Here is a 54,774-nt window from a genome sequence, read left to right as displayed (position 1 = left end):
CACGCCTCCTACGAGCCCTTCAGCCGCCCGCTCGACCTCCTCGGCATCGCCTGACCAGCACACCTACAAGATCCCCGGACTTTGCAACATCCCTGATCAGCGGCCCCGGGCAAGGCGGCACGACGAGCCCGGGCAGCGCGTCTCACGCGGGGTGGCCGGCGCGGATGTCACGGACCTCCTGGAAAGCGAGCGGGGTTCCGCCTGGGCGAGCCGTTGCCGTCATCGGCGCGAGCGAGAGCCCGACGTGATCCCCCAGTCCGCCCGGTGCTCGATGCGACCGGCGAACCAGGCCAGTGCCTCCGTCAGGACGGGCGTACCGTTCGGTCCCGGGCTCCAGGGCCCTCGGCCGAACTTGTCCGTCTCGTCGCCGGTCTCACCTCCGAACAGCTCCGCCAGGTCGTGCCGGTGCGAAGGCAGCAGATGTACGACCAGCAGTTCCGCGCTCCGGGCGATGCGGTAGGTGTGGTTCGCCTTGGAGAGCCACACCGTGAACCGGGGTGGCTCCAGGGAGCACTGGTTGGCGAAGCCCACCAGGCAGCCCGCGCGTTCCTCCCCGGTCGTGGCGGTGACCACGTACACGGGGTAGTCCAACAAGCTCACGAAGGCGTCGAACCCTGTCATTCTTCCTCGCCCTTCCGAGAAGGTGCGGCGAACCCGGGAGATCCGCGGTCAGGGGAGCGGGTTGCCACCGGTGGCGTTGACCACCTCGCCGGTGACGTAGCCGGCCTCCTGGGAGGCGAGGAAAACGTAGATCGGGGCCATCTCGGCGGGCTGGGCGGGCCGTCCGAGGGGTGACTGCCGGCCGAAGGCCGCGACCTGGTCAGGCGGCATGGTGGCCGGGATCAGCGGAGTCCAGACCGGGCCGGGGGCGACCGCGTTGACCCGGATCCCGTCGGGGGCGAGCTGGCGGGCCAGGCCCTGGGTGAAGGTGACGATCGCGCCCTTGCTGGTGGCGTAGTCGAGCAGGTGCGGCTTGGGGTGGTAACCCTGAACGGACGCGGTGTTGATGATGGAGGAGCCCGGCCGCAGGTGCGGCAGCGCCGCCTGGCAGAGCCAGAACATCGCGTACACATTGGTCTTCATCACCCGGTCGAACTGGTCGGTGCTGATCGCCGCCAGGCCCTCCTCCCGGGCCATCTGGTAGGCGGCGTTGTTCACCAGCACGTCCAGGCGGCCGAGTTCACCGACCGTACGCTCGACCAGCTCGGCGCACATGCCCTCCTCCCGGACGTCGCCGGCCACGGCCACGGCCCGCTGCCCGGCCGACTCGACCAGCCGGACGGTCTCGGCGGCGTCGTCCTCCTCGTCGGCCAGGTGGCAGAACAGCAGGTCTGCGCCCTCCCGCGCGTAGGCGAGGGCCACTGCCCGGCCGATGCCGGAGTCGCCGCCGGTGATCAGTGCGGCCCGGCCCGCCAGGCGTCCGGTGCCTCGGTAGGTGGCCTCGCCGTAGTCGGGCTCGGGTTCCATCCGGTCGCTGCGGCCCGGGTAGGGCTGGCTCTGCTCGGCGAAGTCCGGCCCGGGGTGCTGCCCGACCGGGTCCTGCGGGGTGAACTGATCGCTGCTCATGGCGCCCTCGCTCCTCGTTGCGGCTGGGGACACTGGGGCGCCTGCCCGGCCGGGCCGGGATCATCCCGCTGGACCTGCCCTTTCCCACAGCTCGTCCGGGTGATGGTCGGGCCCCCGGTGGTAGGGACAGGAGTCACCGGCGGGCTGCATACATCCGTGCCGGAGCGGGCAGCAGCGCCGAGGGGGCACCGAGCGAGAGGAGAGCACGATGAGTGGCGGTTCGGACAAGGTGAAGCACAAGGCGGAGGAGCTCACGGGTAAGGCCAAGGAGAAGACCGGCCAGGCCCTCGGCAACGACCGGCTCGAGGCCGAGGGGCAGGGCGACCAGGCCGGAGCGAAGGTCAAGCAGGCCGCGGACGACGTCAAGGACGCGGCCGGGAAGGTCACGGACAGGCTCAAGGGCGACCGCTGACCTGCGGCCCCGGGCGCGGGGACGGGGTCTGTCCGGGCCCGTGCCCGGGAGCCGGGCCCGTGCCCGGGAGCCGGGCCCGTGCCGAATAAGAATGCCCGCCGAGGTAGCTGCCCCCCGGGACCCGATCACAGCGGAGCGCTCGATGCACCCCTCCACCCGCCGTCGGCACTACCTGATGTGCCCGCCCACGTACTTCGGCGTTCAGTACGCCATCAACCCCTGGATGGACCCCGGCGCCGTCGTGGACACCCGCCGCGCGGTCCAACAGTGGGAGCGACTGCTCGCGGTGCACCGCAAACTCGGTCACACCGTCCACGTGATGGAACCGCGCCCGGGGCTGCCCGACATGGTGTTCACCGCGAACGCCGCCACCATCGTCGACGGCACGGTGCTGGTCTCCCGCTTCAAGTACCCCCAACGCGCGCCCGAGGCAGCGCACTTCCGCAGGTGGTTCACCCAGCACCCGTACCGTCGCGTGCGCACCGCCACCCGGGTCAACGAGGGCCAGGGTGATGTGCTGACCGCCGGCCGGATGCTGCTGGCAGGCACCGGCTTCCGCACCGAACGTTCCGCTCACAACGAATTGCGGACGGTGCTGGGCCTGCCGGTGGTCACCCTCACCCTGGTGGACCCCCGCTTCTACCACCTCGACACCGCACTGGCCGTGCTCTCCGACGACCAGGTGATGTACTACCCGGCGGCCTTCGACACGCCCAGCCGTGCGACGCTGTCGGCCCTCTTCCCCGACGCCCTGCAGGCCACCGGCGAGGAAGCCGAGGAATTCGCGCTCAACGCCGTCTGCGACGGCCACCACGTCGTCCTGCCCGGCACCGCCGGGCGGCTCGCCGACGAACTGGCCGCCCGTGGCTTCGACCCCATCGGCGTCGACGTCTCGGAGTTCCGCAAGGCCGGCGGCGGCGCCAAATGCTGCACCCTCGAACTCGACCAGGAGCCCTCATGACCCCCACCCACCGAGGCCCCGAGCTCCCGACCGCCCGCGGCCCGCTGTCCCGCGCGGTGATCACCCTGCTGCGGACGGACCCGGCCGAGGACCACGAGGCCGCTCTTCGCCCGGTCCCGGCCGAGCAGGACTGCTGGAGCGAGGACCACCAACTCGCCCTGTACCTCTGCTACGAGCTCCACTACCGGGGCTTCGCCGCCGTGGACGCCGACTGGGAGTGGCACCCGGCGCAGCTCCGCCTGCGGCGCGCTCTGGAGCGGCCGTTCCTGGCGGAGCTGCGGGCGCGGACCGGGGACCGGCCGTCGCTGCACGAGCTCCTGGAGCAGCTGCTCGTCGAACCGGTCGACGGCAGCGGTCCCTCGTACTTCCTGCTCGAGGAGGGGATGCGCCGGCAGGCGCAGGAGTACCTGATGCACCGCTCCCTCTACCACCTCAAGGAGGCGGACCCGCAGGCGTGGGTCATCCCCCGACTCGTGGGCGCGGCCCAAGCAGCTTACGTGGCCGTCGAGTTCGACGAGTACGGGGCCGGCCGCGCAGAGCGCGCGCACTCGCTGCTGTTCGCCGAGATGATGGCCGACTTCGGGCTGGAACCCACCTACGGGCACTACGCCGAGGTGGCGGCCGCGCCCGCACTGGCGGTGGTGAACCTGATGTCGCTGTTCGGCCTGCACCGGGCGCTACGCGGTGCGGCGGTGGGCCAGTTCGCGACGGTGGAGATCACCTCGTCCCCCGGATCCGCCCGCCTCGCCAAGGCGTTCGAGCGGTTGGGGGCCGGGCCGGCGGGGACGCTCTTCTACCGCGAGCACGTGGAGGCGGACGCCGTGCACGAGCAACTGGTGCGCCACGGGGTCATCCGCGAACTACTGCTCAGCGAGCCGGAGTTGGAGGATGACATCGCCTTCGGCATCGCCGCGACCGGCCTGGTCGAGGACCGGTTCGCTGCCCACCTGCTGGAGCACTGGCGGCGGGGTGACAGTTCACTGCGGAGCGTCGCCTCCGGTGGGGCCGGCTGACGGGCCGCGCGAGTGGCGGCGGTGGCTGGTGTCGCAGAACGGGTAGCACTTGCTGCGGCGGCAGGCGCACAGGGCGACCGTCGGGCGGTCGGAACGCGCGGTGGTCCCGTCGGGCAGGACAATCTCGACCGGGCCCTCGACCAGGATCGGGCCGTGCTCGGTCAGCCGGACGCGCACCGCGTCGCGTCCAGCGATGCCACGGCCGTGGGTGTCAGGATCGGCGGGCGCCACGGATCACCACCAGTTCCTCGTCCCGCACACCGGCGGCGATCAGCCCCTGCTGCTCGAACCAGCCGGCTCGGGCGGACATGACGGGGCCGAACTCCTGCCGACGGCGTGCCACGACCTCGGTCTCCAGCCCCGCTCGGACGAGCGCGTCGACGGTGGCCGCAGTGCCCGCCAGCGAGGACTGCACCAGCAGCAGCACCCCACCCGGCGCCAGGAGGCCGGGCACCTGACGGCAGACCCGGTCCAGCAGCAACCGGCCGTCCGGCCCGGCGTCCCAGGCCCGCGCCAGGCCGCGCTCCGGCACCGCCGCGCCTGGCGCGGGGACGTACGGGGGATTGCTGATGACCACGTCGAAGACACGCCCGCGGACGGGGTCGGTCAGGTCACCGTGCCGCAGCCGGATCCGACGGCCGCGCAGCCGCGCGTTGACCCACGCGGTGGTCAGCGCCAGGCGGGAGACGTCCACCGCCGTGACCCGGGCGCCGTGCGCGGCCGCCACCACGGCCAAGGCCCCGTTTCCGGTGCCCAGCTCGAGCAGTTCGCGCCGCTCCGGACTGCGCCGGGTCAGCTCCTCGCCCAGGGCTTCGGCGAGCAGGGCACTGTCGCCCTGCGGCGGATAGACCCCGGGAGGTGTCAGCAGTTTCATACGCAGCGCCTGCCCCGGTGACCTTGCCCCAATCACACCGGGCCCGTTCGTACCCTCAGGGTGCGGATGCCGCCGCCGTGCTGACGGGGTGGGCGAGGGCGTGGAGGAAGGGACGGGCGGGTGCTCTCGCGTGCGCTCGCGACGGAGGCGGTGGAGCGGGCGGTTGCGACGTCGACGCTCATCGTGTGGATCAGGTTCACCCTGGTCCCCGGATCGTCGTGGCCCGGCCTGCGCCCGCCTGTGGTGCCCCACCCTCGCGTCTCTCGACCCAGCGTGCGGCCTACACGCAGTAGTCGTGCGACGGCCGGTCCGACGCCGAGGGGCCCCGGCGACACGTGGCGGCCCTGGGGAGAGCCCCCTTCACCGGACTCCAGGTATGCCGGTCGGCTGTGTCAGCTTGCCACGGCCGGGCAGGGGCGGACCCGTCTCGGGTGTTATGCGGTGAGCAGGCCGATGGCGTGGCCGTCGTGGTCGATGACCGGCCATGCGTCGAGGCCGCGGGAGCGCATGGCGGCGACCGCGAAGGCCGCGGGCATGTCGGCGGTGGCGAACGGGGCACGGTCGTGGAGGATGTCGCGGACCGGGGTGCGCTCCGTGTACCAGGAACGGGCCTGGAACGGGGCGAGGTGCAGGCGGGTCAGCAAGCCAGCGCAGCGGCCGTCCTCGTCGCGGACCAGCAGGTGGTCCGCGCCGGAGCTGAGCAGGATGTCCATCGCCGTGTCGGCCGTGGCGTCGTCGCTGATCTGCAGCTCGGTGTGGCTCATGAGGTCGCCGACCGTGGCGGTGGTGGTCGGACGTTCGAGGGCGATGGTCACGGGCGGTTCCTTCGGGTTGGTCCCGCCGGTGACGGCGGCATTCGGGGCCGCAGGTAGCGGCGCGGGGCAATTCGGCAGGCAGGGGCGCCGGTGCGGTCGCCACCGGTGGTGGCCGTAAGCCTCGGGGATGTGGGCGTGCCCCGCTCCGCGCGGCGGAGCGGGGCACACCTGGCTCAGTTACGCGGCGAGGGCGACGGGCGCTGCCTGACGGCTGCTCACGGTCTGGGTGCGGCGGCCGGTGGAGGGGCGCCGACGGTTGCGGCTCGTGGACGCGCTGCGGCTCGCCCGCTCGACGACGGGGGTGGCGATCACGGTGGGGATGCCGGTGGGCACCCGGGCACCGGTGATGCGCGGCAGTTCCTCGTCGGTGGAGTGCACCCGGGTGGACTCGGGGGTGATGGCGGCCGTGGTCATCATGCGGGCCATCTCCCGGCGCTGGTTGGGCAGCACCAGGGTGACCACAGTGCCGGACTCACCCGCGCGGGCGGTGCGACCGGCCCGGTGCAGGTAGTCCTTGTGGTCGCTCGGCGGCGCCAGGTTGACCACCAGGTCCAGGCCGTCGACGTGGATGCCGCGGGCGGCGACGTTGGTGGCGATCAGCGCGGTCACCTGGCCGTTGCGGAACTGCTCCAGGGTGCGGGTGCGCTCGGGCTGGGACTTGCCGCCGTGCAGGGCGGCCGCCTTCACCCCGTTCGCGAGCAGGTCCTGCACCAGGCGGTCCGCGCCGTGCTTGGTGTCGATGAACATGATCACCCCGCCGTCGCGGGAGGCGATGTGGGCGATCGTGGCGTTCTTGTCGCTGCTCTGCACGTGCAGCAGGTGGTGCTCCATCGTGCTGACCGCGCCTGCCGACGGGTCCACCGAGTGCGTGACCGGGTCCTTGAGGAAGGTGCGCACCAGGCGGTCGACGTTGCGGTCCAGGGTGGCGGAGAACAGCATGGTCTGGCAGCCCTCGGCGACCTGCTGGAGGAGCTCGGTGACCTGCGGCAGGAAGCCCATGTCGGCCATCTGGTCGGCCTCGTCCAGGACGGTCACGCCGACGCCGTCCAGTTGGCAGTCGCCGCGCTGGATCAGGTCCTTGAGCCGGCCGGGGGTGGCGACGATGATTTCTGCGCCGCGGTTGAGTGCCTGGGCCTGGCGGCCGATCGACATCCCGCCGACCAGGGTCGCCATCCGCAGGCGCACCGCGTGGGCGTACGGGGTGAGGGCTTCGGTGACCTGCTGCGCGAGCTCCCGGGTGGGGACCAGGATCAGGGCCAGCGGGCGGCGGGGTTCGGCCTTCTGCCCGGCGGTGCGGGCCAGCACGGCGAGGCCGAAGGCAATGGTCTTGCCGGAGCCGGTGCGGCCCCGGCCGAGGACGTCGCGGCCGGCCAGCGAGTTGGGCAGCGTCGCGGCCTGGATCGGGAACGGTGAGGTGACGCCCTGTCGGGTCAGCACCGACACCAGCGCCGCCGGCATGTCCAGCTCCTCGAAGGACGCGACGGGCGGCAGCGCCGGGGTGGTGCTCACCGGCATCGCGAACTCGCCCTGCGGGCCTGAGTGCTGACGACCGCTCCGGCCGCCGGACGGGCGGTCGCCGTAGAAGGAACTGCCGCCGGAGCGGGAGCCGTAGCCGGTGCCGCCGCCGGAGCGGGAGGAGGCGGCGGAGCGGGAGTTGGTGTTCTGGTACGAGGAGCGGCTGGAGCGGTTCATGGGAAACCTTCCTGGGCGGCACGCCACGACGCGGCTCCGCAGCGCGAGGCGCCGGCGGAGCCCGCAGGGAAGCGGGCCGAAAAGTATGACGGGGCGGAGCGTGGACGGTAGAACCGTGCGGCACGTCACCTGCGGTCGGCGCTCACCACGGGGGCGGGAGCGCAGATCCTCGAACCGTGAGATCTCACGGCAGGGCGCCGATCCGGACGCGGCGCTGTGCGGCTCGCGTGGGGACGGCTGCCGGTGGCGGAGCCAAGGGGGCCTCGACGGCCAGGGGTTGATCGTGGGGCAATGCCGAGGGGCCCGCACCGGGCGTGTACGCGGTGCGGGCCCCTCGCTGCTGGGCGGGTGCCGTGGCAGAAAAACTACAGCGGACGAATGTTCTCGGCCTGCGGGCCCTTCTGGCCCTGCGTGACGTCGAACTCGACCTTCTGGCCCTCGAGCAGCTCACGGAAGCCGTTGGCGTTGATGTTCGAGTAGTGGGCGAACACGTCAGGACCGCCACCCTCCTGCTCGATGAAGCCGAAGCCCTTTTCCGCGTTGAACCACTTCACAGTGCCATTAGCCATAAAGAAATCTCCTTCAAGGGGCTGTCCGAAGCGTGCACAGTGCCCGCTTCGAGTCGCCGCGATGAGCACCCACCCGGAAAACCTGCCGGGAAACAAAAATGCGCCTGCGATACATCAGCAGGCGCACACAAAGTTCATGGGAACCACTACTGCAACTAAGGAGACTCTAGCAGGCCGCAGCTCACAGTGGTGAGAAATCTTCCCCCGGAGGCGCTGGAGCCCCACCCTGCGGACGGGTTTCTCGCTGCCCCTATGGTACTAACTAGCCATCCTGGCGGGGAAGTTGGCGATCAATCGCTTGTCCCGGTTGCCCGGGTCGCGGGGAGCGGGCACGGCACGGCCGCTGCGCGCGCCGTGCTCCCGGCCCTGTCCCGCAGGCGGTTTTCCGTCGGCTTGCCGCCCGAAACGGTGGAGATTCCTCGCTGTACCAGGGCTGGTGGAATGCGGACTTCCGGGCGGGGTCAATTTGTGGTTTTCGCTGCATACTGGAAGGGATGACGAAATCAGTAGCCCGGCGCCACCTGCCCACCAGTCCCTTCAAAGTCCGAGTCGAAGCACCGCGCAAGCGGTTCGCGGTGGGAGACCGGGTCTCGCACGACCGGTACGGCCTCGGCCGGGCCATCGGCGTCGAGGCCGACAGCGACATCGCGGTCCTCGTCGACTTCGGCTCACAGCAGCGGCGGATCACCCAGCCGTACGCCGCACTCTTCAAGCTCTGACGAGACCCCCATTCGGCCCACGGGCTCGTTCCCGGCGGGCCCTCAGCGCTGCTGCCACAGGCGATGGAGATCGGCGATCTCCTCTCCAGGTGAGCGGGAAGAGCCTGACCATCCGCCGGCACGTCCCGGCCCAGCCTCTGTGCCAGCTCGGGCCGGCCCCGGGCTGGCTGGGGCGAGGCCGGCAGGGGGTCGCAGGCGGAGCTGTCGTCCGTGAGGGGAGGGGCTTTCGGTCCCGGAGGAGCCGCTCCCAGAGCGCCGACCTCGATGAGCTGCTTGTCCGCCCTTGCCCTCTTCGAGCTGTACTGCCGCCGACCGGGATCACTGTGCACGCCGGCCGCCGGTCCCCTCCTCGCGCACCGCTCCGGGTTGGAGCGGGGCGTCCGGGCCGGACGCTGCTGAGCGGGGTGGGTGTCGCGTCCGCGACCGCTGTGTCCTAACCTGTCCGTCATGTCGAACCCTGACGGGCTGCTCGTCGACATCGCCGCGATGGTGGAGTCCGAGCACAGCAACCAGATGTCCCTGACCGTGGTGGTCCCCGGAGCGGTGATCACCGGCAGGCTCGCGCCGGTGGCCCTGTGGCTGGAGCGAGTGGCGGAAGTCCTCGAAGCCTCGGACCACTTGAAGCCGTTCGCCGCCCTCTTCGCCCGACCCACAGAGGGCGCGCCTGCACGGCCCACTCATCTTCACCTGCACCGGGCGCAGATCCTGCAGGGAGACTTCGGGCTGCCCCACACCGGTGGCATGTACCGCATCGCCATCGAGGACATCAGCAGCTGGACGATCGGAGACCTCAGCTACTCCGCAACCTGACCCGGACGCCGTGGCCGCGAAGGGAACCCGGGCGGTCAGCGTGACCTGCCGACGCCCGGCAGTGGGCAGGACGAAGCTTGCTGCGGCAACCCGCCCCACCTGTGCGCAGATGTACACGGCCATCGGCTCGGTGTCGGCGGCGCGGCATTCTGGGGTTCTGTGTCTGCGCGGTACCTTCGGCCCCCGGTGTCGGCCGCAGCCTCCTGACCAGCTGCACCCCAGCCTGGACCGGCCCTTCCGGGGGGCGGCACCCGGCACGGTCACCTGTGGCCGGCGAATTCCACCCATGCCGCCCCGGGCGGGTGACCGGCGGCGTCCGACACGGCAAGCAGCCGGGCCGCCACCGGTGAATCGGTGGCGGCACGTCTGCGGACGACCCTCGCCTGGGTCGGCTCCGGACTCCTCGTAGACGCGCCCGGCATCAGGTGCAGCGAGCAGGTCAGGTCCCGTAGCGGTTCCAGGTGGCCGCAGGTGGCCGGAGCAGTTGGCGGAGTGGCAACCCCGGACCGGTTGGCGCTGCTGTCAACGGCTGCTGGTGTCGACCGGACAAGTGGCGCCGGCTGACCTGCTCGCCACGGCCCCCTTGAACGGCCTGCGAACTCCCGGCCGACGCACCTGTGGGTCCCACCCGGTCGTACGCGATTCGACACCCAACGTGGCGGGGTCCTGCGGCCCGCGCCTGAGCCCATCGGCCCTGCCGAGGAGCCCGGTGAGTCTGACGCGGGGTCATCGGCGGTGTGACGGCGGCGCCGCGTGCGGGCCGGTCTCCGTCCTGGCTACCGGGAGGCTCGGGAGGCCGGTAGCTTCGGGTAGCTTCGGGTCCATGAAGGCTGACGTGGTGCGTGATCGGATCGGTCTGGCCGGGGTGCTGGCGGCGGGGGAGACTGTCGCGCCGGTGCGTTCCCTGGACCTGGTGGCGCGCGATCTGCGCAAGCGGTTCGGGGCGCGGTTCGTGTCGTTCCTGTTCGTCGACGCCGTCGGACAGCGCCTGCTGCGGGTCAACGACACCGCCTCCACCTACCGCGATCGCCACGCGGAAGAGATTCCGTTCGCCCGAAACAGCGTCTACGACGGGGTCCTGCGCACCCAGCAGCCGGTGGTCGTAGCGGAGGACGGGCAGGAGCAGCGGGTCCTCGCTCCGGTGACCCACCGCGGTGACACCATCGGCGTCCTGGAGCTGTTCGTCGCCCACGTCACCGAAGACGTGCTGGAGCAGGTGCAGGAGGCCGCGCACGCGCTGGCGTACATCATCCTGGCCGACCGGCGTTTCACCGACCTCTACCACTGGGGCAACCGCACCACCGAGGTGAGCCTGGCCGCCGAGATCCAGGGCCAGCTGCTGCCCTCCGCCCCCTCCTGCGAAGCCCCCGAGTTCGCCCTCGCCTGCGCACTCGTCCCGGCCGCCGACATCGCCGGCGACACCTACGACTACTCCCTCGACCACCACACCCTGCACCTGTCCATCACCGACGCCATGGGCCACGACGTCGAGTCCGCACTCATGGCCACCCTGCTGGTCAACGCCTCCCGCGGCGCCCGCCGCGCCGGAGAGGACCTCGCCGAACAGGCCCGCCAGACCCACCAAGCGCTCCTCGACCACGGCCGCCAGACCCTCGCCACCGGCCAGCTCCTGCGCATCGCCCTCGACGGCAGTGGCGCCCAACTCGTCAACGCCGGCCACCCCCGGCCACTACGCCTGCGCGACGGCGTGGTCGAGGAACTGCGCCTGTCGGCGAACCTGCCCTTCGGCGTTCACAGCCAAGGCCCCTACCGCGTCCAGGACCTCGACCTGCGGCCCGGCGACCGCCTCCTGCTGCACACCGACGGCATGCAGGAACGCCAAGCGGACAAGGTCGACCTGCCCCAGCTCCTCCTCGACACCTCCACCGACCACCCCCGCGAGGTCGTCAGCGTCCTCGTCGCCGCCGTCACCACCGCCTGCGCGGGCAACGTGAGAGACGACGCCACCGTCCTGTGCCTGGACTGGTACGGCCCCCAGGCCGACACCCACCCGGCCAGGACCTGACGACACACTGCCCCCGGGAGTTGGCCGCGGCCAGGCAGGGCCGGCGAAGACTTCGGGCCGGCGCGGCCGCAGGGCGTCAGGTCTCGGTCCGCTCGGTCCGGTGGAGCTGGGTGCGGACGGCCGCGCACCGCTCACGTACCTCGGCGCTCAACACCTTGATGGGGTGGTCGTCGGCGAACGGGAGGTCGTTGAGGCTCCCAGTGCCGCCGTACGCGTTCAGGACGATGTCCAGTCCTTGAGCGTCCCCCGCCGCGATCTTCGATCGTCCGCGCTCCATCCTGCGGGCCCAGCCCGGGTAGCCGCATTCGCTCAGTGTTCGCACGAAGGCGTCGAGCGCGGTCATCAGTTCCCCAGGGATGTCGAGCATGGAGCAAGTATGTACCGCTGCGAGGGCGCAGTGATCAAAGCGCTCCACGGCGGACCGACGCCATGCTGCGCCGCCGACCCGCACGGAACGGGGGGTCCTGGTCCACGTCCCGGGCCGGAGTCTTCCGCTGCCGGGCTCCAGATGCTGTCCCGGCCCGCTGTGGCCACCAGGGCCCGCCTCCCCGCTCGCGCTGATCCCGCACACGGGACTCTGGATCGGCCCCGGTCTGTCGCCGGCAGCTGTCTGTCCGCCGGACGAAGGACGGGCGGTTGCGGCAGTCCACGGGAAGTCGAGCGCGATGGGGAGCTCTGATCGACCGACTGCCTGCCGTCTTTGCGACACCCGCCACCGACCCCTCCGTGTGCCACAGCTGAGCAGCGACGACGTCCCTGCCGGCGAAGATCGTCGATTCTCCGGACCGGTGGTCCTGGCGAGTGAGGAGCGTTGAGCGGGGCACAAGGCCCAGGCGTTGCGGCGCCGAACTGTGCCCCGGTGCGGGAGGGAGAGCTGGGAGGTCGGATACTCGGTCCTCGTTGCGTGCCGTGAGCGCGGTGCCGGTAGCTGGGTGTGCCCTGTCTGGTGGGGCGGGAGAAGGGGTTGAGGGAGATGGACGACGTGAACGCGCCGGCACCCATGGGGGTGGTGGTCGTGGATGGGCTGGCTGTGCCGGAGGTGGTGGACAGTCCCGCCCTGCGCTCGCAGCCGACCGGTCCACTGGCGGGGTGGCTGCTGCGGCACCGGGTGCAGCCGGTGGGGCCGGCTGCGGGGGAGGGCAACGCGCGGCCGCATGCCTGGTGGAAGGTGATGTGCCTGACGGGTGTGGACTACTTCTCCAGCCTGGCCTACGTTCCGGCCATCGCCGCGCTGGCGGCCGGGGCGGTCTCGCCACTCGCGACGCTGCTCATCGTGGCGCTGACGTTGCTGGGGATGCTGCCGATGTACCGCCGGGTGGCCCGCGAGAGTCCCAACGGCGCGGGATCGGTGGCGATGCTGGAGGACCTGCTGCCGTTCTGGCGCGGGAAGCTGTTCGTCCTGGTCCTGCTCGGCTTCGTGGCCACCTCGTGGATCATCACGATCACGCTGTCGGCGGCGGACGCCTCGGTACACGTGGTGGAGAACCCGCTCTTCCCCCAGGCTCTGCACGGTCACGAAGTGGCCATCACCGTGGGGCTGTTGCTGCTGCTGGGCGGGGTGTTCCTGCTCGGGTTCAGCGAGGCGGTCAGCGTCGCGATCCCGCTGGTCGCCGTGTTCCTCCTGCTCAACGCCGTGACCATCGGCGTGGGTGTGGTGGAGGTGTTCACCACGCCCGGGGCCTGGTCGGCGTGGACGCACACACTCGCCGAGGGCGGCGGTGGGTTCGGTGACCTCGCGGGCCCGGCACTGCTGGCCTTCCCGTTGCTCGTGCTCGGCCTGTCGGGATTCGAGACGGGGGTGAGCATGATGCCGCTCATCGCCTCCGACGGCGCCGACGACGAGCAGCGGCTCGCCTCGCGGATCCGCAACGCCCGGCGGCTGCTGACCACTGCCGCCCTCGTCATGAGCGTCTACCTGCTCGCCGCCAGCTTCGTCACCACCGTCCTGATCCCGCATCAGGAGTTCGAGGCGGGCGGCGCGGCGAACGGCCGGGCGCTGGCCTGGCTGGCCCACGAACACGTCGGCGAGGCGTTCGGCACCGTCTACGACATCAGCACCATCCTGATCCTCTGGTTCGCGGGCGCCTCCGCGATGGCCGGACTGGTCAACATCGTCCCCCGCTACCTGCCCGACTACGGCATGGCCCCCGAGTGGGGACGGGCCGTGCGCCCGGTCGTCCTCGTGTACACCGCGCTGTGCATCGTCATCACCATCGCCTTCGACGCCGACGTCAATGCCCAGGCCGGCGCCTACGCGACCGGCATTCTGGCCATGATGGTCTCCGGCGCGTTCGCCGTCACCGTCTCCGCGCTGCGTCGACACCGACGCGCCGCCACCGCCGGGTTCGCAGCCCTGACCGCGATCCTGCTCTACGCCCTGATCGCGAACATCGTCGACAAGCCCGATGGCATCACCATCTCCGGCATGTTCATCGCCGGCATCATCGCGGTGTCGCTCATCTCCCGCGTGTCACGCACCACCGAACTGCGCGCCGACCGGCTGGTGTTCGACGCCGACGCCCGCCGGTTCATCACCGACACCATCGCCTTCGATGGTGCGATCAACATCATCGCCAACCGCCGCCAGGCCGGTGACCGCGCCGAGTACGCCGACAAGGAGCTCGAACAACGCGGCACCAACCCCGTTCCCGGTCGCGCGGACGTGATCTTTCTCGAGATCGACGTGGTCGACCCCTCGGACTTCAGCGAGACCCTCACCGTCCACGGTGCCGAGGTCGACGGCTACCGCATCCTGCGCGCCGAGGCCCCGGCGGCGCCGAACGCCATCGCCGCGATCCTGCTCGCCCTGCGCGACACCACAGGCGTCCAGCCGCACTGCTACTTCGCCTGGGCCGAGGGCAGCCCGCTCAAGCACATGTTCCGCTACTTCCTCCTGGGTCGCGGTGACACCGCACCCGTCACTCGCGAGATCATCCGCAAGAACGAACCCGACCCGGCCCGTCGGCCCCGCATCCACGTCGGCGGCTGACGGGTCACCTCACATGACGCCTCGACGTGTGGCCTGCCCTTGACAGCGGGCACGAGGTGGGGATGCCGTCAGGGGGAAAGCGGGTGGTGCTGTTCGGGTGGTGCCCGATGGCTCACCCACGGTCTTCACCCGCTGTCCTCCGGGGGAGTGCCGGGATGGCGACGTGTGGTGTCCAGAGGCTGCTGCTCCCTCCACGACATCGACGACCCCGACCTCACCCAGGCCGTCGGCTGCGAGGTCGCCACCGAGCTCGCCGCCGACGCCTCCGGTCTGGCCTTCGCCTCCATCGGAGACCAGCCGCTTGGTGCAACCGGGCTACTCGGCGTTCTGTCCGGGGGAGGCCGCCCGCCTAGGGCGAGGAGCGATCGGGCGGTGAGCGACAACCGAGGACTCCGAACCCGCGGTCGACCGGGTTATGCTCCGGCTCGTGTGCACCGTTACGGGCAGCTGGAATGGACCGTCACCATAGATATCTTCAGGAAGGCCGCACTGGGCTGACCTCCACCATGAGGTGCCGTACCGTCACCTGGCCTTTTGTAAAGGTCTGTTGAGCACCGCGCGCCTCCGTCTCAGGACGCCCCGACGACCGGCTCGACGAGAGGGGCCGGACATGACGCGTTCCCGGAGGCCGGCACGATACGGCTTCTTGCCGGGAGCCCCGAGCCTGGTGGTCTTGTTCGCACCGAGCGGCTGCGCAACCAGCTCCGGCGGCTCCGCGCACGCCGAACCCACGAAACCGGCGCTGGACGTTTGCGCGTTGGGGCGGAGGCTACGCGGTCGGGCGGTAGGACCACGTCAGGGACCGGGCCGGCGTTTCCTGACGGTCGTGAAGCCAGCGGCCGAGCCGACCCTCCGTCAGTAGCCGACGTGGAAGGTGGCGTCGGCCTTGTCCGTGGTGGTGGAGATCGGGTCGATGCGCAGGACGTAGCCTGTGTGCCGGATGTAGCGCGTCGCGAAGTTGTGCGATCGGAACGACGACCAGGCGGAGTCGGCCAGTCCGGCGGTCCGGTGGAACGTGGCGTCCGCAGCGAAGGTCGCGGTGCCGTCGTTCTCTTCCAGCCGCAGGTCGTAGTTGTAGTGCCGCAGGTAGCGGGTCGGGAAGTTCACCGACTGGAAGGACACACCCGCGCTGTCGGCCAGGCCGGGCACGAGCTTCCACTGCGAATCGGTGTACGGGTCGAACGGGTAGACATCGATCCGGGCAACGGAGTTGGCATGGCGGACGTAACGGTCGGGGTAGTTGTAGGACTTCAGCCGGTTCCAGGCGGGGCTGCCCCACTCCGCCACGAGGTTGCCGTACTCGGTCGTGGTGATCGTCGCGACGGTGCAGTGCTTGGAGTTGAGCGGCTGGGTGTAGAGGCGCTGGTCGAGCGGGGTCCAGGTGCCGGCGGCGAGGTCGTTGCTCTGCCAGGCGTAGAAGACGCCGTTCGGCGAGTAGGTGTCGCCCCAGAGGTACCAGGATCCGGAGGTCAGGGACTTCACCAGGGTAGGCGCCTCGGTGGCACCGTGAGCGGCTGCCGTGCTGAAGGGCGTGAAGCTGCCCGGATTGAGGGTGGTCGACCGCGCGCCGACCAGGGTCTCATCCCTCTTGTGGTAGAGGTAGTTGACGCCGTTGACGCCCACGGCCAGGGTGCCGTCAATGATGTCGTAGCCGGGATCGAAGAGAACCTGCGGGGACGACACCGTCTGGAAATCGGTGGTGTAGTTCACCATGATCACGCCGTGGCCGCTGGCATTGACGGACGAGTAGATGATCCCGTACGCGCCCCGGCCTGCGTCCCAGAACGACTCGGGCGCCCAGCTGTGGGTGACCATGTCGTGCAGCTTGAGGCGTCGGTAGCCGGTGAGGGTGCGCAGGTCCGCGGAGTCCCAGACGTGGATGTACTGGCTGTTGTAGCCCCAGTCGAAGCCCTTGAGGTCGGTGGCGAGTACGACGAAGGCGCCGTCCTGCTTGCGCATGATGAACGGATCACGCAGGCCGCCCGCACCCTCGGTCGGGGTCACCACGGGGTTGTTCTGGTTGAGCGGCATCCAGTTGAGGCCGTCGGTGCTGACGGCCAGGTGCAGGCCGTAGTTGGCGTCCAGCAAGGCAGCGGACTCGGTGAAGTAGCCCATGACGTACGCCGCGTCGGCAGCGTAGGCGGGCCGCGCGCCCAGGGCCGGCGTGCCGCTCAGGGCCAGCGGGACGGTGGCGGCCATACCGAGGAAGAGTCGGCGCGAGGGGTGCGGGCCGGGGCCGGTTGTGGCGGTCATGTGCGCTCCAGGGTGGGTGGGGGAGGGCGGACGTTCTCGGCGGTCACGGCATGCACCGTCGCAGTGCGGGGCGGGGGCGGCCGGACCACGGGATGCAACGGGTCCCGCAGGTTGTCGCCGGACGCTGCGTCCCGGGGCGGGAGGTTGCTACCCGTTCCGTGGTGGAGTCCAGCCCGTCGGGGGTGCGGGGCGGTGGAAGCGGGACCGGATGTTAGCGTTAACAATCCAGTCGGCGAGGTCATGCGTTAGCTGAAGGCGGCTCGATGGCCATCACTATGGGTCAGCCCGAGTAGTGCGTCAAGATCCCGCGCAAGGTCATCCTGCGGCCCGACCGGAAATCGCGGCCAGGCCCGATCCGGCATCCGACGGGTACGTCGGCCTCGACGAAGCCCAGCCGCCGACCCAGGCCGATGGCCGCAGCGTTGCCACCAGGGGCATCCAGTGCACGCCGTGCGAGCTCGCGAAGCTGATCGCCACAAGCTTCATCGCCAGCGCGACGTCCCGCCGTCCCGCGCGAGGACGACCCCTTCGGGGCGGTAGGTCGCGGTGTCGATGCGCTCGGCGAGGTGAGCGTCGAACGTGTAGAACTCCCTGCGTCGCGGGATGTCGGCGGAGCACGCCCTGTCCAGGTCGTAGAGTGCGCGCCGATGTTCGGCCGTGTCACCGACGGCCGCCACGGTCGTGAACTCGATGCCACCGTCCCTACGGCTCCGCAGACAGTGCTCGAAGCGGGCACCGTCGAACGCGTCCAGGCCGAGCTCAAGTCGAACCTGTTCAACTGCCCTGTGGGAAACTCCGGTTGCACCAGTCTTGACGTACCCTCCAGGGCTGATTCACCGCCCGGTTGGCCAGATGGCGTCGCTGGTCACGGCAGGATGACGATCTGCAGGAGAGTCGTCACCCACGCAACGAAGCTCCGGTTCTCCTGGTGACCTCGCAAGTCGCCCTGAACATCCGGAGCTTCGATTCCGAGGCTGCGCTATCGGGGGATGGTGACCAGGATGCGGCCGTGGCCGCCGCCGGCGTCGACGTGGTCGTGGGCCTTCGCGATGTCGTCCAGCGGTGCCGGCCGACGACGGCGATGGTGAGGGCGGCTGCGGAGGTGAGGTCGCGGGCGTCCTGGCGCTTGGCTTCGGGCGAAAAGGGTACGACCGCGTCTCGGCAGAAAACGATTGAGACCGCGGCAACCTTTCCGCTCTGAGTGGCCACTTAGGTGTGTACCGACGAGGGCGAGCCGTGGTCAGCGGCGCTACGCCATCCATGTCAGCACCCGATCGGAGCCCCACGTGTCACCAGACGACCCGCGATCCGCCGAGCAGCCGAGGCCTGGCGGCCGCACGCCCCGCCGTAGCCGGACACTCCGGCATTTTGCCGTGGGGGCGGTGGCGATGCTCGCCGCCTCGGCCGGTGTCGGCGCCCTGGCGCCCAGCGCGGGCGCCGAGCCCACCGTCCGCATCAGTGTGGATGCCGGTACCTCCTTGGGCACGGTGCCCAGCAGTGGTGTCGGCCTCAACACGGGCTTCGGCGACGAGCACATGGGGGACGCCCAGGTGACATCGCTGATGAAGGCCGCGGGAGTTCGGCAGCTGCGCTATCCCGGCGGCTCCGGCGCGGACGACTACCACTGGAAGACCCACACCTCCGGCGACGGCAGCGGCTGGATCCCCTCCAACACCAACTTCGACCGCTTCATGGCCACCACGAAGACGGTCGGCGCCCAGCCGATCCTGACCGTGAACTACGGTTCAGGCACCGTCCAGGAGGCCGCCGACTGGGTCAAGTACGCCAACGTCGACAAGGGTTACGGCGTGAAGTACTGGGAGATCGGCAACGAGGTCTACGGCAACGGGCACTACGGCAACGGCAAGGGCTGGGAAAGGGACGATCACGCCGACAAGAGCCCGAGGGAGTACGGGAGGAACCTGGTCGCCTACGCGAAAGCGATGAAGGCCGTGGACCCGACGGTGAAGATCGGAGCGGTGCTCACCACCCCCGGCGGCTGGCCGGACAAGGAGAAGGCTCCCGGTGACAGCGCCGACTGGAACCACACGGTGCTCTCCCTCGCGGGAAGCTCGATCGACTTCGTCATCGTCCACTGGTACCCGGGCGGCACCACCACGGCCGACCTGCTGAACACCCCCTCCGACATCGCCGCCACCACGTCCGAGCTGCGCTCGCTGATCGCCAGGTACGCGGGCTCGCGGGCCGCTTCGGTGGAGATCGCGGTCACCGAGACCGACGCCGTCGGCTCGCCCGCCTTGACCAGCCAGGCCGCAGCCCTGTTCGCGCCGGACACCTACATGACCTGGTTCGAGCAGGGTGCCACCCACGTGGACTGGTGGAACCTGCACAACGGCACGGACCAAGCACCCACCACCGTCAACGGCCAGACCGACTACCAGGACGGGGGCATTCTCTCCGCTGGAACCTGCGCCGGGGGGAAGTGCCAACCGCCGCGCGACACAACCTTCCCCACCTACTGGGGCATCCGCTCGCTGACCGCACTGGCGCAGCCTGGCGACACCATCGTCAAGTCGTCCTCGGGCAACTCGTCGGTCGCTGTGCACGCGGTGCGGAGCGGCAACGGCGGTCTGAACGTCATGCTGATCAACAAGAGCCCGCAGAACGCGGCGGAGGTGTCGCTCTCGTACACCGGATTCACCCCGGCCGCAGGGGCGGTCACGACCGTTTCGTACGCCAAGGAAGGCACCGCCCTGACGACGGCGGAGCGGGGCACGGCGGTCGCACAGACGCTGCCGCCGTACTCGATCACGACTCTTCAGCTGAAGCCCGCGTCGAAGGCTGCCGTCGCTGACAAGCCGTCGCCCGTCCCCGCGCCGACCGCCGTCACGCCGACCGCCACCACCCCGGTGGTCTCCGCGTCCGGCACGACCGGCAGCCGTGCGCAGGCGGAGAAGGGCGTGCCCGTCAGCCACCCGAGCCCGAGCAGCACGTCCGGCGGCCTGGCTTCCACCGGGATGGGCAACGCTGTCACGTACAGCGCCGTCGGTGGCCTGCTGGCCGTCGCTGCCGGAAGCATCCTGGTGCTTCGCGGACGTCGCCGCAGGGCTCTGCACGGGAAGTGAGACCGCGTGAGTGACTGACGGCCCGGCAGCAACGCCACCCCCTCGTGGCATGCGCGCCGGGCCGTCGGCGTCGGCGGTCTGGGAACAACAAGGCTCGGGTCGTCGACCTGGACTTGGCGTTCCGGGCCGCTGGGGAATCACCGCGCGAGGACTCCGCGATGAACCACAACCAGGCCGTCCAGGGCGAACGGCTTCAGCCGCTCACCTGACGGCGGAGCCGGCTCGGCCCCCTGCCTCACTCGGGAAGCAGGGGGCCGAGCCGTCTGTGGCCTGTGCCGAGGTGGGCCAGCCAAGCCCCCGGGCTGCCGGGGCCGGGTTCCCGCGGGACCCAGCTCGCAGCACGGCGGTCTCCGGACAGCGAGTCCAGGGACCGCCGTGCTGTTCGTCAGCCGGACGCCGGGATCGCGGTGAGTACCTGGCGGGTGCGTCGGGTGCGGTCCTGCTTCAGGGCCTGGTTCCCGTGGTGGAGGTGGCGGTCATGTGGCCAGGGCGTCGAGCCGGTCCTGCAGCAAGGTGGTGCTCTGCGTCGACCCCCTTGGCCGGCAGCGAAGTTGGACGATCTCCTCATCCCGGCGGACACCCGGAGTTCGCAAAACGGGCCTGCCCTGTGTTGGTTCAGCTCCTGCCGGTCAGGCGCCAGACCTGGTTCTTCTTGGTGGCCAGGGCACTGGCGGGGTCACAGGTCCACTGGTGGACCAGCGCTCCGACGGCGGTGGAGATCCCGCTGACGTCCACGCACTTGCCGCTGTGCACCGCGACGAGCTGGTAGTCGTTGGCGGCGACCTGCCGCAGCGTGAACTGCTGGTTCGTGCCGCCGTGGCAGGTCCACTGGTGGACCGCCGCGCCGTCGGCGCTGGAGACGCCGCCGATGTCGAGGCACTTGCCGCTGTGGTGGTTCACCAGGAAGTAGGTGTCCGCCACCCCTGGCACCGGGCGGAAGTCGAACCGCTGTTCCGCACCGGCGCCGCAGGTGTACTGCCGGTACTGAGTGCCGTCGGCGGTGCTCTGGTTGGGGTCGTCCAGGCAGTACCCGCTGTGCTGGGCGACGGCGGTTGACGAGAAGGCGGGTGGGCCGGCGGTGAACTGCCACCAGTTCATGTTGAACAGGTACCCGCTGCCCCCGGCGAAGCTCAGGTACAGATCGTGGGTCCCGGTCGCACCGGTCACCGGGCACGAGACCGTGCTCCAACTCTGCCAGCCTCCGGTGCCCGACACCGTGCAGGTCCCGACCGTTGGCCCGGTAGGACTGTCCAGGTGCAATTCAACTCGGCCACCCCCGGTGTTCGATGCCACCCTGGTGGTGAACGAGCCGGCACCGGCGCCGAATGCCACGCCCTTGACCTCGACGTAGTCGCCGTTCTCAATCCAGCTGACGTTCATCCCGCCCTCGCTGGAGGGTTCGGTTTCGATGCCGCTGCCCCACGCGATGGTCTCGGCTTCCTGGCGGACGTAAGGATCGAGTGTGCCGACCTGCGGTGCCCCGGCCGGCGTCATGTCGAAGGTCGGAATGGTGCCGTCGGCGTTGTAGCTGAACTGCTCCACCGCAACCGACCGGGTGAAGCCACCACCGCCCGGCAGAGCGCCGTTGTGGTAGAAGAAGTACGAGCCGCCGTTGAAATCGACGACGCCGGCGTGGTTGGTGAAGCTGCTGCCCTCCGAGGGCATGATGGTGCCGCGATACGTCCACGGTCCGGTCGGGCCGGGCGAGGTGGAGTAGCCGATGAACTCGGAGCAGCATTTCGCCGCGAACACCATGTAGTAAAGGCCGTTGCGCTTGTAGAACCACGGGCCTTCCTCGTACAGGGTGGGCCGGTTCGCGTCTCCCGTACGGGTGCCGAACCCCGCGGTGGTCAGCGGTATCCGCGTCGGGCTGCCGGAGTACGAGATCATGTCGGCGTTGAGCCGCACGTACCAAAGATTCGGGTTGCCGTAATACAGGTAGGCCTGCCCGTCGTCGTCGATGAAGACGGTCGGGTCGATCTCACTGTTCTCCACCAGCGGGTGGCCGAGGGCGTCCCGGAACGGGCCGGTGGGGCTGTCCGACACCGCCACGCCGATGGCGAATTGGCCGGTCGCCCGGACCGACACCGGCACGTACCAGTAGAACTTGCCGTCCCGTTCCACGGTCTGGCCCGCCCACGCGTTGGCGCCCGCCCAGCCGAAGGTGTTCAGGCTCATCGGCGAGCCGTGGTCGGTCCAGTTCACCAGGTCGGCGGAGGACCACACCCGCCAGTCCTTCATCACGAAGGAGGTGGAGCCGTCCTCGTCGTGCCCGGTGTACAGGTAGACCCGGCCGTTGTAGACCAGCGGTGCCGGGTCGGCGGTGTAAACGTGTTGCACGATCGGGTTGTCTGCCCGGGCTGCGGCCGGAAGAAAAGCCGTCATACACAGAAGGCCTATCGTCAGGGCGAGGACGCGTTTCGACCACCGCTGAAGTGTGAATGTCACTGGTTGAGTCCCTTTTCGATGGGGATATGGAGGGGTGGCGTCGGCGGGGACCGCCAGTGGCCGGACCTCTGGCGCTGCCGTGTCGGCACGCCCGGCCGGTACGGCAGGAGGCCGTGTTCCATGCCGTCGGTGCCGGGGTCGCGCCCCTGGTAGCGGAACTGCGGATGGCAGGGGTCAATGGTTTTGGTCTGGCCGGGGTTGGCGCGGACCAGATCGCCGTGGCTGATGTCATCGGTCCAGGTGGCACCGCTGTTGGTCTTGCCGACGAAGGGGTTGCTCCGGGTGTCGGCCTGCGGTGTCCACGTGCCGTCCGGGCTGCCGGCCGTGAACCAGCGGAAGAAGCGGCCGCGCCGGCCCTGCGCCTCGACGATCACGAGGTACTGGTTCTGGCCCTGGACCGTGTGGACCTCAACCGCCGCAACCTGCCCAGGGGTTCATCGGTAGCCGGCGGCGGCGATGTTCGCCTGGACCGCATTTTCGGTCGCATCCGACGGGTAGCCTGCGACCATGGCACCTTCGTAGAACGTGCCCGCGCTGTCGTTGATATTGCCCACCTCGGGTGAGCAGCAGTCGCCGCCACTGCCCAGGACGATGGCGCCTTGCTTCTTCATCGGGCTGTATACGTTGGGCTCGTTGGGAAGCGCGCCGTCCCACAGGGTGCTCAGGCTTCCGGCCTGGGCGTTGCCGCCCTTGAGCGCGAATCGCGTCGTCCCGTTGTTCTTGAGCGTCGCCGTGATGAACTTGCCGGTGAACGCCTGCTGGTTCGGGTTCTACGTGCTGGCACCACCCGGGAACAGGCCCCATTCGAGGTCGGCCTGCACCCAGGGCCCGGTCCCGGAGCAGCCGCCGAACCAACAGCTCGTTCCGAAGTAGATGGCGTCCATGGCACCTGGCCCGTCGGCCTTGCGGGTGGTTTCGCTGTTGCCGTAGTCGAAGCAGCAGCCGCTGTTGACATGCGTACCACTGGTGACCATGTACATGCCCTCGGGCTCGCTGCCCGTCGGAATACCCGTCAGGTGGCCGTCGCGCCAGTAGGTTGTCCCGGGGTTGATGTACAGCGAGTAGGCCTTGCTGCCGCCGACCGTCAGCGATTCGGTGGTCGCTACGGCCGGGCGGGTCCGTGGTGAGCCCGGGACCACGCTGGATCCCTGGTACCACAGGTCGTTGCCACGCCCGGACTGATCGAACACGACCGTGATGACACACGTGGTGTCTGCGCAGAAGGAGTCCTGGGCCGCCGCGTTGGCGACGCCGCCAGGGGTCAGTACGCCGATGTCGCGGGTCGTGTTGTCCGAGCGCCTGACCTGGTACAGGTCTCCGTTGTAGGCGCTGTAGAGGGCGCGCGTCGTGCTGTGCGCCGCCACGCAGGGCGTACCACCTGCGCCGTAGATGTCGCACGGGCCGGAGCCGGTGCCCTGGTCCACCCGGACGAGTTGCCACTGCTGGTTGGTGCCGCCCCAGTCGCTGTACTGCACGACGTTGGCGCCGTCGCTGGTGGCCGCGTTCTGGACCTCGACCGCCTTGTCGCTGTTGCGGTTGATCAGGCGGACGTAGCCGCCGGAGTCGGCCAACCGGAACTGCTGGTTGGCGCCGCCGTGGTCGGTCCACTGGTGGATGGCGGCACCGTCGGCTTTCGACCAGCTGGACACGTCGATCATCTTGCCCGAGTGGCGTGCCTTGAGCCGGTAGTAGCCGCCGCCGGAGTCCACGAACCGGAACTGCTGGTTGGTAGCGTTGGTGCGGGTCCACTGGACGACGCCGGCGCCGTCGGCGGTGGAGGAGTTGTGGACGTCGAGGGCCTTGCCGCTGTTGTGGTTCACCAGTACGTACCAGGCGGTGGTGTCCACCGTGGCGGCCGATGCCGGCGTCGTGGCCACCGTGAGCAACCCGCCCACGATCGCCAGGGCTGCCGTGGCGGCCGCACCCGAGCGCCACCGACGACGCCACCTCGCGGCGCGCGCTAACCAAACCGACATAGCGTCTTCCTTCCATCCTGGGGATCGACGACATGAGACGGGCCGCACCGGCGCGGACGCCGACGACACCCACGCACGCACAACTCCCGGGAAGTGGTCTGTTAGCGTTAACAATTCCGAGGATGAGCCGGGCAGGAATACGTGGGGGTGTGGGTGTTGAGTAGCCAATCGGCGGTGCGGCTGAACGCACCACGACTGTGAGCGATAACATCAGCCGCGTCAAGATGTGACGGGAAGGTTTTCGGACGACGTCCCTTGCGGGACGCCGGACTTGCCGAGGCTCGACGGCCGTCAAGCCGACCGCAGCCTTTCGCCCGCCGTTGACCAAGGCCGCGATCCGGGCAGTCGATCTCGGGGAGGTCCTCCGGAGTTCACGGGCACGCCGACGCCCCGGCGCGGTGGCCGCAGTCCTCCGCCGACCAGGCGCCAGTGCGATCCGCCCGACCGAGCGTCGGGCGGATCGCGCGCCGAGCGCGGGCGGCACCGGTTCCCGGCCGTTCGGCGGTAGCCCCACGCAGGCTGCTGACCGCGCGGGTGCCCAAGTGCCGCCCGGTCGGGGCCGGTTGGTTCGTACGTAGGTACGATCGGCCCCGGCCGTCAGCGGGTGAAACCTCCCCAGACCGCGCTGGACCCGCCCGCACTCTGGGCGTTGACGCGGTAGCTGTCGCCCGTGGTCTTGCGGGTGCCGGTGGCGTGGTTGTACTGGGCGGCGAACTCGTGCTGTCCGGCCGGTACGGTTCGGCCGGGCTTGAGGACCCAGCGGTAGAGCAGCGCGCCACCGGCCTCCTGGACGGTGACGGTGAAGTCGTCGCTCGGCAGGGTCCGCCAGTTGCCGGTGTCCCGTACGTCGCCGGTCTGGGTGATGCGCAGTTCCACGGTGAGTGAGGTGAGCGGCTGGGTGGACCTGAGGGTCAGGTCGCTCTGGGCCCAGAAGACGTTGCTGTGGCCGTCGATCGAGCCCTCCGACCACAGCGACCCGTTCTGGGCCCGGGTCGCGGCCGAGGGTGTCGGGCGCGGGCTGCTCGGTGTGGTGGTCGGGGCCGGAGCTGCGGTGGTGCTGCGGGTCGACGGCGTCGGGGTGGGGGTCGGTGAAGGAGCGGCGGGGGCGGTGACCGGTGGCGGTGACGGGGCTCCGACGATGGCGGCGACGGCGAGACCACCGGTCGCCAGGATGCCGGCGGTGGCGAGGCCGGCGAGTACCGCCCGCGGCCCGGACCTCCTGATCGACGGTGTGCGGTGGCGGACGGCGGGGTCGGCCACTCCGCGCTCCACGCGGGCCAGGATCCTTGCACGGTCGGGCTCGTGGGCTTCAGCGGCCTCCCGCAGCCGTCGGCTGGTCTCCTCGTTCACCCGTTCCTCCTTCCTGCCGCGAGTTCGCCGACCGCTGTTGCGCCGAGCGTGCGTTGGAGCTCGGCCATGCCCTTCGAGGTCTGGCTCTTCACCGTACCGACCGATATGCCGAGCGCGGCGGCGGTGTCCTTCTCCGAGAGGTCGAAGGCGTGCCGCATGACCACGCAGGCCCGCTTGCGGAACGGCAGCAGGGCGAGCGCCGTCTGGACGTCCAGCACACCCGCGACGTCCGGTCCTGTCACCTCGTCCGTACTGCGGGACCAGAACAGCGCAACCCGCCGCCGCTCGCGGACCGCGCTCCGGATCCGCTCCCGCGCCAGGTTGGCCACCACGCCGCGGGCGTAGGCGACCGGGTGCTGCGCCGCCCGCAACCTGTCCCAGCGCTGCCAGAGGGCGACCAGCGCATCGGCGGCGAGGTCGTCGGCCGCGTCCTTCTCGCCGGTCAACAGATGGGCGAGACGGGCCAGTTCGGCGTAGTGGCGTTCGAAGAAGTCGTGGAACTCCGCGGACGCGTCGTCGGGGGGCATCTCCCTCGGTCGCCCTCTCCCTGCAATGTGCGCGTTAACAATCGGCCCGAGCGTAACAGTGCTCCGTACCGTGGCCGGATGGTGGGTGGTCCCGTGAGCGAAGATCTGATCACGGACGGGGGTGCGGTCAGTGCCGGGCGAACTGGACCTTGGTTGGTTGGACGACATCCGGTTTGATGGCGATCCCGTCGACGGTCAGCTGTTCGCCGTAGACATCGGTGACCCTGACCGCCCCGCCGCAGCCGTTGCCGTCGGTGGCGAGGAAGTAGTTGTAGCCGGTACGGGGCAGCTGCCGCCAACCCTTGGCGGTCCGGACCTCGAGCGTCGCCACCGGGTTGCGGTGGCCGATCACCTGGATCCCGCACCAGTACTGACTGGACCCGTCCTTGTACCGGATCGACATCGTGGCGGGCGCGGTGGCGGGGCTCAGCAGCGTCCAGGTGATCGGGAGCCGGCCGACCTTGAGATCGGCCAGCTTGGCGAACGCCTCGTGACTGAGGTCGAGTTGACCCGGTGCGCAGGGCAGCGGGCACTCGTTGGTGATCCGCACTGTGATGGAGGCGCCGTTGGCGGCGCGGACCAGCACGTACGCTCCGCACGCCTTGGCCGTCTCGTAGTCGGCGTGGTTCATCGCCGCGATCATGAGGTCGGGGGACGGGCCGAAGAGGCAGGCGCCGTTCCCGTCAGCGGCTTCGTAGGCGGTCGCGACTCCCTGGTTGCCGACGCCGGGCTTGACCCGTCCGGCCAACGACCCCACGGACACCGCCGACGCCGATACGGACGCCGAGGACGCCGGTGTGGTGCGCGGACTGCCGGACGGTGTGGCGGTGGGCGACGGCGGCGCGCTGCTGACCGGCGGCTGGGTCGGTGCGGCCGTGGCCTTCGCCGGTGCGGCCGGGAAACCGGAGTCGGCCGGGACGCTCGCCGGGACCGCCGTCACCGGCAGGCCGGCGGGACGCCCGGTGTTGGCGCCGCCCCCGCTGAGCAACGCGGCGGCCAGGCAGGCCACGACGCCGACGCCGAGCAGGGCCAGCGGTATGCCGAGCGCCCGCCGCTGCTTGCGCGGCGGCTGCTCCGCGCCGTGCCTAGTTGTCCTCATGCCCATCCGTTCGGTAGATCGAGTCGACGTGTCACCTGTCAGTGGCCGCCGGAGCCGAAAAGGTTGCCCACATCTACCGGGCCGTCAGGACTGGTCGCGGGACACCACGCCACGGCCGTACTGGTGCTGGTCGTCGTTGATCCGGACCCAGCTCGAACCGCCGTCGACGGAGCGGAGCAGCACGGCGACGCCCCTCACCTTCCCGCTGAGGAAGAGGGGCTGGTACGCGGCGCCCGGAGCCGGCTTCTTGTCGAGGGCGGCCCCGCCGTTGGTGGAGTGCGGGAGACCCCGGTCCCCGCCGGCGATCCACAGGTCACCTGGGCTGCCCGGAGCGGCTTTGAGCTGGCCGTACCCGAGGTCGTTACCCGTTCGGCGAAGCTCCGGGCGCCGTTGGTGCCGGCGTACAGGGTGCCGCCGCTGAGCGCGTCGAAGGTGTTCGCCGCCGATCGGTCGGTCACCACGACCGTGTCCTTGGGTAGGTCGGAGACCGCCGCCCAGGTCGTGCCGCGGTCGGCCGAGTAGGACGGCGTCCGGCCGTCGGAGGTCCGGACCAGCGTGGAGCCGTCCGCCGAGACCGCCGCCGTCCCGGCGCCCGCACCGTTGGCGGGTGCGTTGGCGAAGAGCTTCCAGCTGGCTCCGCCGTCGGTCGACCAGGCATCGTGCTGCTCGCCGCCGAGCCCGACCCGCATCATGAACTCCGGCTTCGCCTGGGCGAAGTCGATGCCGGTGGTGTTGCAGACCTGTTCATCCCTGAGGCCCTACATCGACCCGCTCGCTGCGGTCGAGGGCCACGCGGGCATCGCGGCCGTCCTCGTGGGTGCCCGCAAACATCGCCCGCTTTCAGTGGGCCCTGGTGACCGGCTCGGGCGTCGAGCCCATCGCCATCGGCTTCGACGTCCTCGTCACCGACGGCGCCGGCAAGATCACGGGCGTCTACGGCTTCCTGGATAGGATGCCCGCCGCCTGATCCGCACCGCTCGACCCCTCGTCGCAGTGCGAGGACACGTCCGTGCCAGCGGGCCGGGACGCGTACAGCGTCCCGGCTCCGGCGTAGCGCTCCACGCTGCGCGCGGAAAGACCACCGCCGACGGGGAGGCGCGGGACCGCGGGCCCGGTCGGACGCGTCGTCGGTTACGACGACTGCCCGTCCGACGTCCAAGGAATAAGGCGAACCCGAACGGGGCCGAATCCGACCCGTCAGCCCCACTCGCCACACGGGCACCACAGACTTCGGCTTCGCCGCCTCCGTCGGACGGCTTCGGTGAGAGCGGTCAGCAGGGACTCTCTTGCATGGGGAGCGGGCGTTCGTGTCGCTGGCGCGTCTCGGGTTCGTTGCGCCGTTCACCCTCCTGCGCGTCGTTCCTGGTCACGCGCAGTGTGTTCCGTCGCGCGCGCGGGGCGAAGACTACCTTCTCTTCGAACATCGAAAAATCTGTGCTGGCTGGAGTAGACATTGGCGTGGGGTGTGGTTAGTGTTTCTCTCGTAGCAAGCAGTCGGCAGGGCCCGCCAGACACGAACTGGCGGGAGTAGTGCAGGTAGTTCGCAGGTCGGCGCGGTTGTGGGGTTCTGAAGCCAGGGTTGGTGCAGTGCGGCGACGGGACCGGCGGCCGGGCCGGGTGGCCCGCAGTGATCAGGGGCTGCCATCAGCGGTACCGCAGTGAGTGGAAGCAGTACAGGTAGTTCGCGGGACACGCCGGGCTGGTGGGCGTGGAGCAGTGACGCAACAAGGTGGTGCGGCAGCGGAGTTCCGGAGCCAAGCGCAGGTGCAGGACGGCGACGGGGCTGGCGGCCGTGCCGGGTGGCCCGCAGTGATCAGGGGTCACCGAAGAGCGGTATCGCAGTAAGTGCAGGTGATTCGCAGTCACCAGTGGTTGATGTATGCAGGTTCTCAGCAAAGGCGCCGGACTGCGGGCGCGCGTGCTGGGAGGTCCGGGCAGTGGGGTTCCAAGCCGAGTGGTTGAGCAGGGCAGGCGACGGGGCTGGCTGCCGGACAGGTGGGCCCTCACGGACACCGGAGCGGTACCAACGCAGTTCGCAGTTCCAAGCAGTACAGGTGTGAATCTCGCAGTATCAGCAGGTGCAGTACCAGCAGTTCGCAGGATGTCCAGTGATGTAGAGGAAGAAACGGAGGGCGCTAGCGCCATCAGGATCGCCCGGCCCGTGAGATGAGCAGTTCTCGTCCGGGCGGACACCGCAGACCCCTCAGAGTACGAAGGACGGTGGTTTCCGGTCACGCATACGCGATCCCCGCAGTCCTCCTCTCCCGAGGAGTTGTGGACACAAGGACCGGCCCAGGGCCGGTAGATGGTGAAGTTCCCCTTCGGGGCCCCGGAGCCGCAATGGCGCCGGGGCCCCTCCACGCGTTCCCGAACAGGCAACAGGAAGAGGTGCAGTGACCACGACCACCAACCGACCCACCACCACAAGCAGCTTCGACGACGACGACTACCCCGCCTACACCATGGGCCGCGCCGCCGAGATGACCGGCACCACGCCGGGGTTCCTACGGGCCCTGGGCGAGCAGGGCCTCATCACCCCACTGCGTTCCGAAGGCGGCCACCGCCGCTTCTCCCGCTACCAACTACGGATCGCGATGCGCGCCCGCGACCTCGTCGACCAGGGCACGCCCATCGACGCCGCCTGCCGCATCATCATCCTCGAAGACCAACTCGAAGAAGCCCTACGCATCAACGAAAAACTCCGCAGCAACGCCACTGCTCCGGACCCCACCGCCGACACCTGACCCACCCCCCCTCCCCGGTCTGTGGTGAGCACACCCTCACCGCCGACCGCCCGGCACACCCCGCCCGGCCGCTGGTACCCGGGAAGAGCGCCGGTAGACCCGGGAGGCTGGAGCAGGCCACCCGAACGGGCGCCGATGCGCCGTCCGGACCGCTGGGGTCGTGCGGCGTGAATCCTCGCCGTGGGAGGGCATTGCGGCAGGCACGCTTGTGGGGAGGAGCGTGCCCCTTCGGCCTGGCCGCACTGGGAGGCACGGTGAGTGAAGGTCGCGGGGGCTCGGAGTGTATGCACGTCGACGATGGTCAGTGGAGAACCTCAGCGCCCGAAGTGGCGGCCCACGCTTCGGCACGTTGGTGATCGCCGGGGCCACTGAGACAGGACGATCTCGCCGTCCAGGCTGAGGAGTGCGGATTCCACGACGCCGAAGTGCTGGGGCGCGCCAAACATGGGTCTCGCGGTAGTTCATCCGGGCCGCGTCTGTCGTCCGCACGGGTCTGACAGCGGAGGGCACCGACGTTTCCCGGTTCTCGGCGAGGCCCAGAGGCAGGACACCTCCGCCCGAATTGGCCATGGCGAGAACGTCTTTGACGAACTCGCCCGCCCCTTCGGTACCGGCTCGTAGGGCCGCGGCCCAACCTTGTACTCGATATCGGGCCCTTCGGCGGCGTTCTCGTTACCCAGGAGCGTCAGCACCTGGTCCCACGTCGCCTCGTCGAGGGTCCGCGCGCCGAGAAGGGTCCGCAGTCGGAGATCGAACATCCGTCACCTCGCAGTCGACCGGGGCTCCCGCGCGCCACCGGTCGCGGGCCATCCGGCGGCGCCACTGGAGGTCGGCGGTGAAGGTGAGTCTGGGCAGGCGTGTGAACAACCCCCAGCCCTCCTGGGTGTCCTGACGGTTGATCGGCCGGTCGCCGAGTTCGTCGGTGTCGTCGTAGGCCTGGTCGGCGAGGACGGGCAGGGCGGTGTGCAGCAGGTCCGCGGTGCGCGGGGTGAGCTGCCACTGGCAGGATGCCTCCTCGCACCTCGGGTCCTCGCAGTGGACCGGCGCGGCTGCTGTCCCGCGCACGGGCCTGACCCTGGGGAGTCCCGTACGCGGGAGACCGATATGTGGGCCCACCTATAGATCAGCCTTTCGGGTGAAACATGTCGCGGTCGTCGAATCCGCCCATCAGCACGGGCTCCCGAGCCGGAGGGCCCGGGCACACGGGCGACGGCGGCGATCCGGGAGCGGGCCCCGCCCGGCGAGGTGACCCTCCGGTCGTCGTGACTGGTGATCACCTGGGCGGGGGTGTTTGCCCGCCCGTTCGAGGTGCGCGAGAGTCCGACCATGGGTGCACCGCTGTCCGCACCCTTCCCCGGTCCCGACACCTGGGGGGATCCCATCACCGAGATCCTCGAACTCACCGGCGCCCGCTGCGCCCTGTCGCGCGGACTCACCGCAGCCGGGGCCTGGGCTCTGACCTTCCCGGCACCGCGAATGCTCAAGATCCAGGCGGTGCTCGAAGGCGCGCTCTGGCTGGTGATAGCGGGGGCCGCCTGCTCACCGAGGCGGGGGTGACGCACGTCATCGTCCCACCCGCGATGCTGGGCGCCGTCCCCGAGACGGAGTTCCCGGCGGGCCTGACCCTGCTGGTGGGAGGGGAGGCCCTCTCCCGCGACCTGGTCGCCCGGTGGTCGCCGGGCCGCCGGACGGTCAACGCCTACGGGCCGACCGAGTCGACCGTCGCGGCGACCTTCACCGGGCCGCTCGGCGGGGGCGACGGGCCGGTGCCGATCGGCCAGGCCCTGCCGACCACCCGGGTCCACGTGCTCGACGGGGCCCTGCGCCCCGTGGCCGTGGGCCGCTGCGGGGAGCTGTACATCGCCGGGACCGCGCTGGCTCGGGGCTGCCTGCGCCAGGCAGGGGCCACCGCTGAGCGGTTCGTCGCCGACCCTTTCGGTACGCCGGGCGAGCGGATGTACCGCACTGGCGACGTGGTGCGCCGACTGACCGACGACGAGCTGGAGTTCGTCGGCCGCGCCGACGACCAGGTCAAGGTCCGCGGCTTCCGGGTGCACCTCGGTGCGATCGAGAAGGCGATCGAGGCGCACCCGGGCGTCGCCCGCGCGGTGGTGCTCCAGCATGCTGACGGCCCGTCAGGCTCGCGCCTGGTGGCCTACTTCACCTGCGCCGCGCCGGACGGGGCCGGGCCGGGCCGGCGGAGCGCGAGCTGCGCGAGCTGCTCGGGGTCTCGCTACGCGACGACCTGGTCCCGTCCGTCTTCGTCCGGCTGGACGCCTGGCCGCTGACGCCCAACGGGAAGACCGACCGCACCGCGCTCCCCGAGCCCCACCTGCCACAGGCCGGGGCGCGCCGACGCTCGGCACGACCTGGGCCGGCGTCCTGGGCGCCGGCCACGACCACACCGCCGGCTCGTCCGGCTCCTGGTAGAGAGGCACCACCCGTGCACAGCTTCCGCAGCGTCACCCGCCCCGCCCGCCCGCGCCCCACCGTCCTCGACCGCCCGGGGGAGTGATCGCGCGGACCAGCCTCGTCGCTTCGTCAGTCCGTCGCGTTCAGCCGGGACTCCGCGACGGCGAGTCCGGCGATGGCGGCGAGCATCGACGCCGTGCCGATGACCGTGGCCGCGGTGAGCCGCTCGCCCAGGAACAGCACGGCGAGCACTGCCGCGCTGACCGGCTCGATGAGCATCACCACCGACGCGGTGGCTGCCCTGACCGCGCCCGCTCCGGCGAAGTACAGCGGGTAGGCGAGTGCCGTGGTGACGGCGGCGACGTAGAGCATCAGCAGCACGACACGGCCCAGGTCGGCGGTGTGCGGCAGGAGGCCCTCGCCCCAGGCGAGCGGTAGCATGACGGCCGCGCCGACGGCGAAGGACCCCACCGTGAGGGTGTACGGGTCCTCGCCGGTGCCGTGCCGTCCGGTCCACCGGCCCAGCAGGTTGGAGGCGGCGTACCCGGCGGCGGACAACAGCGCCATCGCCACCCCGGTGGGGTGGACGACACCCCGCTGGTTGCCCAGCACCAGGACCGCCAGGCCGGTCAGCGCGCCACAGACCGCCAGCAGGCCGCCGCGCCCGACGCGCTCACCCAGGAACATGCGGCCGCCGGCGGCCGTGAACACCGGGGCCGCCCCCAGGGTGACGATGGTGTCCACGGCCAGCCCCGTGTCCTGCACGGCGGTGAAGTAGGCGGTCTGGAAGACCGCCAGGCCGACGCCGGTGCCCGCGAACAGCAGCACCCGTCGGCCCCTCGGCTGCGGCGACCTGGACAGCTTGCGGGCCGGGCGGACGGCACCTGCCGCGAGCAGCAGTGCCACGCCGGCCAGGAAGCGCCAGAACGAGACGGCCATCGGCCCGAAGTCGCTGGACCGGTAGACGATCTCCACGGCGGAGCCGGTGGTTCCCCAGGTGATGCCGGCGAACGCCAGGCAGGCGAGGCCGCGGCGCACGGATCGGGACGCCGTCGTGGGGGCAGGGGTCATGGCGACAGCAGTTTTCGACACGGAAGGACTCTCCAGACGGAGCGGGTGGTCGTGGACTCGCGTCTGCGGGCACAACCACCCGGCGCGTCGCGGCCCGTGGCCTCCCTACGCGCTGGTGTCGATGGCGACCCGCCTCAGAGGACGGGAGGCGCGAGAACTGCTGCACTCATGAAGGGGACTGTACGACATCGCCGCAAGGCGCTTCCTTCCAGTCCCCGGCCGGCCCGCGGCTCTCCGCAGGGAGCCGAGACCCCGTCTCCGTGCCGCCGCGGCGACTCCGCCCGGAATCGACCACCGGTGACCGGGGCGCCGTCCCACGGGGTGACAACGCTGTCGAACCTCCGAACCTCGTGAGCAGAGCGTGGGGATTGCTCCCACAGGCCGCCCTCAGACGGTTGCTGCTTCGGAGCGGGCGGTGGCGGTGCGCCTGCCGCGCCGGTCGGCAAGAAGCGCGAGGGTGATGCCGATGCCGGCCCAGACGGCCAGGGTGAGGGCCGGCCGTCCGGCGCCGGACCCGTCGAAGAAGGCGTTGGCGCGCAGGAGGCTGCCGGAGGCGCCCGGGGGCAGGAGCTGGCCGAGGGCGGCCCAGCCGGTGGGGAGCCAGTGGGGCCCGGTGGCGAGGCCGGAGAGCGGGTTGCCCAAGAGCATCATGAGCGCGCCGCCGAGGGCGAAGCCGGCCATGCCGAGGAGGGCTTGGAGGCCCAGGAGGGTGGTGGACAGGGCCGCGGTACCGAGGACGAGGCCGGCCGCGGTGAGCCAGTAGTTCCCGTCGACGGAGTGCGTGGCGAACTGGAGGACGGCGGCGATGGCGGCACCCGCCACGACGGAGAACAGGAGGGCTCCGGCGACGCGGGTGCGCAGTCCGCGGTGGCCCGGGAAGGTGCCGGCGAGGATGAGGGCGGGGAAGATGCCGTCGAAGATCATGGGCAGGAGGGCGGCGGTCATGCCGGCGCCGCGCGGGTCGTCCTCGGTGAAGGGCACCAGGTCGTGGACAGTGGCCCGGGTGGACTGCTGGGCGGCGACGCTGTCGCCCAGCGCGGTGAGGGCGCCGGTGGCGGTGGGGCCGCCGGCGGTGGCCGTGTAGATGTCGACCTGGTGGCCGGTGACGGCGAGGCCGCCGGAGACCTCCCGGTCCTTGACCGCGGCCTGGAGCGCCTCGGTCGTCGGGTAGCTGCGGATCTTCCAGGCGTCGCCGTCGGCGCTCCGCCGGAGGGTCTTCGTGGCCTCCTCCGAGCCGGCGACGCCGATCGGGACGCGGTGCGGGCCGCTGTGGAGCGAGGGCAGTGCGAAGGCGCACAGCATGGTGGTGATCAGGGCTGCCAGGCCGAGGACGACCAGGGTCAGCCTGCGTCCCGTGGCGGACAGGGTGTGCTTCGACATCGTGGGTCTTTCGGTTCTTCTCTTCGGAGGACGCGAAGAGGGCTCTGCTCGTTGTCCACCGGAGCAAGGGAGGCGGGCCGTCCGGTGGTGCGGGCCGGCTGCGGCGGGTACGGGTGGGAGGTCCGACGGCTCCTGGGCACCGGACGCCTGGGCGGCCCCGGCGTCCGGCAGGGAGTGTCAGGCGCGGGCGGCCGCAGCGGCGACGATCCAGTTCCTGAACTCGACGGCGTAGTGCCGCAGATGGTGCTCCAGGACCTCGTCCGGGCAGGTGACGGGGAAGTAGACCGTCAGGTTCGAGATGAACCCGTCGGCGGTGTCGCCGAACTGGATCAGTGCCCGCCCGATGACGGTGCCGTCGGCCAGGAAGAGGTTCGAGGACATCTTGCGCGGGAACTCCGACTCCGGGAGGAGCTCGGGCGCGTCCTTGGCCCAGTCCAGCGCGTCGGTGCCCCAGCCGCCCATGGAGAAGTCGGCCACGTGCGGGCCGATGTTCTCCACCACCCGCGCGCCGGTCTCGTCGGTGCCCATCAGGTAGTGCTCCGGGTGCGCCGCGAGGAGCGGCTTCTCGTCACCGGCGAAGGCCCCGTCCATCCAGGCCAGGAACTCACCCGAGGTCAGCCCCTTCGCCGCGAGCACGGTGGTGCCCCCCTTGAAGGCACCGTCGGAGGCGAGGGCGCTCTCGCGCAGGAAGTTGTTGCCCTCCTCGATGTCCGCGGCCAGGAGGTCGAGCAGCCCTTGGCGCCCCAGCAGCGTCCGGAGGCGGTCCACTGCGCGGCGCGCGGAGAAGAGCTCGAAGTCGTCGATGCTCCCGGCGCCGCCGGGGCCGGCCTCAAGGGTCACGGTGACGGGCGGGGAAGTCTGGTGGTCGGTCATGGTCGAGCCTCCGGTAGGATGTGAATGTGAATTCACGTTCGCATAGAGAGTACGCCGAGGCGCGCACCGGTTGTCAAGAGATCCGGTGGGGAGCGTGGCGGATACCATGCGGGACATGACCGAGGAGCTGCAGCGACCCGCGACCCACCGGGAACCCCAGCAGGCTCGTAGCGCCGCGACGCTGGCCCGCGTCCTGCGGGCGGCCGAGGAGATCGCCTCCGACTCCGGCCTGGAGGAGATGACGATCGCCGGTGTCGCACAGCGCGCCGGCGTGGCCGTCGGGACGATCTACCGCCGCTTCGAGGACAAGGAGCAGCTGATCACCGCCCTGACCGAGCGGATGCTGGAACGCCGCGAGGAGTACGTGGCCGAGCAACTGCGCGCGGCCGAGCCCTCGCTCCCGGGTGTCATGGACGCCTACGCGCACGCCCTGCTGCAGTCCTTCTCCGACCACAGCAGCCTGTTCCCCGAGCTGCTGCGCACGCGCGGGAGCAGGTCACTGGACCGCGGGGCCCGCACCATCACCGAACTCCACCGCCTGCTGCTCGAAGCGGCGCAGCCCTACACCGACCAGATCCGCCGCTCCGAGCCCCGGCGGGCTCTCGACACCGTGGCCCGCGCCATCCTCGGCGCCTGCTTCCACAACTCCGTACGCCCCGATGCCGCCACCGGCGAAGCGGCCAGGCGCCGGTACGCCGACGAGCTCGGCGACATGGCGATCGCCTACCTCCTCACCCCCGGCCGGAGCCGCGACGCCGAGAGCTGAGCCGGGCGCGCTGCCGCCCGGTTCGCAACTCGGCAGAGGTCACCCGCACCTCCGTGCCGTCGGGTGCGGCCGGGTCCGGGCCGCGAATTGGCCGCAAGGACGCGGCGGCCAGGCCGCTCAGCCGGTCGGGGAACTCCCGGCCACCCCACGAACAGGTGGTTCCGCATGCTTCAGCCGGTGATTCTGAACCCGCAGTCCTACGACGCCGCCGAGTTCGCCCCGGAGACCCGACGGCTGCTGAGGGCCGTGATCGACTGGTTCGAAGGGCGCGGGAAGAGACGGCTGATGGAGAGTGACGACTCCTGGTTCGCCGACTTCCTCGCCTTCGCGGGAGAAGCGGGCCACTTCGCGCACTGCCTGATCACCGTCGGCGCTGACGGCCGCCCTCGGTGGTGCCGTGCTGCTGGTGTTCGGCTGACTTGGACTGGCCGACGGTCTGGCGTTCTTCGGCACCAACGGGCACCGCGTGGCGGGTCTGTCCAGCAACGGCCCTGCTCAGCTGGATCTCCACCGCCACCGCCCTCATCGGCGGCGCCGTCAAGGGCGGGAACACCGCTTCCACGGTGAACATCACCATGGGCGTCCTCAGCGGGTTCGTCAACCTGGCGTCGCTCGACTCGGGTGCCAATGTCCTGGCGTTCAGGGACTCCCAACGTCATCTTCAGCTTCGTCATGGGGCTCGCCATCGCCACCTGCGGCAGATACGGCCGGCCAGCGGCAAGCTGCCGCCCCACAGCCCCTGCGGCACCCAACGCCTCGGTTCCCGGGCCTGCCAGCGGATCCCCCCGGGGGGCTGCCGGCCAAGGCCCAGCGGGTGAGCGGCCGGAATTTCTTGATGCGACGAAGCCGCAGCGGTGGGGGGGGGGGGGGGGGGGGGGGCGCCCCCGCCCCCCCCCCCCCCCCCCCCCCACCGCTGTCACTGCTCGCGTGGTGTCCTCAGTAGACGTAGAGGTGCGTGGTGAGGTTGGCGAAGGAGATGGTGGTGCCGCTCTTCCACGCCTTGTAGTCGCTGTTCTTGGTGAGGTCGGCCTCGAAGCGGGGGTTGCTCTCGTAGCTGATGCCGTACTGGGTGGTGCTGCGTCCGGCGTTCACCAGCTCGGTGGCCATCTTGACCATCTGGTAGGGGTGGGCGGTGTTCGGCTTGGGGGAGGAGAACACGTCGGTCCAGCGGGTGCCGACGGTGCCGGTGGTGGGCGCGTGGGAGGGCTTGGTGCTGGTGGTGGTCCAGCTCGCCGGGTTGTAGGTGTCGCCGCTGGTCAGGTAGGACCACTTGACGTTGTCGGCGGACCAGTAGCCGCTGTGGGTGGAGACGACCGAGGTGCGCAGGTCGAGGACGGAGACGCCGTTGGTACCGACCACGGTGCTGCTCTCGGCGGCGGTGCCGGGGGCGGTGACGACCAGGGCGGTGTCCTCGTCGATGCCGAAGGCGCGGTTGTGGCCGGTGTCGGCGGCGAGGCGGACCATGCGGCCCTCGCGGCCGCGGGCGGCGAAGTGGGTGTCGAGCAGGCCGCTGGTGAAGAAGGTGAACCCTCCGGCGGGGCGGTAGGTGAGGTCGTCGGGGTAGCTGGTGTTGACGGTGGTGTAGGAGCCGTAGCGCAGGGCGTCCCAGCTCTCGCCGCCGGTGACCATGTCGCGTCCGTTGGCGATGGTGGTGCCGGCGCTGGTGCCCATGACGGCGGCGCCGGCCGTCCACTTGGCGCGGATCGCGGCCAGGGCGGGTGTGTCGCTGTCGTCGCTCTTCATCAGGGTGGTCACCAGGCGGCTCTGGTCACCGCCGCCGAAGAAGAAGCCGGTCATGGAGTTGATCTGGTCGACGACGGTCTGGCTGGAGTTGTTGGCGAGGTGGTCGAGGTCGATGGGGATCCACCGGGCGTCGGCCGCGCCGTAGCTGTTCTTGAGCAGGTCGGCGTAGTAGGCGCCGTTGCAGACGGAGTTGGAGCAGGTGGCGGGGTCGTTCGCGTTGGGGTCGTTGGCGGGGACGTCGGAGGCGGCGGTGATGATGCCGATCCGGGCCGTGGCCCCGCCCGCCTTGGCGACGAAGGTGCCGTACACGGCGGTGTTGGTCGCCGCCACGGCGCCTCCGGCCAGGACGAGTGCGCCGGGGCCGGAGCCGGCGGCCGCGGCGGTGCCGGTCGGCGCGACCAGGGAGGTGCCGAGTGCGGCGGCGCCGATGAGGGCGGCGGTACGCCAAAGGGACGGACGGTGGGCGTGCGAGCGCATGCGAGCTCCTGTGGGGGAGGCCGGGCCGCCGGAGGGCGGCACCGGCGAGGAGAGCCGGCCCGGCGTGGGGGCAGGGTCGGCGAGCCGTGCCCGACACGGTGCAACCCGTGCCGGGCCGGTGCAGGAATGGAACATACAGACAAGGAAGTACTTGCGGTAGATGTAACGAGAGGTTCCGGTGAGGGGTTGACCTTCCAATGGCCCATCAGCTGATTCATCAGAGGTCGTCCGGCGTTACCTATTTGTATCCCTCGTTACATATAGCCATCGGTTGAATTTGGTTGTAACGTCCTGCCGAGCGGTGCAGCCCCCAGCGCCGTCCAGGTTCCCGAAAGGCAACGACGTGACCTTCACCGTCTCCCGCAGACCGGCGACGCTGGCCGCCCTCGTGGTGTGCGGCTCCCTCGTGCTCACCGCCTGCGGCTCCTCCGGCGACAGCACCGCCGCTTCCGGCCCGGCCACCGCCAGTGCCGTCACCGTCGCCGGCGTCACCGTCAACCGCGACGCCGCCTTGCACGACGCGCTCCCGGCGTCGGTGAAGAAGTCCGGCAAGGTCCGGGTCGCCACCGACATCCCGTACCCGCCGTTCGAGATGTACGTCGCCGAGGGCAAGAGCGAGATGACCGGCCTCGATTACGACCTCGGCCAGGCCCTCGGCGCCAAACTCGGCGTGAAGTTCGAGTTCCAGGCGCAGAAGTTCGACGGGATCGTGCCCGCCATCCAGGCCGGCAAGTACGACGCCGCCATCTCGGCCATCACCGACAACAAGGAACGCGAGCAGGTCGTCGACTTCGTCACCTACTCCACCTCCGGCACCGGCATCATGGTCGCCAAGGGAAACCCGGACAAGATCGTCACCCTCGACGACCTGTGCGGGGAGAAGGCCGCGGTCCAGACCGGCACCAACCAGCAGAAGCTCCTGGCCAAGCACCAGGACGCCTGCAAGGCCGCCGGCAAGCCCGCCATCGACGTCCAGGCCTTCCCCAAGGACTCCGACGCCCAACTCGCGCTGCGTTCCGGCAAGGTGGCGGCCGACGTCCTCACCAAGCCCGCGGCCGGCTGGACCGCCAAGACCGCCGACAACGGCACCGCCTTCGAGCTCGTCGACGACCCCGCCGCCACCGGCGGCTACAACGCCTCGCCCAACGGCATCGCGATCTCCAAGAGCCTGCCCGAACTGACCGACGCCGTCCAGAAGGCGCTGCAGCAGTTGATCGACGACGGCTCCCTCGTCAAGATCTACGACACCTACGGCGTCTCCTCCATCGCCGTCACCAAGGCCGTCAAGAACGGCGCGGTGGACTGACGTGGCCACCATCCACCACTCCACCCCGAGCAGTACCGACCAGCGGGCCGGCGCCGGCGAGCTCGTGGCCGTCCCCGTCCGGCACTGGGGCCGCTGGGCCACCGCGGCCGTCGCCCTGGTCTCGCTGGCCGGACTGCTCGGCTCCCTCGCCAAGAACCCCAACCTGCACTGGGACGTCGTCGGCCACTACCTGTTCGCCGGCCTCATCTTCGACGGCCTGGTCACCACCCTGTGGCTCACCGCCGCCGCCATGGCCACCGGGCTGGCCCTCGGCACCCTGATCGCCGTGCTGCGCCTGTCCGCCAACCCCGTGCTGTACGGCCTGTCCACCCTGTTCGTCTGGCTGTTCCGCGGCACCCCGCTGCTGGTCCAGATCATCTTCTGGGCCTACGCCGCCGCCCTCTACAAGCACGTGATGATCGGCATCCCGTTCACCACGGTCACCTTCGCGGAGTTCGACACCAACAGCCTGCTCACCCCCTCGATCGCGGCCCTGCTGGCGCTGGGCCTCAACGAGGCCGCCTACGCCTCCGAGATCGTCCGGGCCGGCATCCAGTCGGTCGACCCCGGCCAGAGCGAGGCCGCCCACTCGCTCGGCATGAAACCGGCCCTGACGATGCGCCGGATCGTGCTGCCGCAGGCGATGAAGGTGATCATCCCGCCGATGGGCAACGAGACCATCAACATGCTCAAGACCACCGCCTACGTCTCGGTCATCGCCGCCCACGACCTGATGTCGAACATCCAGGACGTCTACGCGCAGAACTACCAGGTCATCCCGATGCTGGTGGTCGCCGCCCTCTGGTACCTGGCCCTGACCACCGTCCTGTCCGCACCCCAGGCCTGGCTGGAGCGCCGCTACGGCCGCGGCACCACCCGCTCGGCGCACGTCTCCCCGCTGCGCCGCATGTTCACCGGCATCACCACCGTGCTGCCCGCCACCCGCAACCGGAAGGGCTGACCCGGATGTCCCGGCCCATGGTGCACGCCCAGGGCGTGCGCAAGCACTTCGGCCGCCTCGAAGTCCTCAAGGGCATCGACCTGACCGTCGGACAAGGCCAGGTGTGCTGCCTGCTCGGCCCCTCCGGCTCCGGCAAGTCCACCTTCCTGCGCTGCATCAACCACCTGGAGAGGGTCGACGCCGGCCGCCTCACCGTCGACGGCGAGCTCGTCGGGTACCGGCAGGTGGGCAACCGCCTGCACGAGCTGCGCGGGAGCGAGGTCGCCCAGCGTCGGCGCGACATCGGCATGGTCTTCCAGCGCTTCAACCTCTTCCCGCACCTGACCGCCCTCGAGAACGTCATCGAGGCCCCGGTACGCGTCGCACGGGTCCCGGCGGCCACGGCCCGGGCCGAGGCGGAGCTGCTGCTGGAGCGCGTCGGCCTCGCCGACCGGGCCGGCCACTACCCCGCCCAGCTCTCCGGCGGCCAGCAGCAACGCGTCGCCATCGCCCGCGCGCTGGCCATGAAGCCCAAGCTGATGCTCTTCGACGAGCCCACCTCGGCCCTCGACCCCGAGCTCGTCGGCGACGTCCTCGACGTGATGCGCGACCTCGCCGCCGACGGCATGACCATGGTCGTGGTCACCCACGAGATCGGATTCGCCCGCGAGGTCGCCGACACCGCCGTCTTCATGGACGAAGGCGTGGTCGTCGAGGCGGGCGATCCCCACAAGGTCCTCACCGACCCCGACCAGGAACGCACCAAGGCGTTCCTGTCCAAGGTGCTGTGAGCGCCCCCGCCCAGGCCGGCCCGTTCACCGCCACCCGGCTGCTGCCGCTCGTCCAGGGCCTGATGGACCAGTACCTGACGGACCTCGCCGATCTCGTGTCCATCGACTCCGGCTCGTACAGCCGCGACGGTGTCAACCGCGTCGCCGACTGGGTCGAAGGCCGCCTCGATGGCCTCGGCTTCGAGATCCAGAGGGTCAGTGCCGGAGCCGCCCACCCGCAGATCGGCGACGCGGTCATCGCCAGACGCACCGGACGCCTCCCCGACGGCCGCAAGATCCTGCTCGCCGGCCACATGGACACCGTCTTCGACGACGGCACCGCCGCCGTCCGGCCCTTCCGGACCGACGGCACCCTCGCCCACGGGCCCGGCGTCAGCGACGACAAGGGCGGTCTGCTGGCGGGCGTCACCGCACTCGAGGTGCTCCTGCGAGCGGGCTGGGAGGACTTCGGCGAGATCGTCCTGCTGGCCACACCGGACGAGGAGATCGGATCCCCGGCCAGCCGCCCGGTCACCGAAGCGGTCGCCAGCGGCATGGACTACGCCCTCGCCCTGGAGTGCGCCCGCGAGAACGGCGACCTCGTCGTCGAACGCAAGGGCGTCGCGGACTTCGCGCTCACCGTCACCGGCCGCGCCGCCCACGCCGGCATCGAGCCCGAACGCGGAGCCAACGCCGCACTCGCCGCCGCCCACCTGATCGTCGAGCTCCAGGCCCTCAACGACCGCTGGGAGGGCGTGACCGTCAACGTCGGCGTCGTCCGCGCCGGAACCCGCGCCAACATCATCTGCCCCGAGGCAGAGCTGCGCGTCGAGGTCCGGGCCACCACCACGGACGGACTCCACCACGTGGCCGAAGCCATCCGTGGCCTGGCCCGGCAGTCGGTCGTCCCCGGCACCACCACCGCCGTCGAGCAGCTCGACCTGTGCCTCCCGATGGAGTACGGCGCTGCGGCCAGGTCGATGTACGACGTCGCCCGCGCCGCCGCTGCCGAACTCGGCCTGGACCTCGGTGGCGCCTCCACCGGCGGGGTGGGCGACGCCAACCTCATCGCCGGCGTCGGCGTCCCCACCCTCGACGGCCTCGGGCCGGTCGGCGGTGCCGACCACTCACCCCAGGAGTGGCTCGACACCTCCACCGTCCCCAGCCGGATCGCCGTCCTCGCCGCCACCATCGCCACCCTCGCCCACCAGCGCTGACCGGACCCGGTCCGAAACGGACCGGCCAAGTCCCCGGCAGGCCGGTTCGCACCCCGCCTGCCGGAACTCCGGGGCCGGGCATGCCCTGACAGCCGGGCCCGGCCCCGGACACACCCACCACGCCGCCACCTCCAGGAGTGCCCGTGCACCGCGCCGCACCATCCCGAGCCGCTACCGTTCGCGCCGTTACCGTCAGCGCCGTCACCGCTGCGGTCTGCGTCGCCTCCACCCTCACGCCCGCGGTCGCGGAGACCCACCGCCGGCCGGAGGGCGGCACCCTGATCCTGGTCGGAGGCGGGCTCGAGGACGCGCGGATCTACCGCGAGATCATCGCCAAGGCCGGTGGGCCCGATCGCGCCCGGATCGGCGTCATCACCGCCGCCTCCGTCCCGCCCAGCCAGGACCCCAACGCCGCCGATCCCGCCACCTGCTCCAACTCCGCCTGCAACGGCGCCTACTACGCGGACCTGTTCAAGACCCACGGCGCGGCCGGTGCCCAGTGGATCCCCGTCGACATCGAGCACGTCGACGCTGCCGACTCGGACGCCGTCGTCGCCCAGGTCAACTCCATGACCGGGTTCTTCTTCGGCGGCGGCGACCAGTACCGCTACGTCACCAGCCTGCTGCACGGCACCGCCCACACCGACTCCAAGGTCGTGGCCGCCATCCGTGCCAAGCTCGCCGCCGGTGCGGTCGTCGCGGGTACCAGCGCGGGCGCCCAGATCGCCTCCGGCCCCGACATGGTCACCGGCGGCGACAGCTACCAGGCCCTGCGCGACGGCTCCGCCCCCGGCTACTTCGACGACCCCACCCGGCTCGGCTACCTTCCCGCAGGCGGCTTCGGGTTCCTGGCCTCGGGGCTGATCGACACCCACACCGGCACCTACGGCCGCGAGGGCCGCGCCGTCCGCCTGGCCGCCGACACCGGCCACGACCGGGTCTTCGCCCTCGACGAGGACACCGCCCTCGAAGTGGAGAACGCCGGCACGCGCCACGAGAGCCTGCGCGTGCTCGGCAACCACGGCGTCTCGGTCCTCGACCTGCGTCACGCACGGGCCTCCACCGGCCCCGGCGGATGGTCGATCCGCTCGGTCGGCTACACCCACCTCACCGACGGCGACCAGTACGACCCCCGCAGCCGGCGGACCCGACCCGCCCCCGCCAAGCGGCCGTTCGAGCCGGTGAGCACCGCCCCGGTGCCGGCCAACAACGACATCTTCTCCTCGGCGGCCGACCCCAGCGGAACTCCGTACTCCTTCTCCGGTACCGCCCGCGCCCTGATCGCCACCACCGCCCAGCGCACGGCCACCGCGACCACGTGGGAGACCGTCCCCGGCTTCCGGGTCACCTTCACCGAGAACCCCTCCGCGCGCGCCTACACCGCTGACGGCGCCACTCCGGCCACTCTCACCGGCCTAAACATCGCCATCGACCCGCGCTGAACCGGGCACCCCACCACCGGATCCCGGCAGCCCGGTCCCGGCCCGCCCGGCCCCCTCAGGGGCCGGGCCCCTCCGTCCGCAGCCGATATCGTTGCCCCGACCACCAACCCGAGAGGACCAGCCACCATGCCGGCCGCCGCCCCGATCGCCGAGCAGATCCGTACCCGGCTCGGCGAGTGCAGCCCCGCCGAACGCAAGGTCGCCCGCGTCCTGCTCGCCAACTGGCCCGCCGCCGGCTTCGAGACCGTCGCCACCCTCGCCGAGCGGGCCACCGTCAGCGCCCCCACCGTCCTGCGCCTGGTCACCCGCCTCGGCTACCGCGGCTTCCCCGACTTCCAAGCGGCCCTGCGCACCGAACTCGACGAACGCAACGCCTCACCCCTCACCCTCTTCACCACTTCCGGAGAGGACGCCGACGCACAGTCCGGCCTCCTCCAGCGCGCCTCCACCGCCTTCGTCACCGCCATCGGCCGCACCCTCGCCGAGCTGCCCCAGCACGACCTGGACCGCGCCATCGAACTGCTGGCCGACCCCAAGCGCCGCATCATCCTCGCCGGTGGACGCTTCACCCAGCTCTTCGCCCACTACCTCGGCATGCACCTGATGCAACTGCGCGACGACGTCCGCTTCCTGCCCGACCGCGACGTGGAGCGCACCGCCGTCCTCGCCGCCCTCGGCCGCCGCGACGTCCTGGTCGTCTTCGACCACCGCCGCTACGAACCCGACAAGGTCGCCATCGCCCAACTCGCCCAGGAGCACGGCGGTCGCGTCATCCTCTTCACCGACACCTGGCTCTCTCCCGTCGCAGCCCACGCCGAGGTCGTCCTCCCCAGTCAGGTCACCTCCCCGTCGCCCTACGACAGCCTCGCCCCCACCCTCGCCGTCACCGAGACCGTCATCGCCGGCGTCCTCAACACCCTTGGCGACCAAGGGCACCAGCGGATGCAGGAACGCGAGGACATCGCCAAGACCCTCGGCCTTTACTGACCCGCCAAGCAGCAAGTCACCAGGTACCGGCCGTGACCGGGGCCGGCCTGACCGCCTCCGATCCGTGGAAGGCCTTCACCAGCACCGCCGCCGAAGAGGCCCTGCCCACCGCACCGGGGTCGCACCCGCCCCTGCCGCTGCAGTCCCCTCGGCCCGCCCCCTCCCCGGCCATGCCGACGGGCTTCTGCTGGGGAAGCGTCTTCTCGGGCGGGCACACCATGACCGGCCAGGCCCGCCTCGTGCGCCCCGCCGAAGGCAGCGCCGTCCTGAGCCCGGACCGGGTCTTGGCCCGGCGGTACCGGGTCGTCCTGGATGCGCTGGGGCGGCCGGCTGCCGTCGCGAGCACCTGGTCCAGCAGGCCAAGGACGTCACTGTTGAACGCGCGGGCGTCGACGCCTTTGCTGCGGTATTCGGCGACGAGGGCTTCCAAGCGCGAGAAGGAGGCCGGGGACTTCTCCGTAAAGAAGCAAGTCCAGCGGACGAGCCCTTTGCCCTGGTGGTCGGCCGCGATGCGCAGGATCTTGTCAGCTGAGCCTGAGTCGCCGTTCTCGTTGAGGCCCTCGCCGCGGCTTCTCGAGCCGGTCATCCCACCGAACTTGGGTATGTAGCGGCTGAGTGGAGCGTGCTTGAAGACGCTCGGCAGTGCCGGCGCATTCCAGTAGCTCCCCGAGGTGCCCTTCGACATCCGTCCCCCTGCAGTCACTGGTGGCACAGGTCAGGTGGTGCTGGATCAAGCGTGAAGGAACCGCACCACCGCCGTAAAGACCTCGTACCGGCTGAGGGTGGTGGACACTGAACCCGTTGTTCTGCCGCGTCAGCGGCGGAAACCCCGTTGGGGATCGCGGGCTTTGACGTTGTTGAACGGCTCGAACCACACGGCCGGCCGAAGTTCCCCAGGACCCAGCCACTGGTCGGCGTCGGTGCCCGAGCCCTCGATGTCGTTGTAGCGGGAGCTGTAGAGCATGAGCACATCGGTGTCCTGGAAGAAGATGTCGGCGCAGGTACCGAAGTCGTAGTCGTCCCGGTGGACGGGCAGTTCGGCGTGGCCGGACGACTCGTCCGCAGCGAGTTCACCGCACCGGCTGCTGGCGTCATCGAGGGCGAGGTGCAGGGCGAGTTCCTCGGCGACACAGGCCGGTCGGGGCCAGTGGCCGTGTTCCAACTCGTCGGTGAGGTCGTCCACGGCGCGGGCGAACCGGCGGCGCCACTGGTGGTCCATGGCGAAGGTGGGTTTCGGCATCCGGGCGAACACGCCCCAGGAACCGTCGTGTGCCTCTGGCACCAGCCGGCCGTCGCCGAGCTCCTCGGCGTCCTCGTAGGCCTCGTCCGCGAGTTCGCACAGTGCCCCATGGAGCACATCCGCGGTGCGCGGGGTCAGGCTCCACAGGCAGGACTCCTTCTCGCACTCGGGGTTATCGCAGTGCACGGGATCCACCGCGAACAGGGAGGCGAAGTCGGGAACTTCGTCTCGGACGGGCTCCTCGGAGTGATCGGACAAGAGCAGGGAGGAGCCGGGGCCGAAGTCGACGACGGTGTTCCGGCTCCAGCCGGCGACCTCGTCGTCCTTGTCCCGGCGCAGGAAACCTCCCTGCCCGCGGCCGGTGAGGGTGTCGGCACCCGCGATCTCGATGTCCTCGTCGGTCAGCCACATGACGGCGCCGACCACGTCGTGCGGGTCGTTGGCGTTCAGCTCCTCGGTCGGTCCGGGGGACCACCCCTGGGCGCGCGCAGCTTCCAGCACCGCGTTCCGGTCACGGATGTGAAATTCCCGGAGCACGGCCACCCTGACTACCTGGCCCGGAAGGCCCCGCAGCCGCGGTGCCACCCTCCAGTTCACGCGCTTGCTCTCGTCGTCCACTTCGGGGGCGCTCGGTTCGGCAGTGACCTGATCGCCCTGCTTCTCGGGCCACCGGGAGAGCGAGCCCGATTCGGTGGGCCAGGCGCGGGTGAGCGCACGGGTCACGGCCTGCCGCAGTGAGGAAGCCGGGGCGTCGGGAAGCTGCTGACAGAGTTCTTCGACTTGATCCACCTCCCAGGTGGCGGGGGAGGACTTCAGTGCCTGGAGTAGCAATTGGGCTGCACGATCGGCGAGTGCAGCTTGGCGGCAGGTGAGGACGGCCTGTAGGGAATCGGGGCCGCGGTCGTGGCTGACGCGTACCAGGAGACGACTCTTGCTCGGAGTGTGCTCACACAGAAAGTCACTTGGCACAGCAGCGAGTTGGCGCTCGGGCATACGGAAACTCCAGCGAAGGAGGGCGCAGTCTGCGCTCTGAAAGGGGAGTTCCGCTGGTGGACGCGCTGCTGACGTGTCCCCGGGCGGGTGAAGTCTTCTGCCGCGGCTGGTTCCGCCGATGCTGTCGGCTGGCCCGGACCGGGTGCTGACGAACACGGTACCTGACCTCGGTGTCCCGACCACCCGGATTGGCGAGCCGATCTTCCGGCCCTGGCGGATCGGGCCAGGACGACCGAAGTGTCCGAGCCGTGCAGCAGGATGGGGGCGACAATCCGCTTCGCAGAGGAGAGCAATGTCCGCCAGGGGCAATCGGTTGCCCGTGGAGTTCCTGATCGCCGTCACGGCCGGCGCCGAGCCTGGTTCGGCCGCGGCGACGATGGCGGCCGGGCAGGCGAAGGCGCGTTCCGGTGACCGGCAGATCGGGGAGTTGCTCGAGGCGCTCCTGCGCGGGCCCTTCCGCGAGAGCGCGCCGGCCTGCATGCTGGCGGCCGCGGTGGCAGAGGGACTGCGGCAGGAGGAGTCCGAGTACCTTGCCGGTACGAGCGTGGAACTGGCCGCCCGCGCCCTGGGGCACCCCGACTTCGAGGGCAAGCTGCGGGCAGACGCCCTGCGCGACTGCTCCGCCTACCTGCTCGGCATGCTTGGCACCGCCGACCGCCCTCCGGTGCTGACCGCCGCAGTGGCCGCCGAACTGCACCGGCGGGTGCCGCAAGCACCGCCCTTCACGTCCGCCATGCTGAAGGACCGCACACCGGCACAGGAGGTGCTCCGGACCAGGCACCTCGACGACCGCGTCTTCGATATTACGGCCGCGCTGCTTCCGGATGTCCCCGACCGCGCACTCCTGAGAGGTGATGCCCCCGGCGAGAGGTTGGAACGGTTCTGGGCAGAGTACGACGCCTGGAAGCGCATGTGGCGGGCGGTGTTGGAGCAGCAACCGGACCGTCATGCCCGGTTCGTGTCAGCCACGGACGGCACCGTGGCAAGCTCCGTCATCAAGGAGCAGTTGCTCGGCGGTCTGCCGTGGTTGGTGGAGCCCGAGTTGCTCCGCCGGATCGTACTAGCCGACCTGAGCACGTTCGACGAAGCCGCGCTGACGACACGGATCTGTCGAGCCGTGGTAGACGGGGAGTCGGAGGAATCGGCCCGTGGGCGGTTCGCCACCGAACTGACGGAGCTCGACGACAGGGGACGCAAGGGGATCGACCTCTACCTGGGAAAGGACGCCCTTCTCGATGCCAAGGATGGCTGTGACGTGGCGGTCTCCTGGGTGAAAACCGCTGCGGACGGCCGGTGGCGACTCGTTCTCGATCCCGCCGAGGCGAAGCCCTCCTACGGCGACCCCTACCCGTGGCGCACGCCGCCGGATGAGCTCGCCGACCTGGCGCGCAGGTTCGCGTTGGTCGCGGAGCAGGCCGTGCACACCTGGCAGCCGGAGAAGCTCTACGGCATCAGCCGGGCCGTCGACCTCCGCTGGGTGCACGCCATGTTGATGCACCTTCCCGAGGTGACGGCTGGGACGAGGGCGGGCGTCCAGCGCATCGTCCGCGACGCCCGGCGCAACGCGAACCGCCCCCATTCCTACAGCCACCAGGACTACAACGACCACCAGCAGTTCACGAAGCTGCTCGCCGACATCACCCGAATCGTCACCGACCCTCTGCCTCTGCTGTCCGCTACCCGACGCGCCGCCCTCGGCGACCCCACCGAAGTGACGCCCCGACAGCTCGCCGCCCTCGAACCCGGCGTCCTGACCGCGTACTTGGAGCAGCATGCCGGCAATGACCGGTTGATCGAGAAGGCTCTGTTGTCCTGCGCCCAGCGAGGAGGCTTCCGGAGCGAACCGGCCTTCCCCGACGTCCTCGCCCGACACTCCGACCCGGAGTCGGCCCTGCGTACCCTCACCCGCGAACTGCGTGGACGGCTCGGCGGCAATCCTTCCGACCGCGAGTCCTGGACCCGGCACGTCCTTGCGCAGCCCGACCACGACCGCGAGACCGTCCTTGCCCTCCCAGCCTGGACAGCGCTCACCGTCGGCGGCCACCGCTATCGGGGCGGCACCCACCCCGCAGTTCTCGCCCTGGTGAAAGCTTCCCTCGGCAACGATCCCCAGGCCTGGCAGCGCTTCGCGGACAGTCCGATCAGCCATGCAGGCCCCAGCGCTTGGCTCCGCCTCGGCGAAGTCCTCGACGCAGCCGCTCACGGAACCCCATGGCCGAAGCCGCCTGCGTCCCGCTGACTGACGGTGTGTCGAAGCGGACCTGGGTGCATGCCTGGCCTGTTCGGGCTTGCCTACCGCTCTCGTAGCCGGCGCACGATCTCGGAGGCAGGGGCGCCGGGTGCGGTGCCTGCTTGGAGGACGGTGTAGATCCGGTCGCCCTCCGGGGCGCGGTAGAGCTCGGTACGCAGCCACCAACGGCGCAGCACACCGCCGATCTCCGTGTCGGTGGCCGCGCCCATCTCTTGGTGGAACTCCATCCGCTGCACAGGGGGCAATGCGGCGGCGACGCCATCCTGGGTGCGGGGGATCGGCTGGGTGCCGTCGTGCTGGCCGTACAGGGATGCGGCACTCACCGTGCCTCCGGAGCTTGGGTGCGAGCCGGGCCCGCACCATTCCCCCTCGTCGCACCGCACCTCAGCCGTGGTGGCCGGGGTAGTGGTGGTCGCGGCATGCCGCCGGTCCGACGGCCAGGGTCGTTCTGCGGGATCACGCGTATGGGTCGCGGAGGGGGCGGGGTGCTTGGACGCCGTGGGTGATGTCTTGGGGGAGTTGGGGGCCGGCGGTGTAGTAGCGGCTCTGGGCTTCGCCGTGGGCGGTGAGCCAGCCGGCTTTGGCGAGTTCGCGGATGTCGCGTTGGGCCTGCTGTTCGCTCAGGTCGGCGTCGGCTTGGTAGGTGGCGCGGCGTAGGCGGTTGCCCATGGCGGTGGGGTAGAGGGCGTAGAGCATGCGGTCGGGCCAGCCGCGTTGTTCGATGGCTTCGTCGAGGGCGGACCAGACCTCGCGGGTGGTGTTGACCTGACGCTCGACGGTCTGGGCCTGCTGGTGGTGGGCGCGCAGGCAGAACCGTACCCAGGGCAGGGTGTCCCGTTCGGGTGTCCAGACGGGGCCGCCGACTTCGGCGAGGATGTCGTAGTAGCGGTAGGTGTTGCGGGCGCGGCCGAGCCACTCCTCTACGCTGGAGAACTCGGGGGCCATGACGCCTTCGCGGGCCAGGACCAGGGTGTGCAGGGCGCGCGACATCCGGCCGTTGCCGTCAGACCAGGGGTGGATCGCCACGAGGTTCAGGTGAGCCATGGAGGCGCGCACGAGGGCAGGGGCTCCGAGGTCGCCGCTGTCCAGCCATGCCGTCAACTCTGCGGTGAGGGAAGGGACTTCGTCGGCTCCGGGGGCGGTGTAGGCGGCGATGGTCGGGTCTTCGGCGGAAGTGACGTACACCGGGCCGGTTCGCCACCAGCCGGGCCGCTTGAGCAGGTGGTGACCTTGCATCATGAAGTGCAGCGCGTTGAGGAGTTCCTTGCTGTAGGCGAAGTCCTCGCCGGCGTCGGCCAGGCGCTGGATGTAGGTCATGGCCTGCCGGTAGCCCTCGATCTCGGCCGTGACGGCCTGGCTCGCGTCGACCGGGGCCTCACCGACCATGATGTCCTCGACGTCGGAGACGGTGGCGGCGTATCCCTCGATGGTGTTCGAGCCGGCGATGGCCCGGGCGGTCAGGTTTCGGCGGAGCTGGCCCTCCCACCGTCGGGGCGAGCGCAGGTGCAGCCGCAGACGGTCCCGCATCTCGTCGATCTCCGACAAGACCCGCAGGTCCGCCTCTTCCAGGACTGGCAGCGCATACAGCATGACGCAATGACACCATTGACACGTCATCCGATCAAGCGGGCGCGCCGGGCCGGGCACTACTCGGCCCAACCTGCTGCGACGCGTTCGGGCTCGGCTGCAGGATGGGCGGCCGCTGCCCGTCGAGGACGGTCGAGATCGTCCCCTTTGTCATATCTGTGGTGATGAGCGCGATGCTTGAATATGGACATTCCTGAGCATCCAAGCCGACCGCCAAGAGTCCCCTCCGCGAGGGCGGGGAGGTGGGTCGGCGAAGCCCAGCCGCCTTGGGCTGGCCGTGACGGCGATGCTGCGTCGGCCCAGGTTCAGGCGTGGGCCGCGTTCCTGGATACGGCTGTCCGGAACGGACTCGACCCGGCTCTGGTCACACAGTGGCTGACGCTGCTGGCCGATGCCACTGGGAGTCCGGTGCTTCCACGACTTGGTCGATGTCGATCTCCGAGTACGTGGAGCGGCGCCTGCCGATGATCCTGGCCGGGCTGGAGAGCACCACCTACGCGCCGTATCTCGCGGGTTGGCGGCTTCGGATCGAGCCGGACCTCGGCCACGAGCACTCAGCGCTACCTTCACCCCGACCTCCGCGCCATCATGGAAGCCAGAGAGATGCTCACCCAGCACCTCATGACACAGCTCCGCGACGCCGGGCGGATCCCCCGCCGATGATTACGTTGGGTGATCAGAATGAGGTCGGAGCCTCGGCAGTCCGCCGGACTCCTGAGGCAAAGGCCCAAGCGACGGTTCGTCAGGGCCCGTGTGCTCGGTGGGAGTTGGGCTGTCCTGGCGTCAGAAGCCGGCCAAGGGGTTCAGGCGGGATCGTGCCTTCGAAATCTGTCGAAGATGGCATCTTGGGCGATGGATCCCAAGGGAAATCATCGAATTCTCGCGCGATTCCGAAAGTTACCCGCTTGACCCGATGCCCGATATGTAGCGATTTACTATGTCCAAAAACCGCCAAAGGCGGCCTTCCTGCTTCCAGGAAAACCGCCTCTGAACTGCGACGTTACCGTCGGGACGACAGGATTTGAACCTGCGACCCCTTGACCCCCAGCACCATTCAAGTCCTGCTTGTTCCAAGCAAGTTGAGCGTTCGGCATGCTGGCCTTCCAGTGCGGCGGCTGACGGAGGCCCAGATGTTACATTGTCCAACTTTGTCCAGATCGGCTCAACAGTGCGGAATCCTGACGAGGAGGCGTGGTCCCAAAGTGGTCCCAGAGGAAGCAAGCCGACGGCAGTCACTACCTGCGACGATGTTCCGCTGGGTTGCTGGCAGTAGTGCACCTGGTCCCAGCAGGGCGAGGTCTCAGCGCCATGCACTACAGGCCTGCAGCGCGGGCGTGAGGTGGTTGTGGACAGGCTCGCGCCGGACTTGGTCGGCCGCTGAGGCATTGATGTTCCCTCAGGTATGTCGTACCGCTTACCTAGCATGACCCGATGGACTACCGATCCGCCCGGGACCTTCCCTCGTTCGTGGCAGCCGACCAACAACTGAAGGCGATGCGGGCCTTTCAGTGGCTCATGCCTGCCGAGAAGCGGCCGGACCTCGCTGCTCTTCAGCAGAAGGCTGATTTCCTGGCCGACACCGTGGACGGCTTCTACGCGATGCTTGGTCCGCGCAACTGGATCTTCCACGACTCGATGTCGGTTGATGCCATGGCGCAGGTACTGAGCTCTGCTTCGAGCCCGGAAGACGCCGAAGCCCAGCTGATCAGCTACTACAACGACCCAGACAGCCTCTTCTACCTGACCGTCGGCCTCAGACGGCTAGCCGCGATGAAGCCTCGGCTGGAGCTGGTGGAGAAGGCCAGGGCTGACTATTTCGCGGGCCGCTACTACGCCTGCGTGCACGTCTTGCTGAGCGTCATGGACGGCTTCGTCAACGAGTTCGAGACGGTGCGCCGCGGACTGCACGCCCGGCAGCCCGAGGAGTTGAACGCCTGGGACAGCGTGGTCGGCCACCACATGGGCCTGAAGAACGCCCACCGGACCTTCACCAAGGGCCGGAGTGCCACCAACCAGGAGCCGGTCTACGAGCTGTACCGCAACGGCATCGTGCACGGCAGCATCCTGAACTACGACAACGTCGTGGTCGCCACCAAGGCGTGGAACCGGCTGATGGCGGTTGCGGACTGGGCCCGCGCACGGCAGAAGGAACAGCAGCCACCGGCGGAAAAGCCCACCTTGCCTGGCCTGTTGAGCCGCCTCATCGAGAACGGACAGATCAACCGGGCCGTCGCCGAGTTCCAGCCGGCAGACCTCACGGCGGAGGACGAGCAGTTCACTGCCCACCTCGCCTACGAAGCGGCGAGGGACTTCCTAGCGGCGTGGAGGAGCAGTAACTACGGTGCCATGTCCCGGCTCGTCACCGCTGATCTGCAGATTGCCCAGGGCAACGCGGTGCCGCGCGCGATCCGCTTCGCCTACGCCGACCACAGGATCGAGGACTTCACGATCGTGAGGTTGTCCTGTTCTGCCGCGGTCGTTACGACCGTTGTGGTGGACCTCGTGGAGGCCGGGGGTGGTGCCCGCACCGCGCACCTGCGCTGGATACGCGAAGACTCATCGGGTTCTCCACGACCGGAGCCGCTGGCCGGTCAGTGGCGGTTGTACACGTGGGAGCCACAGAGTCAGCGGCCGCTGAACCACTCCGCGTGAGCTCAGGCAGCCTGCTTCGTAAGCTGCAAGACCGATTTGATGCCCAGGAGACCGATGTTCAGCTACGACGTGACCACCTGAAAGGGGCCGGTTCCGGGCTCCAGCCGCAGCGGGTGAGCGGGGGTCTCGTCTTGGGCTTGACCGATAATGATGACCAGGCAGGTGACTTGCCGCCGCTGGCCACAGCGCCTGGGACGTGTACGCCCCAGCGGGCTCGAGTACCGCTCGTATCAGTTGCTCTGGTCACATGGTGAAGCCCGGAAGTGACTGATCGCTGCTGCCGAGCCCGCTGGTGACCGGGGCCAAGACGCCCGGTCACGGCCGAAGGCCCGCTCGCCCGCCGATAAACGCCAGACGGGGCAGCCCCGTTCGGTCGTAGGGTCCTGCCATGGACGCCGAACAGCTCACGCTCTCCTCGCAGCGGTGGATGGCCGCCGCGCTCGCCGCCTACTCGCAGGGCCCGCAGGCCTACGACTTCGCGGTCCACCACGCCGGGATCGCGGCCGAGCACCTTCTAAAGGCGTACCTGGCGAGCCTGCACCCGGCCCTCGTGGTCGAGGCAAAGGACTTCGACTCGCTGCTCCATGCGACAGGCATGGGAAAGTACGCGTCTGGCCACGTGACCCGGGCCAAGACCATCGGCCTAGGCAGTGTCCTGGCGATCATGAGCGGAGCCAGATGACGAGCGCGGCTGCGGTGACGGTACCGAGGTAGACGTAGCCGCGTTTGTCGAACCTG

The 54,774-nt window shown here is 70.1% G+C and carries 47 protein-coding genes and 2 pseudogenes; 22 read left to right on the top strand and 27 right to left on the bottom strand.

Features of this window, described 5'->3' with window-relative positions; translation table 11 throughout:
• Window positions 1-219: 219 nt before the first annotated feature.
• Window positions 220-621 carry a flavin reductase family protein gene (locus tag ACIRPK_RS33175; protein ID WP_403045647.1) on the bottom strand — a complete coding sequence of 134 codons (402 nt, stop codon included), beginning with the start codon at window positions 619-621 and terminating at the stop codon, window positions 220-222.
• A 48-nt stretch (window positions 622-669) separates the two neighbouring features.
• Window positions 670-1,566 carry a glucose 1-dehydrogenase gene (locus ACIRPK_RS33170; RefSeq protein WP_403045645.1) on the bottom strand — a complete coding sequence of 299 codons (897 nt, stop codon included), beginning with the start codon at window positions 1,564-1,566 and terminating at the stop codon, window positions 670-672.
• Between the two features lie 208 nt (window positions 1,567-1,774).
• On the opposite strand from ACIRPK_RS33170, the gene ACIRPK_RS33165 reads away from it, so the two are divergent.
• The 3 genes from ACIRPK_RS33165 to ACIRPK_RS33155 all read left to right on the top strand — a co-directional run bounded on the left by ACIRPK_RS33165 (window position 1,775) and on the right by ACIRPK_RS33155 (window position 3,952).
• Window positions 1,775-1,978 carry a CsbD family protein gene (locus ACIRPK_RS33165; RefSeq protein WP_403045642.1) on the top strand — a complete coding sequence of 68 codons (204 nt, stop codon included), beginning with the start codon at window positions 1,775-1,777 and terminating at the stop codon, window positions 1,976-1,978.
• Window positions 1,979-2,120: 142 nt separating this feature from the next.
• Window positions 2,121-2,939 carry a dimethylargininase gene (gene ddaH, locus ACIRPK_RS33160; protein ID WP_403045640.1) on the top strand — a complete coding sequence of 273 codons (819 nt, stop codon included), beginning with the start codon at window positions 2,121-2,123 and terminating at the stop codon, window positions 2,937-2,939.
• The gene (locus ACIRPK_RS33155) at window positions 2,936-3,952 is read left to right on the top strand and encodes an iron-containing redox enzyme family protein (protein ID WP_403045638.1); all 1,017 of its coding nucleotides are present in this window, start codon (window positions 2,936-2,938) and stop codon (window positions 3,950-3,952) included. The genes ddaH and ACIRPK_RS33155 overlap by 4 nt, the downstream gene beginning before the upstream one ends.
• Here ACIRPK_RS33155 and ACIRPK_RS33150 read toward each other — a convergent pair.
• The 5 genes from ACIRPK_RS33150 to ACIRPK_RS33130 all read right to left on the bottom strand — a co-directional run bounded on the left by ACIRPK_RS33150 (window position 3,917) and on the right by ACIRPK_RS33130 (window position 7,902).
• Window positions 3,917-4,129 carry a CDGSH iron-sulfur domain-containing protein gene (locus ACIRPK_RS33150; RefSeq protein ID WP_403045635.1) on the bottom strand — a complete coding sequence of 71 codons (213 nt, stop codon included), beginning with the start codon at window positions 4,127-4,129 and terminating at the stop codon, window positions 3,917-3,919. The two genes, ACIRPK_RS33155 and ACIRPK_RS33150, sit on opposite strands and share 36 nt — an antisense overlap.
• Before the next feature lie 34 nt (window positions 4,130-4,163).
• Window positions 4,164-4,826 carry a HemK2/MTQ2 family protein methyltransferase gene (locus tag ACIRPK_RS33145; protein ID WP_403045633.1) on the bottom strand — a complete coding sequence of 221 codons (663 nt, stop codon included), beginning with the start codon at window positions 4,824-4,826 and terminating at the stop codon, window positions 4,164-4,166.
• A gap of 434 nt (window positions 4,827-5,260) precedes the next feature.
• Entirely contained in the window at window positions 5,261-5,641 is a 381-nt protein-coding gene (locus tag ACIRPK_RS33140) for an HPP family protein (RefSeq protein ID WP_403045631.1), read from the bottom strand.
• 177 nt (window positions 5,642-5,818) lie between these two features.
• Entirely contained in the window at window positions 5,819-7,333 is a 1,515-nt protein-coding gene (locus tag ACIRPK_RS33135; protein WP_403045628.1) for a DEAD/DEAH box helicase, read from the bottom strand.
• A 365-nt stretch (window positions 7,334-7,698) separates the two neighbouring features.
• Window positions 7,699-7,902 carry a cold-shock protein gene (locus ACIRPK_RS33130; RefSeq protein ID WP_030918248.1) on the bottom strand — a complete coding sequence of 68 codons (204 nt, stop codon included), beginning with the start codon at window positions 7,900-7,902 and terminating at the stop codon, window positions 7,699-7,701.
• A 494-nt stretch (window positions 7,903-8,396) separates the two neighbouring features.
• Here ACIRPK_RS33130 and ACIRPK_RS33125 point away from each other — a divergent pair, with 494 nt between their 5' ends.
• The 3 genes from ACIRPK_RS33125 (at window position 8,397) to ACIRPK_RS33115 (ending at window position 11,457) form a co-directional block, all read left to right on the top strand.
• Window positions 8,397-8,621, top strand: coding sequence for a hypothetical protein (locus ACIRPK_RS33125; protein ID WP_403045625.1), 225 nt, complete (start codon window positions 8,397-8,399; stop codon window positions 8,619-8,621).
• A 447-nt stretch (window positions 8,622-9,068) separates the two neighbouring features.
• The gene (locus tag ACIRPK_RS33120; protein ID WP_403045623.1) at window positions 9,069-9,431 is read left to right on the top strand and encodes a hypothetical protein; all 363 of its coding nucleotides are present in this window, start codon (window positions 9,069-9,071) and stop codon (window positions 9,429-9,431) included.
• Between the two features lie 823 nt (window positions 9,432-10,254).
• The gene (locus tag ACIRPK_RS33115) at window positions 10,255-11,457 is read left to right on the top strand and encodes a PP2C family protein-serine/threonine phosphatase (protein WP_403045621.1); all 1,203 of its coding nucleotides are present in this window, start codon (window positions 10,255-10,257) and stop codon (window positions 11,455-11,457) included.
• A 76-nt stretch (window positions 11,458-11,533) separates the two neighbouring features.
• Here the strand turns inward: ACIRPK_RS33115 and ACIRPK_RS33110 are convergent, their stop codons facing one another.
• Window positions 11,534-11,824, bottom strand: coding sequence for a DUF6966 domain-containing protein (locus ACIRPK_RS33110; RefSeq protein ID WP_403045619.1), 291 nt, complete (start codon window positions 11,822-11,824; stop codon window positions 11,534-11,536).
• 606 nt (window positions 11,825-12,430) lie between these two features.
• Here ACIRPK_RS33110 and ACIRPK_RS33105 point away from each other — a divergent pair.
• Window positions 12,431-14,446: an amino acid transporter gene (locus tag ACIRPK_RS33105; protein ID WP_403045616.1), complete on the top strand. Its 2,016-nt coding sequence runs from the start codon at window positions 12,431-12,433 to the stop codon at window positions 14,444-14,446.
• An 855-nt stretch (window positions 14,447-15,301) separates the two neighbouring features.
• Here ACIRPK_RS33105 and ACIRPK_RS33100 read toward each other — a convergent pair.
• Together ACIRPK_RS33100 and ACIRPK_RS33095 are read right to left on the bottom strand one after the other, a co-directional pair.
• A complete protein-coding gene (locus tag ACIRPK_RS33100) occupies window positions 15,302-16,699 on the bottom strand; it encodes a glycoside hydrolase family 43 protein (protein WP_403045613.1) in 1,398 nt (465 codons plus the stop codon).
• 482 nt (window positions 16,700-17,181) lie between these two features.
• A complete protein-coding gene (locus tag ACIRPK_RS33095) occupies window positions 17,182-17,376 on the bottom strand; it encodes a hypothetical protein (protein ID WP_403045610.1) in 195 nt (64 codons plus the stop codon).
• Between the two features lie 711 nt (window positions 17,377-18,087).
• Here ACIRPK_RS33095 and ACIRPK_RS33090 point away from each other — a divergent pair.
• Window positions 18,088-19,785, top strand: coding sequence for a cellulose-binding protein (locus tag ACIRPK_RS33090; protein ID WP_403045649.1), 1,698 nt, complete (start codon window positions 18,088-18,090; stop codon window positions 19,783-19,785).
• Window positions 19,786-20,400: 615 nt separating this feature from the next.
• Here ACIRPK_RS33090 and ACIRPK_RS33085 read toward each other — a convergent pair.
• The 7 genes and pseudogenes from ACIRPK_RS33085 to ACIRPK_RS33055 form a co-directional block, all read right to left on the bottom strand.
• Window positions 20,401-22,125: a family 43 glycosylhydrolase gene (locus ACIRPK_RS33085; RefSeq protein WP_403045608.1), complete on the bottom strand. Its 1,725-nt coding sequence runs from the start codon at window positions 22,123-22,125 to the stop codon at window positions 20,401-20,403.
• Window positions 22,126-22,304: 179 nt separating this feature from the next.
• A pseudogene (locus ACIRPK_RS33080) lies at window positions 22,305-22,646 on the bottom strand (non-reducing end alpha-L-arabinofuranosidase family hydrolase); the annotation flags it as partial.
• A 21-nt stretch (window positions 22,647-22,667) separates the two neighbouring features.
• A pseudogene (locus tag ACIRPK_RS33075) lies at window positions 22,668-24,209 on the bottom strand (arabinofuranosidase catalytic domain-containing protein).
• 597 nt (window positions 24,210-24,806) lie between these two features.
• Window positions 24,807-25,559, bottom strand: coding sequence for a hypothetical protein (locus ACIRPK_RS33070; protein WP_403045606.1), 753 nt, complete (start codon window positions 25,557-25,559; stop codon window positions 24,807-24,809).
• Complete coding sequence (locus ACIRPK_RS33065; RefSeq protein WP_403045603.1) at window positions 25,556-26,086, bottom strand: SigE family RNA polymerase sigma factor; 531 nt, start codon at window positions 26,084-26,086, stop codon at window positions 25,556-25,558. Before ACIRPK_RS33065 ends, ACIRPK_RS33070 begins: the two co-directional genes overlap by 4 nt.
• Before the next feature lie 127 nt (window positions 26,087-26,213).
• Complete coding sequence (locus ACIRPK_RS33060; RefSeq protein ID WP_403045601.1) at window positions 26,214-27,185, bottom strand: expansin EXLX1 family cellulose-binding protein; 972 nt, start codon at window positions 27,183-27,185, stop codon at window positions 26,214-26,216.
• Window positions 27,186-27,379: 194 nt separating this feature from the next.
• The gene (locus ACIRPK_RS33055; protein WP_403045598.1) at window positions 27,380-27,877 is read right to left on the bottom strand and encodes a hypothetical protein; all 498 of its coding nucleotides are present in this window, start codon (window positions 27,875-27,877) and stop codon (window positions 27,380-27,382) included.
• 125 nt (window positions 27,878-28,002) lie between these two features.
• Between ACIRPK_RS33055 and ACIRPK_RS33050 the strand changes: the two genes are divergently transcribed.
• Window positions 28,003-28,152, top strand: coding sequence for a hypothetical protein (locus tag ACIRPK_RS33050; protein WP_403045595.1), 150 nt, complete (start codon window positions 28,003-28,005; stop codon window positions 28,150-28,152).
• A gap of 1,426 nt (window positions 28,153-29,578) precedes the next feature.
• On the top strand, window positions 29,579-29,929 hold the full coding sequence (locus ACIRPK_RS33045; protein ID WP_403043706.1) for a MerR family transcriptional regulator: 351 nt from the start codon (window positions 29,579-29,581) through the stop codon (window positions 29,927-29,929).
• A gap of 672 nt (window positions 29,930-30,601) precedes the next feature.
• Here the strand turns inward: ACIRPK_RS33045 and ACIRPK_RS33040 are convergent.
• A complete protein-coding gene (locus ACIRPK_RS33040; protein WP_403045592.1) occupies window positions 30,602-30,994 on the bottom strand; it encodes a hypothetical protein in 393 nt (130 codons plus the stop codon).
• A 261-nt stretch (window positions 30,995-31,255) separates the two neighbouring features.
• Between ACIRPK_RS33040 and ACIRPK_RS33035 the strand changes: the two genes are divergently transcribed.
• A complete protein-coding gene (locus ACIRPK_RS33035) occupies window positions 31,256-31,486 on the top strand; it encodes a cupin domain-containing protein (RefSeq protein ID WP_403045589.1) in 231 nt (76 codons plus the stop codon).
• Window positions 31,483-32,217: an AMP-binding protein gene (locus ACIRPK_RS33030; protein WP_403045586.1), complete on the top strand. Its 735-nt coding sequence runs from the start codon at window positions 31,483-31,485 to the stop codon at window positions 32,215-32,217. Before ACIRPK_RS33035 ends, ACIRPK_RS33030 begins: the two co-directional genes overlap by 4 nt.
• Window positions 32,218-32,470: 253 nt before the next feature.
• On the opposite strand, the gene ACIRPK_RS33025 is transcribed toward ACIRPK_RS33030, so the two are convergent.
• The 3 genes from ACIRPK_RS33025 to ACIRPK_RS33015 form a co-directional block, all read right to left on the bottom strand.
• Window positions 32,471-33,412 (bottom strand): DMT family transporter, encoded by a 942-nt coding sequence (locus tag ACIRPK_RS33025; protein ID WP_403045584.1) that lies wholly within the window; start codon window positions 33,410-33,412, stop codon window positions 32,471-32,473.
• Window positions 33,413-33,799: 387 nt separating this feature from the next.
• Entirely contained in the window at window positions 33,800-34,792 is a 993-nt protein-coding gene (locus ACIRPK_RS33020; RefSeq protein ID WP_403045582.1) for a hypothetical protein, read from the bottom strand.
• Between the two features lie 177 nt (window positions 34,793-34,969).
• On the bottom strand, window positions 34,970-35,665 hold the full coding sequence (locus ACIRPK_RS33015) for a hypothetical protein (RefSeq protein WP_403045579.1): 696 nt from the start codon (window positions 35,663-35,665) through the stop codon (window positions 34,970-34,972).
• Between the two features lie 115 nt (window positions 35,666-35,780).
• Between ACIRPK_RS33015 and ACIRPK_RS33010 the strand changes: the two genes are divergently transcribed.
• Window positions 35,781-36,431, top strand: coding sequence for a TetR/AcrR family transcriptional regulator (locus ACIRPK_RS33010; RefSeq protein ID WP_403045576.1), 651 nt, complete (start codon window positions 35,781-35,783; stop codon window positions 36,429-36,431).
• A 361-nt stretch (window positions 36,432-36,792) separates the two neighbouring features.
• Here the strand turns inward: ACIRPK_RS33010 and ACIRPK_RS33005 are convergent, their stop codons facing one another.
• Window positions 36,793-37,008, bottom strand: coding sequence for a hypothetical protein (locus ACIRPK_RS33005; RefSeq protein WP_403045573.1), 216 nt, complete (start codon window positions 37,006-37,008; stop codon window positions 36,793-36,795).
• 359 nt (window positions 37,009-37,367) lie between these two features.
• Window positions 37,368-38,651 (bottom strand): cyanophycinase, encoded by a 1,284-nt coding sequence (locus ACIRPK_RS33000; protein ID WP_403045570.1) that lies wholly within the window; start codon window positions 38,649-38,651, stop codon window positions 37,368-37,370.
• Between the two features lie 343 nt (window positions 38,652-38,994).
• Here ACIRPK_RS33000 and ACIRPK_RS32995 point away from each other — a divergent pair, with 343 nt between their 5' ends.
• From ACIRPK_RS32995 to ACIRPK_RS32970, 6 genes are all read left to right on the top strand, one after another.
• A complete protein-coding gene (locus ACIRPK_RS32995; RefSeq protein ID WP_403045568.1) occupies window positions 38,995-39,957 on the top strand; it encodes an ABC transporter substrate-binding protein in 963 nt (320 codons plus the stop codon).
• A gap of 1 nt (window position 39,958) precedes the next feature.
• Window positions 39,959-40,918 carry an amino acid ABC transporter permease gene (locus tag ACIRPK_RS32990; protein ID WP_403045565.1) on the top strand — a complete coding sequence of 320 codons (960 nt, stop codon included), beginning with the start codon at window positions 39,959-39,961 and terminating at the stop codon, window positions 40,916-40,918.
• A gap of 5 nt (window positions 40,919-40,923) precedes the next feature.
• Window positions 40,924-41,688, top strand: a complete 765-nt coding sequence (locus ACIRPK_RS32985) for an amino acid ABC transporter ATP-binding protein (RefSeq protein WP_403045563.1) — start codon at window positions 40,924-40,926, stop codon at window positions 41,686-41,688.
• Complete coding sequence (locus ACIRPK_RS32980) at window positions 41,685-42,884, top strand: M20 family metallopeptidase (RefSeq protein ID WP_403045560.1); 1,200 nt, start codon at window positions 41,685-41,687, stop codon at window positions 42,882-42,884. Before ACIRPK_RS32985 ends, ACIRPK_RS32980 begins: the two co-directional genes overlap by 4 nt.
• Before the next feature lie 143 nt (window positions 42,885-43,027).
• Window positions 43,028-44,326 (top strand): cyanophycinase, encoded by a 1,299-nt coding sequence (locus tag ACIRPK_RS32975; protein WP_403045558.1) that lies wholly within the window; start codon window positions 43,028-43,030, stop codon window positions 44,324-44,326.
• Window positions 44,327-44,452: 126 nt separating this feature from the next.
• Window positions 44,453-45,313 carry a MurR/RpiR family transcriptional regulator gene (locus ACIRPK_RS32970; RefSeq protein ID WP_403045555.1) on the top strand — a complete coding sequence of 287 codons (861 nt, stop codon included), beginning with the start codon at window positions 44,453-44,455 and terminating at the stop codon, window positions 45,311-45,313.
• A gap of 16 nt (window positions 45,314-45,329) precedes the next feature.
• On the opposite strand, the gene ACIRPK_RS32965 is transcribed toward ACIRPK_RS32970, so the two are convergent.
• Window positions 45,330-45,998 (bottom strand): hypothetical protein, encoded by a 669-nt coding sequence (locus ACIRPK_RS32965; RefSeq protein ID WP_403045552.1) that lies wholly within the window; start codon window positions 45,996-45,998, stop codon window positions 45,330-45,332.
• Window positions 45,999-46,127: 129 nt separating this feature from the next.
• Entirely contained in the window at window positions 46,128-47,546 is a 1,419-nt protein-coding gene (locus ACIRPK_RS32960; RefSeq protein WP_403045550.1) for a hypothetical protein, read from the bottom strand.
• Between the two features lie 319 nt (window positions 47,547-47,865).
• Between ACIRPK_RS32960 and ACIRPK_RS32955 the strand changes: the two genes are divergently transcribed.
• Window positions 47,866-49,785: a hypothetical protein gene (locus ACIRPK_RS32955; RefSeq protein WP_403045548.1), complete on the top strand. Its 1,920-nt coding sequence runs from the start codon at window positions 47,866-47,868 to the stop codon at window positions 49,783-49,785.
• A gap of 53 nt (window positions 49,786-49,838) precedes the next feature.
• Here the strand turns inward: ACIRPK_RS32955 and ACIRPK_RS32950 are convergent, their stop codons facing one another.
• A complete protein-coding gene (locus tag ACIRPK_RS32950; RefSeq protein WP_403045545.1) occupies window positions 49,839-50,120 on the bottom strand; it encodes a hypothetical protein in 282 nt (93 codons plus the stop codon).
• 133 nt (window positions 50,121-50,253) lie between these two features.
• Window positions 50,254-51,387, bottom strand: a complete 1,134-nt coding sequence (locus ACIRPK_RS32945) for a Fic family protein (RefSeq protein ID WP_403045543.1) — start codon at window positions 51,385-51,387, stop codon at window positions 50,254-50,256.
• A 1,428-nt stretch (window positions 51,388-52,815) separates the two neighbouring features.
• Here ACIRPK_RS32945 and ACIRPK_RS32940 point away from each other — a divergent pair.
• Window positions 52,816-54,036 carry a hypothetical protein gene (locus ACIRPK_RS32940; protein ID WP_403045541.1) on the top strand — a complete coding sequence of 407 codons (1,221 nt, stop codon included), beginning with the start codon at window positions 52,816-52,818 and terminating at the stop codon, window positions 54,034-54,036.
• A gap of 388 nt (window positions 54,037-54,424) precedes the next feature.
• Window positions 54,425-54,718, top strand: a complete 294-nt coding sequence (locus ACIRPK_RS32935; protein WP_403045538.1) for a hypothetical protein — start codon at window positions 54,425-54,427, stop codon at window positions 54,716-54,718.
• Window positions 54,719-54,774: the final 56 nt, after the last annotated feature.

Origin of the sequence: Kitasatospora sp. NPDC101801 (assembly GCF_044766665.1) — a bacterium.
Taxonomy (GTDB): Bacteria; Actinomycetota; Actinomycetes; order Streptomycetales; family Streptomycetaceae; genus Kitasatospora.
The sequence above is the reverse complement of the archived record's forward strand: the minus strand, read 5'-3'. Positions and strand labels throughout refer to the sequence as shown.

Excerpts from the sequence above, each read along its gene's own strand:
- ACIRPK_RS33175 (WP_403045647.1), bottom strand. The coding sequence starts at position 621 with ATGACAGGGTTCGACGCCTTCGTGAGCTTGTTGGACTACCCCGTGTAC.
- ACIRPK_RS33170 (WP_403045645.1), bottom strand. The coding sequence starts at position 1,566 with ATGAGCAGCGATCAGTTCACCCCGCAGGACCCGGTCGGGCAGCACCCC.
- ACIRPK_RS33165 (WP_403045642.1), top strand. The coding sequence starts at position 1,775 with ATGAGTGGCGGTTCGGACAAGGTGAAGCACAAGGCGGAGGAGCTCACG.
- ddaH (WP_403045640.1), top strand. The coding sequence starts at position 2,121 with ATGCACCCCTCCACCCGCCGTCGGCACTACCTGATGTGCCCGCCCACG.
- ACIRPK_RS33155 (WP_403045638.1), top strand. The coding sequence starts at position 2,936 with ATGACCCCCACCCACCGAGGCCCCGAGCTCCCGACCGCCCGCGGCCCG.
- ACIRPK_RS33145 (WP_403045633.1), bottom strand. The coding sequence starts at position 4,826 with ATGAAACTGCTGACACCTCCCGGGGTCTATCCGCCGCAGGGCGACAGT.
- ACIRPK_RS33135 (WP_403045628.1), bottom strand. The coding sequence starts at position 7,333 with ATGAACCGCTCCAGCCGCTCCTCGTACCAGAACACCAACTCCCGCTCC.
- ACIRPK_RS33130 (WP_030918248.1), bottom strand. The coding sequence starts at position 7,902 with ATGGCTAATGGCACTGTGAAGTGGTTCAACGCGGAAAAGGGCTTCGGC.
- ACIRPK_RS33125 (WP_403045625.1), top strand. The coding sequence starts at position 8,397 with ATGACGAAATCAGTAGCCCGGCGCCACCTGCCCACCAGTCCCTTCAAA.
- ACIRPK_RS33120 (WP_403045623.1), top strand. The coding sequence starts at position 9,069 with ATGTCGAACCCTGACGGGCTGCTCGTCGACATCGCCGCGATGGTGGAG.
- ACIRPK_RS33115 (WP_403045621.1), top strand. The coding sequence starts at position 10,255 with ATGAAGGCTGACGTGGTGCGTGATCGGATCGGTCTGGCCGGGGTGCTG.
- ACIRPK_RS33110 (WP_403045619.1), bottom strand. The coding sequence starts at position 11,824 with ATGCTCGACATCCCTGGGGAACTGATGACCGCGCTCGACGCCTTCGTG.
- ACIRPK_RS33105 (WP_403045616.1), top strand. The coding sequence starts at position 12,431 with ATGGACGACGTGAACGCGCCGGCACCCATGGGGGTGGTGGTCGTGGAT.
- ACIRPK_RS33100 (WP_403045613.1), bottom strand. The coding sequence starts at position 16,699 with ATGACCGCCACAACCGGCCCCGGCCCGCACCCCTCGCGCCGACTCTTC.
- ACIRPK_RS33090 (WP_403045649.1), top strand. The coding sequence starts at position 18,088 with ATGCTCGCCGCCTCGGCCGGTGTCGGCGCCCTGGCGCCCAGCGCGGGC.
- ACIRPK_RS33065 (WP_403045603.1), bottom strand. The coding sequence starts at position 26,086 with ATGCCCCCCGACGACGCGTCCGCGGAGTTCCACGACTTCTTCGAACGC.
- ACIRPK_RS33060 (WP_403045601.1), bottom strand. The coding sequence starts at position 27,185 with ATGAGGACAACTAGGCACGGCGCGGAGCAGCCGCCGCGCAAGCAGCGG.
- ACIRPK_RS33055 (WP_403045598.1), bottom strand. The coding sequence starts at position 27,877 with ATGATGCGGGTCGGGCTCGGCGGCGAGCAGCACGATGCCTGGTCGACC.
- ACIRPK_RS33035 (WP_403045589.1), top strand. The coding sequence starts at position 31,256 with ATGGGTGCACCGCTGTCCGCACCCTTCCCCGGTCCCGACACCTGGGGG.
- ACIRPK_RS33025 (WP_403045584.1), bottom strand. The coding sequence starts at position 33,412 with ATGACCCCTGCCCCCACGACGGCGTCCCGATCCGTGCGCCGCGGCCTC.
- ACIRPK_RS33020 (WP_403045582.1), bottom strand. The coding sequence starts at position 34,792 with ATGTCGAAGCACACCCTGTCCGCCACGGGACGCAGGCTGACCCTGGTC.
- ACIRPK_RS33015 (WP_403045579.1), bottom strand. The coding sequence starts at position 35,665 with ATGACCGACCACCAGACTTCCCCGCCCGTCACCGTGACCCTTGAGGCC.
- ACIRPK_RS33010 (WP_403045576.1), top strand. The coding sequence starts at position 35,781 with ATGACCGAGGAGCTGCAGCGACCCGCGACCCACCGGGAACCCCAGCAG.
- ACIRPK_RS33005 (WP_403045573.1), bottom strand. The coding sequence starts at position 37,008 with ATGGTGATGTTCACCGTGGAAGCGGTGTTCCCGCCCTTGACGGCGCCG.
- ACIRPK_RS33000 (WP_403045570.1), bottom strand. The coding sequence starts at position 38,651 with ATGCGCTCGCACGCCCACCGTCCGTCCCTTTGGCGTACCGCCGCCCTC.
- ACIRPK_RS32985 (WP_403045563.1), top strand. The coding sequence starts at position 40,924 with ATGTCCCGGCCCATGGTGCACGCCCAGGGCGTGCGCAAGCACTTCGGC.
- ACIRPK_RS32970 (WP_403045555.1), top strand. The coding sequence starts at position 44,453 with ATGCCGGCCGCCGCCCCGATCGCCGAGCAGATCCGTACCCGGCTCGGC.
- ACIRPK_RS32965 (WP_403045552.1), bottom strand. The coding sequence starts at position 45,998 with ATGTCGAAGGGCACCTCGGGGAGCTACTGGAATGCGCCGGCACTGCCG.
- ACIRPK_RS32960 (WP_403045550.1), bottom strand. The coding sequence starts at position 47,546 with ATGCCCGAGCGCCAACTCGCTGCTGTGCCAAGTGACTTTCTGTGTGAG.
- ACIRPK_RS32945 (WP_403045543.1), bottom strand. The coding sequence starts at position 51,387 with ATGCTGTATGCGCTGCCAGTCCTGGAAGAGGCGGACCTGCGGGTCTTG.
- ACIRPK_RS32940 (WP_403045541.1), top strand. The coding sequence starts at position 52,816 with ATGGACTACCGATCCGCCCGGGACCTTCCCTCGTTCGTGGCAGCCGAC.
- ACIRPK_RS32935 (WP_403045538.1), top strand. The coding sequence starts at position 54,425 with ATGGACGCCGAACAGCTCACGCTCTCCTCGCAGCGGTGGATGGCCGCC.